The sequence below is a fragment of the Paenirhizobium selenitireducens ATCC BAA-1503 genome (assembly GCF_000518785.1).
GTDB lineage: Bacteria > Pseudomonadota > Alphaproteobacteria > Rhizobiales > Rhizobiaceae > Allorhizobium > Allorhizobium selenitireducens.
Map to the genome: position 1 here is coordinate 1 of NZ_JAEG01000021.1, position 55,489 is coordinate 55,489.

Genomic DNA, 55,489 nt, shown 5'->3' on the forward strand with positions numbered 1-55,489 from the left:
TTGTAACTTCCCAAACACAGCATTTGGCGGTGTATTGCCAGGTGCGGTGGCGGATGGGAGACCGACCTACCTTTGGGACACCAAGCCCGTGGGAGAGCAAGGGTCTCCGTCCGCCGTTCCATCGAACCCGAACAGTCGCCAGGGCCGCTTGCGCAGGCAAAGTCCGTTTAGGCAAGGATGGGATAAGATGGATATTGTTGTTGGCATCGATGTATCGAAGGATCGCCTGGATGTGGCCGTGGCGCCGTCCGGTCTGGTCTTCCAGGTGGCGAACACGCAAGCCGGCATCGACGATCTGGTGTCGCGGCTTGAGCCGATCGGGGCCGAGGTGGTCGCACTTGAAGCCACCGGCGGCTTCGAGACGGCCGCGGTGGCGGGACTGTCCGCAGCCGGGCTTGCCGTCGTTGTGGTCAACCCGGCCCAGGTCCGCGCCTATGCCCATGCGATCGGTCGCCGGGCCAAGACCGACCCGATCGATGCGGCGGTGATCGCAGCCTTCGTGGCCGCGACAAAGCCCGAGCTTCGGCCGCTCAAGGATGCCGAAACCCAGGCGCTTTCGGCGCTCGTGGCGCGCCGGCGACAGATCGTCCAGATGATCGTGGCCGAGGAGAACCGGGCGAAGATGGTCCTGGCGAAAGAGGCGCAGAAGAGCATCAAGCGCCTGCTTGCGGCGCTTCGGCGCGAGCTGGAAAGCCTCGACAAGGACCTCGACGCCCACATCCGCAAGTCGCCCGTCTGGCGGGTGCGCGAGACCCTGCTGACGTCGGTGCCGGGGGTGGGACCGGCGACCGCCCGCACGCTTCTCGCCGAAATGCCGGAACTGGGCAGCCTCGACAGGCGGCAGATCGCGTCTCTTGCGGGTCTCGCCCCCTGGACCCGGCAATCGGGTACGTGGAAAGGCAAGAGCTTCATCGGCGGAGGCCGTGGCAAGGTGCGGGCTGTGCTCTTTATGGCGGCCCTCGTCGCCAGCCGGCACAACCCGGTCCTCAAGGCCTTCCGCGACCGTCTCGTGGCGGCAGGCAAGCCCAAGATCGTCGCCGTCGTCGCTACCATGCGCAAGCTGCTGACCATCCTCAACGCCATCATCAGGGACGCAAAACCATGGCAAAACGCTTGATTGCCAAGACAGTCGCTCTCCCCGCTTGCGGGGAGAGGGTCAGGGTGAGGGGCAACCACTGAATGAGAAGGCGAGGGTGGTCTCTTCGAGGGGCGATGGTATCCGCCTCGCCACTAAGGGCATCTTCCGGACTTAGCCCACCAGGTTCCTTGGTGTGCCGACAACGAAAAGCTCGATGTTTTCGATCAGCTGGTCGGCGAGCGCCTGGATGGCTTCGCGGCTGGCCCAGGCGACGTGGGGCGTGAGAATGACGTCCGGGCGGGCGGCGATGCGCATCATAGAGCTGTCGGCGGTCGGCGGTTCGCCGTCGGTGACGTCGAAGCCGGCGGCGGCGATTTCGCCCTTTTCCAGCGCCTGCTCCAGGGCCTGTTCGTCGACCAGTCCACCGCGGCCGGTGTTGATCAGGATCGGCTTTCTCTCCATCAGGGCGAACTCGCGCGCGCCGATGATGCCACGGGTCTCGGCGTTGAGCGGGCAGTGCAGGGTAATGACATCGGCCCGGCGCATCACGTCGTCGAATGGCGTGTGGCCGGGCTTGAGTTCGCTTGAGCCCTTGCGGCCGGCGACGAGTACGGTCATGCCGAAGGCCTCGGCGATGCGGCCGACGGCCTTGCCGAGCGTTCCGTTGCCGATGATGCCGAGCGTGGAGCCGCCGAGGTCGGCGATCGGGTGGTCGAAGAAGCAGAATTGCGCCGCCTGCTGCCAGCGGCCGTCGAGCACCGACTGGCGATAGGGCAGGATCGAGCGGCGCAGCGCCAGCATCAGCGCGAAGGTGTGTTCCGGCACGGTGTGTTTCGCGTAGTTGCGGATGTTGCAGACCGTGATGCCCTGTTCGCGGGCGGCGGCCAGATCGACGATGTCGGTGCCGGTGGCGGCGACCGCGATCATCTTCAGGCGCGGCGCGCGGCTTAAGGCTTCGCGGTTGAGCGGCGCCTTGTTGGAGATGACGATGTCGGCCGTTGCGATGCGTTCGGCGACTTTATCCGGCGTAGTCCGATCATGAACGATCAGTTCGTGGGGAAAGGCGGGCGCGCGCAGAACGGTTTCGGGGGAAAGCGTGTCGCGGTCGAGAAAGACGATCTTCAGCATCGGTTTTCAGCACTCCTTGCTCAGGCGAGCGCATTAGAAATAGGGGAAATCACGATGGCAAGGCCGGATTGGCGCTCAAACGGTCGGCAGGCGCAAAACGGACAATGCCGGGACGAGCCCGGCATTGCGAAATATTTGGGTGGTGACTTCGGCGTTCAGACGATGCCGCCGGAGCCGCCCTTGACGGCCGGACGTTCGCTGGCGACTTTGGCGCGATAGCCGCTGGCACGGTAGGCAGCGACCGGGTCGATGGCGCCGCCGGCGCGGCGGCGGGCTTCGGCGAGGATCGGCTCGACATCGGTGCGGTAGGCGCGCTTCAGCGTTTCGGTCGCCATCAGCGCGTCGTTGCCGTCCTGGAAACCGGCAAGCGCTGCGCGGTCGACCAGCAGGGCCTGGGCATAGGCGCGGCGGATCTCGTTGGCGCTCGAAATCAGGCTTTCGATCGGGTCTGTGACGTTGTGGCTCTGGTCGATCATGTGGGCCGGATGGAAACCCTTGACGCCGCGATGTTCGGCATCGACCAGTTCGTTGAACACGAGGAACAGGCGATAGGGCTCGATCGAACCGGCATCGAGGTCGTCGTCGCCATATTTCGAATCGTTGAAATGGAAGCCGCCGAGCTTGCCGAACTGGATGAGGCGGGCGACGATCATCTCGATATTGGTGTTGGGCGCATGGTGGCCGAGGTCGACGAGGCAGAAGGCCTTGTCGCCCAGCGTCTGGGCGATCAGCAGGTTGGAGCCCCAGTCCTGCACGACCGTCGAATAGAAGGCCGGCTCGTACATCTTGTGCTCGGAGAAGATCCGCCAGTCGTCGGGGAGCGCCTTGTAGATGTCGGCCATGGCGGCGAGATAGCGCTCGAACTGGCGGGTGAAATTCGTCTGGCCGGGGAAGTTGGAGCCGTCGCCGACCCAGACGGTCAACGCCTTGGAACCGATCGCGTTGCCAAGCTCGATGCATTCGATGTTGTGCTCGACGGCCTGGGCGCGGGTTGCCGCATCGACGTGCGAGAGCGAGCCATATTTGTAGGAATGGGCCTGGTCGGGCGCATCCGAGAAGGTGTTGGAGTTCATCGCGTCGAAGCCCAAGCCCAGCGCCTCGCCCTTGGCCTTCAGTTCCTTCGGATCGGCCTTGTCCCACGGAATATGCAGCGAGACCGTCGGCGTGGCGCGCGTCAGTTCGTTGATGACGGCGCAGTCGTCGAGCTTGTCGAAGATGTGGCGCGGTTCGCCAAGGCCCGGGAAACGGGCAAAGCGGGTGCCGCCGGTGCCGACGCCCCAGGAGGGAACGGCGACGAAGAAGTCGGCGACCTTGGCCGTGACCGTCTCGATGTCGACATTGCCGCGGGCGAGCTTTTCGCCGAGCGCCGCATAGTCGGATTTGAGCGCGGCTGCGCGCTTGTCGTTCTCGGCGCCGATCAGGTCCGACGAAATCTGGCTGTCCGTCATGTATTCTCCTCCTCCCCGCGAACGATTGTCGTCGGTCCGCGTTCTACGTCAATTCGATCATTGCAAGATGGGGCATTCATGGACGTCGTACGCATACTGCTCGCCATCATCCTGCCGCCGGTCGGTGTCTTCCTGCAGGTGGGTATCGGCCTGCATTTCTGGCTCAACATACTGCTGACCCTGTGCGGCTATGTTCCGGGGATCATTCACGCCATCTGGGTGATCCTGCGGAGATAGCGGCCACCGCCACGGCATTTGCGCCGTGGCGGGCTTGGGAGGCTTGATCAGCGCGTAAAGCTCTGGGCGTTGCCGGCATCGACATTGATGATGTTGCCGGTCGACTTGGCCGAGAGGTCCGAGGCGAGGAAGTAGATCGCCTCGGCGATGTCCTCGGGGAAGACGTTGAGCTTCAGCATCGAACGCTTACGGTAGTGTTCTTCCAGATCGGTGACCTCGATCTTGGAGGAGGCCGCACGCTGTTCGCGCCATTCGCCGTTCCAGATCTTCGAGCCGCGCAATACCGCATCCGGATTGACCGTGTTGACGCGGATACCGGCGTCTGCGCCTTCGAGCGCCAGGCAGCGGGCGAGATGGATCTCGGCGGCCTTGGCGGTGCAGTAGGCAGATGCGTTGGGCGAGGAGGCAAGGCCGTTCTTCGAGGCGACGAAGACGATATTGCCGCCGATCGCCTGGCGGCGGAAGAGGCGGAAGGCCTCCCGCGAGACGAGGAAATAGCCGGTGGCGAGGATGTCGATGTTCTTGTTCCACATCGCAAGCGTCGTGTCCTCGACCGGCGCCGAAGAGGCGATGCCGGCATTGGAGACGAGAATGTCGACGCCGCCGAATTCGATGCAGGCCTCGGCGAAGGTGGAGGCGACGGCCTCTTCCTTGGTCACGTCGAGGGTGACGGAGCGAACGCTGTCACCGCCGTAGCGTTTGGCGAAATCGGTCATGGTATCGGCGAGCGCGCCGGCATCGATGTCGGCGAGCACCACGCAGGCGCCCTCCGCCATCAGCCGCTCGGCCGTGGCGCGACCGATGCCGCCGGCGCCGCCGGTGACGAAGGCGACGCGGCCGGCCAGCGACTTCGGTTTCGGCATGCGCTGGAGTTTCGCTTCCTCGAGCAGCCAGTATTCGATGTCGAAGGCTTCCTGTGCGGGCAGGCCCTGGTATTCGGAAACCGTCGAGGCGCCCTTCATCACGTTGATGGCGTTGACGTAGAATTCGCCGGCGATGCGGGCGGTCGCCTTGTCCTTGGCAAAGGACAGCATGCCGACGCCCGGGACCAGGAAGATGACCGGATTGGGGTCGCGCATCTTCGGCGAATTGGCGTGCTTGCAGGTCTCGTAGTAGCGCGTGTAGTCGGCGCGGTAGTCTTCCAGCGCCTTGTCGAGGCCGGCGATCACGGCATCGGCGTCAGGTTTCGCCGGATCGAAATCGACGATCAGCGGGCGGATCTTGGTGCGCAGGAAGTGGTCGGGGCAGGAGGTGCCGAGGCTTCCCAGCGCCTGAAGATCCCTGGAGTTGACGAATTCGAGCACGGCGGCCTGGTCGTCGAAATGACCGAGCTTGCGCTCCGTCTTGCCGATGCGGCCGCGGATTTCCGGCATCAGCTTCGCGGCAATGGCGCGGCGTTCCGCTTCCGGCAGGCTCTTGGCGACGGCACCACCGAAGATGGTCTTGCCTTCGGTTTCCTTGGCGAACCACTCGATCGCCTTGTTGATGATCTCGAGCGTCAGCAGGTAGCAGTCCTTGGCGTCGTTCGCCCAGGTGAACAGGCCGTGGCTTTCCAGCACGACGCCCTTGGCGGTCGGGTTGGCCTTGACGAAGGCTTCGAGGTCGAGGCCGAGCTGGAAGCCCGGACGGCGCCAGGGCAGCCAACCGATGTCGGCGCCGAAGATCTGGCTCGTCAGCTCTTTCGAGTTCTTCGAAGCGGCGATCGCGATGATCGCGTCAGGATGCATGTGGTCGACATGGGTAAACGGCACGAAACCATGCAGCGGCGTGTCGATCGAGGCGGCGCGCGGGTTGAGGTTGAAGGTGCAATGCGGGAGGAAGCCGACCATGCGGTCCTCGTCCTCGACGCCCTTGTAGAGCGTCTTCAGCGCTTCGAGCTTGTCCATGTAGAGGGTGGAGAAACCGTCGAGCTTGATCGTGCCGACGTCGCCGCCGGAACCCTTGACCCACATGACGCGAACCTTCTCGCCGGTCAGCGGATCGGTTTCCATGACCTTTGCCGAGGTGTTGCCGCCACCGTAATTGGTGATGCGCTTGTCGGCGCCCAAGAGATTGGACCGGTAGAGCAGCTTGCCGGGCTCGTCGAGCTTTGCAGCGTAAGCGTCGTCCCAACGGTTTTCGAGAAGGCGGGTTTGGCCCGTCATTGCTTCCTCCCTGTGCGTGTCGATTCATGGGCGGCGCGCGAGGCGGCCCATCTCCTTCTGGTCGACGGTATCGCGCATCCTGCGGACAGTTGTCAATCAATTTCGATCACAAACATTCATTGTGCGACGCAACATTATCTTTTTTGATCGTTTGTGATTGACAGCATAAAAGCAATCCGGATAAATCACGCTCAGGAGGAGCCCATGCACGAACGCGAACGTCATCGCATCATATTAAGCGCGATCCAGGAAAAGCCGGTCATCACCGTGCAGGATATCGCCGAGCTGACCGAGGCTTCAGAGGCCACGATCCGCCGGGATATCGCGTCGCTTCACGTGCAGGGAAAGCTCCGTCGGGTTCGTGGCGGGGCCGAGGCGGTGCATCCGCCGCAGCTCGGAAATCTCGCCGCGCGACCGTTCCGCGTTTCCGAATCGGTCAACATCGACAAGAAGCGCGCAATTTCGCGCGCGGCGGTCGATCTGTGCGAGGAAGGCGACTCGATCATCATCAACGGGGGCACGACGACCTTCCAGATGGTGCATTTCATGTCGGCGCGCCGCCTGCAGGTGATGACCAATTCCTTCGCCATCGCCGAGCACCTGGTGAAGCATTCGAAGTGCACGGTGTCGGTGCCGGGCGGGGCGATCTACCGCGACCAGAGCCTGATCCTTTCGCCCTTCGACAATGACGCGATCCGCAATTTCTATGCGCGGCGTATCTTCATCGGAGCCCAGGGCATCAACGCGCATGGCGTGATGGAGTCGGACGCGCTGGTTATCCAGAGCGAGCAAAAGCTGGTGCGCCAGGCGGACGAGCTGATTGTCATGGTCGATTCCAGCAAGTTCGCCAAGCGCTCCAGCCTGATCCTGTGTCCGCTCGAGAACGTCTCGACGATCATCACCGACGACAAGATTCCCGACGAGGCGGCCGCCATGGTCACCGATGCCGGCATCAAGCTCATTACGGTCAAGCCGCTGGCTTCGGCCGAGAAGGAGGATACCACGTCGGTCGCATGATGTGATCCGGCCGCGTGGGGAGTTCAAAGCAGTCTATCAACCTGGGAGGAAGACCAAATGAAACTGTCCAAGACACTGCTCGCCGGTGTGGCCCTTGCCGCCATGGCCATGGCGTCGGGTGCCAACGCGGCCGACATGAAGATCGCGCTGGTGGTCAAGTCGCTCGGCAACGGCTTCTTCGAAGCTGCCAACAAGGGCGCCGAGGAAGCCGCCAAGGAACTCGGCGGCGTCGAGATCATCTATACCGGACCGACGACGACCACGGCCGAAGGCCAGATCGAAGTCATCAATTCGCTGATCGCCCAGGGCGTCGACGCCATCGCGATTTCGGCCAATGATCCGGACGCCGTCGTTCCGGCGCTGAAGAAGGCCGCCCAGCGCGGCATCAAGGTCATCTCGTGGGATTCGGGCGTTGCCGCCGAAGGCCGCATCATGCACCTCAACCCCTCGTCCAACGAACTGATCGGCAAGATGTGCCTGCAGCTCGCGGCCAACCATCTTGAAGGCGGCAAGGGCGACTTCGCCATCCTCTCGGCTACCACGACCTCGACCAACCAGAACATCTGGATCGAGGAAATGAAGAAGCAGCTCAAGGACTTCCCGGACCTCAACCTGACCACGACCGTCTATGGTGACGACCTGGCCGACAAGAGCTACCGCGAAGCCAACGGCCTTCTGTCGTCCTCGCCGAACGTCAAGGTCATCGTTGCTCCGACCACGGTCGGTGTGCTGGCCGCCTCGCAGGCCGTCAAGGATGCCGGCAAGATCGGCGAAGTCTTCGTGACCGGCCTTGGCCTGCCGTCCGAAATGGCCGGCGCCATCAAGTCGGGCGCGACCAAGGAATTCGCCATCTGGAACCCGATCGACCTCGGTTACTCGGCCACCCAGATCGCCTATCGCCTGGTCAAGGGTGACACCGACGGCGCACCGGGCTCGGAAATCGAAGCCGGCCGCATGGGCAAGATCAAGGTGGGCGACAACGGCGAAGCGGCCATGGCCGATCCCTTCGTCTACAATTCGTCGAACATCGACGAGTTCTCGAAGATCTTCTGATTTTCGATCTGCCGACTGCGAGTGGTGCCCCCCCTCTGCCCTGCCGGGCATCTCCCCCTCAAGGGGGGAGATTGGATGGGGCCGCCGCCTCGCCATGGCGAATGACGGCGTGGCTGAAGTGTCGCCGCCGTCGACTGCGAAGATAAAGGGCGAGACATCGCTGCTTGCCGATCTCCCCCCTTGAGGGGGAGATGCCCGGCAGGGCAGAGGGGGGTGCTGCCGCCTGTTTTCAATGAATTGACCGGTAAAGCCTGATGATGAGTGTTCAAACCCAAAAGCTAGATGCGGCAATCGCCGCCGCCGACACGCCCATTCTCGAAATGCGCGGCATTTCGCAGATTTTTCCGGGCGTGAAGGCGCTCGATGGCGTGAACATCGCGCTCTATCCGGGCAAGGTGACGGCGCTGATCGGCGAGAACGGGGCCGGCAAGTCGACGCTGGTCAAGATCCTGACCGGGATCTACCGGCCGAACGAGGGCGAGATCCTGGTCGACGGCCGGCCGATCGCCTTTGCCAATGCACAAGCTGCGATCGATGCCGGCGTGACGGCAATTCACCAGGAAACCGTGCTGTTCGATGAACTGACCGTCGGCGAAAACATCTTTCTCGGCCATGCGCCGCGCACACGGTTCGGCCTGATCGACTGGAAGACCATCAACCAGCGCGCCCGCCAACTGCTGGCGGAGCTGGAAAGCAGCATCGACCCGACCATTCGCCTAAAGGACCTGTCGATCGCCCAGCGCCATCTGGTCGCCATCGCTCGGGCACTGTCGGTCGAGGCCCGCATCGTCATCATGGACGAGCCGACGGCGGCCCTGTCTCGCAAGGAGATCGACGACCTGTTTCGCATCGTCGAGGGGCTGAAGCGCCAGGGCAAGGCGATCCTGTTCATCAGCCACAAGTTCGACGAGGTCTACGAAATCGCCGAAAACTATGCCGTCTTCCGCGACGGCAAGATGGTCGGTTCGGGCGCGCTGAAAGCCACGCCGCAGGACGAGATCGTCCGGCTCATGGTCGGCCGCGACGTGCATGATGTCTTCCCGAAGGTGCCCGCCCGGATCGGCGGTACGGTGCTTTCGGTCGAGGGCTATTGCCACGACACCGAATTCCGCGACATTTCCTTCGACCTGAAAAAGGGCGAGATTCTCGGCGTCTACGGCCTGATCGGCGCCGGGCGCTCCGAACTCTGCCAGTCGCTGTTCGGCATCACCGCGCCGGCATCCGGCCGGCTTTCGCTCGAAGGCCGGGAGATATCGATCCGCACGCCCGCCGACGCGATCGCCGCCGGCATCGTCTACGTGCCGGAAGAGCGCGGCCGCCATGGCCTGGCGCTCGAAATGCCGATCTACCAGAACATGTCGCTGCCGTCGCTGGCGCGCACGTCCGCGCGCGGCTTCCTCAAGGTCGCCAACGAACTGTCGCTCGCCCGCAAATATGCCGAGCGGCTCGACCTGCGCGCCGCCGCACTCTCGGTGCCGGTCGGTACGCTGTCGGGCGGCAACCAGCAGAAGGTGGTGATCGGCAAGTGGCTTGCCACGCAGCCGAAGGTCATCATTCTCGATGAGCCGACCAAGGGCATCGACATCGGCTCCAAGGCGGCCGTGCACGGCTTCATCTCCGAACTCGCGGGCGAGGGGCTGTCGATCATCATGATCTCGTCGGAACTGCCGGAAATTCTCGGCATGTCCGACCGCGTGCTGGTGATGCACGAGGGGCTGATGGCCGGGCTCTACGACCGCGACGGCCTCACCGCCGAGACGCTGGTGCGCGCCGCGACCGGCAACCGCTAAGGACATTCGACATGCAACGGCTTCTCAAGAACCGCGAAATCCTGCTGGCGCTGATCATCGTCGTGATGATCGCCGGCTTCTCGACGCGGGCGTCGAACTTCGCCACGCCGGGCAATCTGGCGACGATCTTCAACGACACCTCGATCCTGATCATCCTGGCGCTCGGCCAGATGACCGTCATCCTGACCAAATCGATCGACCTGTCGGTCGCCGCCAATCTCGCCTTCACCGGCATGGCGGTCGCCATGCTGGATGCCGCCTATCCCGGCCTGCCGCTGGCGCTGCTGATCGTGATCTCGATCGGCATCGGCGCGGCGCTCGGCGCGATCAACGGCTTTCTCGTCTGGCTGCTGCAGATCCCGCCGATCGTCGTGACGCTCGGCACGCTCACCATTTATCGCGGCATGGCCTTCGTGCTGTCGGGCGGCAGCTGGGTCAACGCGCATCAGATGACGCCGGACTTCCTCGGCCTGCCGCGCATCAGCGTGCTGGGCATGCCGATCCTGTCCTGGGCGGCGATCGCCATCGTCTTCCTGATCTGGTTCGTGCTGACCCGCACGCCCTTCGGCCGCTCGACCTATGCGGCGGGCGGCAATCCGACGGCGGCCGTCTATGCGGGCATCGATGTCGGCCGGGCCCGCTTCCTCGCCTTCGTGCTGTCGGGGGCGCTCGCCGGTCTTTCGGGCTATCTCTGGGTGTCGCGCTATGCGGTCGCCTATGTCGATATCGCCGCCGGCTTCGAACTCGACAGCGTGGCTGCCAATGTCATCGGTGGCGTATCGATCGCCGGCGGCATCGGCTCGGTGATCGGCACCGTGCTCGGCGCGCTGTTCCTCGGCGTGATCAAGAACGCCTTGCCGGTCATCGGCATCTCGCCTTTCGCCCAGATGGCGATCTCGGGCGTCGTCATCGTGCTCGCCGTCGTCTTCAACGCCCGGGCCGAGGCCAAGAAGGGCCGCATCATCCTGCGCGACCGCGCAGCCAAGGACAGCCAGGAGGTGATCGCATGAGCACCGCGACTTCCGAAACCACGCCCACTCGCCGCCAGATCCCGGATCGGCTGGGCACGCCATTCAAGCGGCTGCTGGCCAGCTGGGAAGTGCTGCTGTTCGGGGTGGCGGTGGTGATCTTCATCGCCAATTCGCTGGCATCTCCTTATTTCCTCGACGCCTGGAACCTGTCGGACGCCACCTTCAACTTCACCGAAAAGGCGATGATCGCCTTTGCCATGGCGCTCCTGATCATCGCCGGCGAGATCGACCTGTCGGTCGCCGCGATCATTGCGCTCGCCTCCACCGCGATGGGCTATGCGGCGCAGATGGGCATCGGCGCGCCGGGGTTGGTGGCGATCGGCATCGGCACCGGTCTCGCCTGCGGCGCCTTCAACGGCATTCTTGTCGCTGGGCTGAAACTGCCGTCGATCGTCGTGACCATCGGCACGATGAGCCTGTTCCGCGGCATTTCCTATATCGTGCTCGGCGACCAGGCCTATGGCAAATACCCGGCCGATTTCGCCTTCTTCGGCCAGGGTTACGTGTTCTGGGTGTTCTCCTTCGAGTTCGTGCTGTTTCTCGTCATGGCCGGACTGTTCGCCGTGCTGCTGCACGCCACCAATTTCGGCCGGCAGGTCTATGTGATCGGCAACAATCCGCTCGCCGCACGCTTCTCTGGCATTCCGGTCGAGCGGGTGAAGTTCATCCTCTTCCTGCTGACCGGCCTGATGAGCGGCATTGCCGCCGTCTGCCTCACCTCGCGGCTCGGCTCGACCCGGCCGTCGATCGCGCAAGGGTGGGAGCTTGAAGTGGTGACCATGGTGGTGCTCGGCGGGGTGTCAATTCTCGGTGGCGCCGGAACGATCGCCGGCGTGGTGATCGCCGCCTTCGTCATGGGCCTCGTGACCTTCGGCCTTGGCCTCCTCAACGTGCCCGGCATCGTCATGTCGATCTTCATTGGCCTGCTCTTGATCGTCACCATCGCGCTGCCGATCATCGGCCGGCGCATCCGCAATGCGAGGGCGGCACGATGAGTGAACTCGAAAGACACGCCTTCAAGATGAAACTCCATTCCGGCATGGAGGCGGAATACAAGAAGCGCCATGACGAGATCTGGCCGGAGCTTGTCGACCTGCTGCACGAGGCGGGCGTCAGCGACTATTCGATCCATCTCGACCGCGAGACCAACACCCTGTTCGGCGTTCTCAGCCGCCCCAAGGACCACACCATGGCGAGCCTGCCGGAGCATCCGGTGATGAAGCGCTGGTGGGCGCATATGGCCGACATCATGGAGAGCAATCCGGACAATTCGCCGGTCGCGACCGATCTCGTCACGGTGTTCCATCTGCCATGACCGCCTCCAAACATGCCCGCGTGGCGGTCATCGACATCGGCAAGACCAATGCCAAGGTCGTCGTGCTCGACGGAACGAGCGGGGCGGAAATCGCGGTGCGCAGGACACCCAACCGGGTGATCGGCGCCACCCCCTATCCGCATTATGATGTCGAGGCGCTGTGGAGCTTCATCCTCTCGGCACTTTCGGACTTCGCCCGCGCGCCGGGCTTCGGGGCGATCTCGATCACCACGCATGGGGCGAGTGCCGCCCTTCTCGACGCGCAGGGGCGGCTGGCACTGCCCGTGCTTGACTACGAATTCGAATATCCTGAGGCCATCCGCGAAGCCTATGACCGGCTGCGCCCGGACTTTGCCGGGACCTGTTCTCCCCGGCTGTCCGGCGGGCTCAATCTCGGCGCGCAGCTGCATTTCCAGAAGACCGCTTTTCCCGACTATTTCGGGCGGGTCGCCACCGTCCTCACCTATCCGCAATACTGGGCCTACCGGCTGACCGGGATCGCCGCCAACGAGGTGACGTCGCTCGGCTGCCACACCGATCTCTGGCTGCCGGGTGAGGGGACCTATTCGACGCTGGTCGACCGGCTCGACATCCGCTCCCTGATGGCGCCGGTGCGGCCGGCCTTCGATGCGCTCGGACCGCTCCTGCCGGAGAACTGCGAGCGGATCGGCCTTGAAGCGCCGGTGCCGGTCCATTGCGGCATTCACGATTCCAATGCGTCGCTGCTGCCGCATCTCTTGCGGCGTGAGGCGCCCTTTGCCGTGGTATCGACCGGAACCTGGGTCGTGTGTTTTGCCGTCGGCGGCAATCTCGAGGGGCTTGATCCGAAACGCGACACGCTTGCCAATGTCGATGCCTTCGGCCGTGCCGTGCCCTCGGCACGCTTCATGGGCGGACGCGAATACGAAATGCTGACGGAGCAGCTGGAACCAAAGACCGAGGCGGAACTGGACAAGGCGCTGGAAGCCGTCGTTTCGCGTTCGGTCATGGTACTCCCCAATGTCGCGGCAGGCTCCGGACCCTATCCGGGGCGCAGGATGGAATGGCTGGGCGTGGCGAAGACGGATGCCGAGCGCCGGGTCGCCGCCTCGCTCTATGCGGCGATGATGACGGCGACCTGCCTCGATCTGATCGGCAATCGCGGTCCGATCGTGGTCGAGGGGCCGTTTGCCGCAAACGAAATCTATCTGCGCGCCCTTGCCACGGCGGCCGGTCGCGCGGTCATCGTCCTGATGGGCGCGGCGCCGACCGGCACGGCGCAAGGGGCGGGCCTGCTGGCAGGCATTGCGCTGCAGCCCGGCGAGGAACGCTCGATCGCTGCCGATCCTGCCCTTGCCGACTATTGCCGGCATTGGCGACGGGCCGTCGACGTCGGCTGACGCGGCGGACCTTACCCGTGGATGAAGACCCCGGACGCAGAAAAGCCCGGGACAGATGTCCCGGGCTTTTTAAATAGGCGCAGTGGATCTTAGTGGCGGCCGAGCCAGGTGTCGATTTCGCGTTCGGCTTCTTCTTCGGTCTTGCCGTAGGCTTCCTGGATCTTGCCGGAGAGCTGCTTGCGGTTGCCGGCGATCACGTCGAGATCGTCGCCGGTGATCTTGCCCCACTGAACCTGGGCCTTGCCCTTAAACTGTTCCCAATTGCCTTCGATCTGATTCCAATTCATGTCGATATCCTTCTCGGTTGGTCACGGTAGAGGCCGTTGTCCTCGGTGCATCAACGCGACGGACGGGCTTAAGTTCCGCCCATGGACTTGCAGGCCGGCAAATTGTCCCGCGCACAGGCGGTTGATGAAGACGGTGCGGCACCATGAGCCCTGCGGGGCGGAGTACTGAGTCTTGCGCGCTATCGGCGTAGGGCCTACAAAAATCCGGAACCGATCGGCGGTTGAGACGTTTTCAGCACGAAGCAGATCACAAGGAGATTTCTGATGGCCACCGTATCCATGGCGGACAAGGCGAAGGCAAAGGCAGACAGCCTGATCGACGAAGCGGAAATCGCAACCAGCGCAAGCGCCGGCGACGTGCAGGCTGAACTCGAAAACCTGCGTCGCGATATTGCCGCACTGACGCAGACGCTTGCTTCCTTCGGCACCGGCAAGTTCAAGGAAGCGAGCAACCGGGCAAGCCAGCTCGGCGCGGAAGCCGCGGACGCTTCCGCCCAGTACGTCGAAAGCGCGCGCAGCAGCCTGATCTCTGCCGAGCAGGATCTTGAGGCGCATATCCGCAACAAGCCGCTCCAGGCGATCGCCATTGCAGCCGGCGTCGGCTTCGTGGCCGCCCTGCTGAGCCGGCGCTGATCGATGCGCGGATTGATCGAGCAGATCGTCGTCCTGGCATTGGGAAATGTCGCGACGACCGCGGTCGAGGTCAAGCGCAAGACGATCGGCGGGGTCATCGCCATGGTCTTCGTGCTGACCGCCTATGTGGCATTGGTGATGGCGCTGGCCTTTTATGTCGCGTCGCAGGCTGGACCTGTGGCGGCAGCCCTGGTGGTTGCTGCTGCGGCGATGGCGGGAGCGCTGGTGGTGCTGGCCGTCGTTGCCGTGCTCAATCGGCAGACCGAGCGCCGGATGCTGGAGCGGCAGGCGGCCATGGCGGCGCAAGGGCCTGATCCGGTTACGGCGCGGCTGGTTTCCGAACTGCCGGGCATGATGCGGGAGAGCCCGATCGTCACGACGATCATGGTGAGCAGTCTGGTCTATGTGCTGGCGCGCAGTCGCGGATTCGGACGGCGTCCCCGAGATCGCAGCTAACGCTGCTCTCAGCCGAGCCGGTTTTGGCGCGGGATGGGGCTCAAGGTGGGAAAGACGAGGACCAAGGTGCGGACCCGGTTCAGCCTTTTTCGTCGCGCTCAGCCTTGTCGAGACGCTCAAGAAGGTCGAGAAACGCCGGAGGCGTGCCTTCCTGGATGATGCTGTCGTAATATCCACGGAGCTTCTGGGCGATCATCGCATTGGCATCCTGCTTCCTCGACGCCGCGGCGTCGGGCCGCTCGCCCTGTTCGGATTTCTTATCCGGCATTGTCATGAAGCCCCGTTTGTCCCCTGGTCGAAATTGAGATTAGTCTATTAAGTGGGTCAACGGAAAAAAGTTCCTTATCGGCGGAACTTTTTTTCGCAAGGCGCGTTTCCAGCCCAGTCCGCACCCATACTGTATTCAATTGGAGAAACCGCATGTCTCTTACCGCCCGCGTTGCCGCTCACCTGCCATACCTTCGGCGATACGCACGAGCCGTCACCGGCTCACAGACTTCCGGAGACGCCTATGTCGCGGCAGCGCTTGAAGCACTGATCGCCGACATCTCGATCTTCCCCAAGGGCGCCAACGATCGCGTTTCTCTCTACAAGCTGTTCGTCACGCTGTTCGATTCCACCCAGGTGGAGATCCCGGATGTCTCCTCGCCCTTCGCGTGGGAAAAGCGCGCGGCGGCCAATCTCGCAAGCGTTCCGACGCGCGCGCGCCATGCCTTCCTGCTGATCACCGTCGAAGGTTTTTCGCCAGCCGAAGCGGCGGAGATTCTCGGGGTCGACGAGGCGAAATTCAACGCCCTGTTCAACGAGGCATCCTCCGAGATTTCGCGCCAGGTGGCGACCGACATCATGATCATCGAGGACGAGCCGCTGATCGCGCTCGACATCGAGCAGATGGTCGAGGATCTCGGCCATCGCGTCACCGGCATCGCCCGCACCCATGCGGAAGCCGTCGAGCTCTACAAGCGGACCAGCCCGAAGATGGTGCTCGCCGACATCCAGCTGGCCGACGGCAGCTCGGGCATCGACGCGGTCAACGACATCCTGAAGGTCGACACCGTTCCCGTGATCTTCATCACGGCGTTCCCGGAGCGCCTGCTGACCGGCGAGCGGCCCGAACCGGCCTTCCTCGTGACCAAGCCGTTTAACCCCGACATGGTCAAGGCGCTGATCAGCCAGGCCCTGTTCTTCAACGAGCGAGTGGTCGAGGGCGTCTGAGCGGCGCTCGGAGGGGCCGGGGGATGGGTGCGCTCCGCACGTCCGGGGCATGAAGGCCGACAGGCCAGGAACGGATAGCCGAGCAGCGGCGGAGTGAGAAGTTGGTACATCGGTTGACATGGTATGCACCTGAGCGCGGCGATGACAAATTGCGCGAGTTCTTCATAACCGCCTTGATCGACATGAGTGCCAGCCTGACCCTGCAGGACAGGGGCGGGCGTTATATCTGCATTACCACCCTGCCGGCCCGCTGGTCGTTGAGGCCGGGCGTGACCCCGAGCGATGAGGCGATCTTCGGGTCCGAGATCGGCGCTCGCCTCCAGGAACTGAAAGCCGGGCTGACCCAGCCCGGTGATCGCGCCGAGTTGGAAATTGAAGCCGGGGACGACACCTTCTTCGAATTCCGTTGTCGCATCGTCGAAATGAGCAGCCAGGAGGTCAACATGCTGACCGTGGTGATCGACCGGACGGAGGACCGACGGCGCGAGCGGCTGCTCAGGGCGCTGTTGCGCGAGGTCAGCCACCGCTCGAAGAACCTGCTCGCCATCATCCAGAGCATTGCGTCGCAGACCGCCCGCTATTCCGGCTCGTTCGAGACCTTCCTTGCGAAGTTCCGCGGCCGGCTGCACGCCCTGTCGCAATCGCAGGACCTGATCACCGATTCGAGCTGGCGCGGCGCCTATTTTCGCGACCTGCTGAAGCAGCAGGTCGATCGGTATGTGCAGGAGAACGCCGATCTGGTGAAGGTTTCGGGCGAAGACGTGCTCCTGACCCCGAATGCCTCGCTGCATATCGGTCTGGCGCTCCATGAGTTGATCGTCAATGCGGTAAGCCACGGTGACTTCCTGGCGCGGCGGCGCCCGATCGAGGTCCGATGCGAGCGGATCGAGACCGGCACCGGACCGCAGATTCGCGTGACGTGGGTCGAGCCGGTCGGGCCGCTCGACGACGAGGCGGTCGCGGCGGCAAAGACGGCACGGTTCGGCAGCACGGTGCTCGAACGGGTCGTGCCCTCCTCGGTCAACGGCCATGTCCACCATCGGCTGGAGCGCGATCAGGTTAGCTACGAACTGACGTTCCCGCAGGAAATCTACGAATAGGCGGATCGTGGCGGAACGATTCGTGGTTTGATGACTTGTTCGGTCGGCACAGCCCGACGCCGTCGCTTCGGGGCTCTGGCCACAGTGCCGCGCTGCCGCCCCATGCCTTCCTGCCGCGCCTTCCTTCGTCACGGGAGCCTCGAATGCGTATCTTCCACTGCTCCAATTGCGCCAATGTCGTCCATTTCGACAACAGTGGCTGCGTCAGTTGCGGCATGCGGCTGGCCTACCGCCCGAGCCGGTTCGAGATGGTCGCCATGGAACCGGACGGCAGTGCCTTTCGCGACCCGGCCGAGCGCAAGACCGAGCTTACCCCCTGTGCCAATGCCGGGATGGGTGCCTGCAATTGGCTGGTCGAGGACGGTCATGCGTCGGGCTTCTGCATGGCCTGCCGGCACAATCTGACCATCCCCAATCTGGCGACCCAGCAGAATGTCGAAAACTGGCAGCGGATCGAACTGGCGAAACGCTACCTGATCTATTCCCTCATGCGCTTCGGCTTGCCGCTCGTGACCCGCGCAGACGATCCGGAGAACGGGCTCGGCTTCGCATTCCTGGCCGACGAGAACGAAGCCGCATCTCCGGTGCTGACCGGTCATGCCCACGGCCTGATCACGCTCAACATCGCCGAGGCGTCGGATGCGGAGCGGGAGGCGCGCCGGGTGTCACTCGGCGAGCCGTTCCGTACGCTGATCGGTCATTTCCGCCATGAGGTCGGGCACTACTACTGGGATCGGCTGGTGCGCGACAGGGGCGGCCAGGAGGCCTTTCGCGCCCTGTTCGGCGACGAGCGCCAGGACTATGGCGCGGCACTCCAGCAGCATTATGCGCAGGGGCCGGAGCCGGGCTGGGAACAATCCTATGTCAGCGCCTATGCGGCGAGCCACCCTTGGGAGGACTTTGCCGAGACCTGGGCGCACTACTTCCACATCGTCGATGCGCTGGACACGGCCGATGCCTTCGGCCTCAGGACCCATCCCGAAACCGAAGCGCCCGAACTGGCGTTGACGACCACATTCGACAGCTACCGGGCGATCAATGCACGCGTGCTGCTCGACGCCTGGGTGCCGCTCACCATCGCCATCAACAGCATCAACCGCAGCATGGGCCAGCGGGATCTTTATCCCTTCGTGCTGTCGGCGCCGGTGTTGGGCAAGCTGCAGTATATCCACGACATCATCCACGCTCCGCCGGTCGGCTGATCGCCGCAAAACGGCGAAAACAAGGCCCTTCGGCGGCCTCTCAGGGAACTTACATGGAACATCGACGTTAACCTCCCAACAAGGAGAACGTCGATGAACACGCTTGCTGCACTCATGGTACTCGTGGCATGCCATCCCCAGCAAACCAGCTGTCTCGAAGAGCCGGCCGCGGTCATCTCCTACGCCTCCGGTGCCGAGTGTCGGGCCGCGCTCCCGAGCGAGATGGACAAGGCGCGCCGCATGGCCAAGCTGATCTATGGCGACTGCGTTCCGGTCAATGCCGAACTGCTGGCCGGCCGGCAGATCCGCCGCACGATCGATCCGGTCAAGCTTTCCGCGCTCACCGCGACGTCCAGGGCGACCGTTGCCGTCAAGGCCTTTTCCGCCACCACCATGAAGCCCGGCGCAGGTCCGTTCGACAGCTATGAGGACGCCAAGTGATGTCCAACAATTTCACCGAAAGAAATCGCCGTATCGACCTCCAGACGCGCGAAATCGCGCAGGAGGCGAAGCTCGACACGGGCCTCGGGTTCATGGTCCCGCCGCGCTGGCGCGCTTCGACGGCGATTGTCGTCTCGCTGATCCTTCTCGCATTCGTCGTCATGATCGCTTCGGCGCTATTCTAGGCCTTGCGGACGCACGGCTGTTCGACCTGATCCGCCGTCCTGGCGGACTTTTGGCGTTTGTCAAAGTCCTCAGGCAACTCTACGCTGATGTCCGGCATTCACACGAAAAGAGCCGGGACAAACCCGGCTCTTTCGATTCTCCGTTATTGCTCGTTCCGCTCAGGCGCGGCGGCGGAAGAGCTGCGATACGAGAGAGATGAGGAAGAGCACGATGAACACCAGGAACAGGATCTTGGCGATGCCGGCAGATGCACCGGCGATGCCGCCGAAACCGAGTACACCGGCGATCAGAGCGACGACGAGGAAGACGAGGGCGTAGTAAAGCATGGCGGTTCTCCTATTTCGATGGCAGAAAAACGACGCGCGGGCCAAATTGTTCCATCGCAGAACTTCGATCACTTCACCACCGTGTTTGACCCTTGAAAAGGCGTCGGAAAATATCAGCTCCCATGCGGAACCTTCGGTCCGGTCGACCGTTGTGACGCCATGAGAGACATAACCCCGTTGGAAAAGCATGACCAGTTCAACAGACGATCCATCAGCCAGGGAAAGACAGATCATGGCTGATTCACAGCCCGGCATTGCTACGCAGTTGCGCCAGCTCTACCAGTCGGTGCAGGATGAAGCGATACCCGACCGCTTCCTCAGCCTCCTGGAGAAGCTCGACCGGGCCGAGCAACAGGCAGACGAATCTCTTCGCATCAAGGATTCAGCACAATGACGGATGATGCCGCGTCCATCGAACGCTCGTTCAAGCGGGACCTGCTCGCAGCTTTGCCGAATCTGCGTGCGTTTGCCGTGTCGCTCACCGGGCGCCATCACGTCGCCGATGACCTGGTCCAGGACACCATCATGAAGGCCTGGGCGAAGCAGGATCATTTCGAGCCGGGTACCAACATGAAGGCCTGGCTGTTTACCATCCTGCGCAACGAATTCTATTCGCAGATGCGCAAGCGCGGGCGCGAAGTGTCCGACAGCGACGGTTTCTTTACGGCGCAGTTGTCGACCCATCCGCAGCAGTATGGTTCGCTCGACCTGCAGGATTTCAAGAAGGCGCTGGATCAGTTGCCCAGCGACCAGCGCGAGGCGATCATCCTGGTCGGCGCGTCGGGTTTCGCCTATGAGGAAGCCGCCGAGATCTGCGGCTGCGCGGTGGGCACCATCAAGAGCCGCATCAACCGTGCACGCAACAAGCTGCAGGAGATCCTCGGCGTCAGCGGCGAAGGCGACTACGGTCCGGATGCCCATAGTTCCGCCGTCACCAAGCGCGCCTTCGCGGTTTGAGGTTCAGGCCGAGGCGCGCGTCGCCGCCTTGACGGCACGAACGAGATCCTCCGCGAATATGGGCTTTGCGACGACGGGGAAGGCCTGGATTGCGGAGGATTCCGAGCTGACGTCGTCATAGGACGAGAGGATGACGACGGCTGCGCCGCTTTCCTTCACCCGCCGCGCCCGATCGAGGTTGACGGCAGGCATCGGGGCGCTGTCGAACAGGACGACGTCGAAATGACCTTCACCAAGCTGTTGTTCCAGGCGGGCAAGCGGCACGATGGTCACGGTGCACTCCAGGGCGTCGACAAGAATCTGTTCGACTTCCATCGCGATCAGGTACTGGTTCTCCGCAACGAGAACGCGCAGCGACGGGTTGGTCATGGCTGTTCCTTTTTTGCCAAAGCGCCTTATCGGCCCTTTGGTGAAGGAGGTCATTTAAATAAGACATGCCCGGCCGGGCGGTCGCCGGTATTCCTCCGGCGCTGAAACAAGGGAACAGTGCATGGCCATCGACTCTCGTAAGAACCCGGTTCGTGTCAGCTGTTTCGAATGCCCTTTGCGCCAGAAGAAGCACTTTCGTCCGTTCACCGGCGAGGAACTCGACTTCGTATCGCATTTCAAGCGCGGCGACCTCAACGCCGACGCGGGCGCGACCGTGATCGTCGAAGGCTCCCATAGCGCCCATCTTTATACACTACTGGAAGGTTGGGGGTTCCGCTACAAGATCCTCGAAGACGGTCGCCGGCAGATCCTCAACTATGTCGTGCCGGGCGACATGGTCGGGCTGCAGGGGGCGGTGATGGCCGAGATGCAGCATTCCGTCGAGGCGCTGACGCCGGTCACGCTGTGCGTCTTCGAGCGAAGCCGCCTGTTCAACCTGTTCGAGAAGCATGCGGGGCTGGCCTTCGACCTGACCTGGCTGGCGGCGCGGGAGGAGAGCATTCTCGACGAGCACCTGCTCAGCGTCGGCCGGCGTACGGCCACCGAGCGGGCCGCCTATCTGCTGGCCTTCCTGTTCGAGCGTGGGCGCAATGCCGGTCTGCTCGACGAGGAGCGCCGCCATGTGCCGGTAACCCAGATGCACGTCGCTGATACGCTGGGCCTGTCGATCGTCCATACCAACAAGACGCTGCGCAAGCTGGCCGAGCGCGGGCTGATCCAATGGCTCGACCGGGGCTGCGAGGTCCTCGACCCCGAGGGGCTGCAGTCGGTGGCGAACTGGAATCCCGGTACGCCGCAACTGCGGCCCCTCATCTGAAGCCTTCCTTTGCCGGTTCTCCTCCGGCGAGACAAAATTCCGGCCATAAAAAAACCGTCGGCGGTAAGGCCGACGGTCTCTTCTGCCGTCCGGTGCTTCCGGTCAGGCGACCACGAGCACGCCGGCAAACAGGGCGATGATGAAGATCACCAGCACGATGAAGATCAGAATTTTCGCAATTCCCGCCGAGGCGCCGGCAACGCCGCGAAAGCCGAGGAGGCTGGCGACGGCGGCAATCGCCAGGAAGATCAGAATTCATTGCAGCATGATGCTCTCCATTCTTTTTTTGCCGCAGATTGAACCTTCGAGAGGCGAATTTGTTCCGTCCGGACCGGAGGCGTCGGGAGAGCCAATCGCCGCAGGAAGCGGCAGTTGTGGATTATTCGTTGACTGAGCCGTATCATCCGCGCGAAACCCTCACATGAGGGGGAAAGTGGGCTGGACATGATTGTCGCATTCTGCTCGTTTTCACGCCGAAATTGTTCGACTTTAGCCTAATGCGAGATGGGAGACGGGTTTGAAGATCGGTTCGCCACGGGAGTTGTTTGCGGGGGAGGCACGCGTCGCGATGACCCCCGACAGCGCGCTTCAGCTGAAAAAGCTGGGCTATGACTGCATCATCGAAGGCGGAGCCGGCAAGGCTGCCGGCTTTTCCGACGACGCCTACCGCGCCGTCGGTGTCGAGGTGGTCGAGGGCGCCGAGGCGCTCTATGCCAGCGCCGACGTGATCGCCAAGGTGCGTCCGCCGGAGACGGTGGAAGTGGAGCGTCTGTCTTCGGACAAGACGCTGATTTCCTTCTTCTACCCGGCCCAGAACAAGGAGCTTCTGGAACGCGCCCGGGACAAGGGCGCCAATGTCATCGCCATGGACATGGTGCCGCGTATTTCCCGCGCCCAGAAGATGGACGCGCTGTCGTCGATGGCTAATATCGCCGGTTATCGCGCCGTGATCGAGGCCGGCAATAATTTCGGCCGCTTCTTCACCGGCCAGGTGACGGCCGCCGGCAAGGTTCCGCCGGCCAAGGTGTTGGTCATCGGCGCCGGCGTCGCCGGTCTTGCCGCGATCGGCACGGCGACCTCGCTCGGCGCCATCACCTACGCCTTCGACGTGCGTCCCGAGGTGGCCGAGCAGATCGAATCGATGGGCGCCCAGTTCGTCTATCTCGAGTTCGAAGCGACCCAGGACGGGGCGGCGACTGGTGGTTATGCGGCCCCTTCCTCGCCGGAATTCCGCGAGAAGCAGCTGGCCAAGTTCCGCGAACTCGCGCCCGAGATCGATATCGTCATCACCACGGCGCTGATCCCCGGCCGCGACGCGCCGAAGCTCTGGCTCGCCGACATGGTGGCTTCGATGAAGCCGGGCTCGGTGGTCATCGACCTTGCCGCCGAACGCGGCGGCAATTGCGACCTGACCGTGCCGGACCAGAAAATCGTCTCGGAGAACGGCGTGACGATCGTCGGCTATACCGACTTCCCGAGCCGCATGGCGGCCCAGGCCTCGACGCTCTACTCGACCAATATCCGCCACATGATGACGGACCTCACGCCGGCCAAGGACGGCATGATCGTCCACAACATGGAAGACGACGTCATCCGCGGCGCGACCGTTGCCAAGGACGGCGAGATCACCTATCCGCCACCGCCGCCGAAGATCCAGGCGATCGCCGCGGCCAAGCCGAAGGAAAAGGTCAAGGAGCTGACGCCGGAGGAGAAGCGGGCCAAGGAGGTCGCCGCCTTCAAGGTGCAGACCCGCAACCAGGTCGGCCTCTTGGTGATCGGCGGACTGCTGATGGCGCTGGTCGGCGCCTATGCGCCGTCCGAGTTCATGGCGCATCTGATCGTCTTCGTGCTCGCCTGCTTCATCGGCTTCTCGGTGATCTGGAATGTCAGCCACTCGCTGCACACGCCGCTGATGGCGGTGACGAACGCCATTTCCGGCATCGTCATCATCGGTGCCCTGCTGCAGGTCGGGTCCGGCAACTGGCTCATCGTCATCCTGGCCGCGCTTTCGGTGCTGATCGCCACGATCAACATCGTCGGCGGCTTCCTCGTCACCCGGCGCATGCTCGCCATGTTCCAGAAGTCTTGAGGGGGATAGGGTCATGACGATCGGTATCGTTTCCGCCGCCTATATCGCTGCGGCCGTTCTATTCATCCTCTCGCTCGGCGGACTTTCCGGCCAGGAAAGCGCCAAGCGCGCCGTCTGGTACGGCATTGTCGGCATGGGGCTTGCCGTCGCTGCCACCGTCTTCGGACCGGATGTCGGCAACTGGTTCGTCATCCTGGTGATGATCGCCGGCGGCTCCGTGCTCGGCTATTACGTCGCCTCGCGCGTGCAGATGACCGAGATGCCGCAGCTGGTTGCGGCGCTCCACTCCTTCGTCGGCCTTGCCGCCGTGTTCATCGGCTACAATGCCGAGCTCGAACTCGGCCGGGTTGCCGGCATGGACGAGGCGGCGCGCCATGCGCTCACCGGCTTTGCCGCCGTTCTGGCGCACAAGCTGGCCGATCCGAGCGGTGCTCTGGTCGCCATCCTCAAGGTCGAGGTCTTCCTTGGCGTGTTCATCGGCGCGGTCACCTTCACCGGCTCCGTCGTCGCCTTCGGCAAGCTGGCCGGCAAGGTCGACGGCAAGGCGAAGAAGCTGCCGGGCGGGCACATGCTCAATGCCAGTGCGGCGATCGCCTCGCTGATCCTGCTTGTTCTGTATTTCAACGGCGCCGGCATCTGGGCCGTCATCCTGATGACGCTGCTCGCCTTCTTCATCGGCTATCACCTGATCATGGGCATCGGCGGCGCCGACATGCCGGTGGTCGTGTCCATGCTGAACAGCTATTCCGGCTGGGCGGCGGCGGCGATCGGCTTCACGCTCGGCAACGATCTTCTGATCGTCACCGGCGCGCTGGTCGGCTCCTCGGGTGCGATCCTGTCCTACATCATGTGCAAGGCGATGAACCGATCCTTCATCTCGGTCATCCTCGGCGGCTTCGGCACGGTCACGGGTCCCGCGATGGAGATCTCCGGCGAGCAGGTGGCGATCGACGCGGAAAGCGTGGCAGCCGCTCTCAATGAAGCCGACAGCGTCATCATCGTGCCGGGCTACGGCATGGCAGTCGCCCAGGCGCAGCAGGCGGTCTCGGAACTCACCCGCAAGCTGCGGGCTTCCGGCAAGTCCGTGCGCTTCGCCATCCATCCGGTGGCGGGCCGTCTTCCGGGCCACATGAACGTGCTCTTGGCCGAAGCCAAGGTGCCCTATGACATCGTCATGGAAATGGACGAGATCAATGACGACTTCCCCAACACGGACGTTGTCATCGTCATCGGCTCCAACGACATCGTCAATCCGGCGGCGGAGGAAGACCCGAACTCGCCGATCGCCGGCATGCCGGTGTTGCAGGTGTGGAAGGCCAAGCAGGTCTTCGTCTCCAAGCGTGGCCAGGGCACCGGCTATTCCGGCATCGAGAACCCGCTGTTCTACAAGGAGAACACCCGGATGTTCTACGGCGACGCCAAGAAGTCGGTCAGCGAACTGCTGCCGATGATCAAGTAAGATCGCACGCAGGTGTGAATGACAGAGGCCGGGCGGAGACGCCCGGCCTTTTCGTTTGGTCCGCTACCGAGATGCAGGCGGAAACCGATCTCCCCCCTTGTGGGGGAGATGCCCGGCAGGGCAGAGGGGGGCGACTTGCGCCGTGGGTCGGTGGATGCAAGCCCTCGTGCGCTTTGCCTGGCGGATACCCCCCCTCTGTCGGCTCTCGCCGACATCCCCCCTCAAGAGGGGAGATCATCTGTGGCCGGCCTCGGGTGCTGCGGCTGAAGGATCAGAGCCGGGGCGTTACCGCATAGCCGGCACTCAGGACAGCAACGAGGGTGGGCGGCGTCAGGACGGTCACCTCGGTCCGGTCTGGCAAGGTGAATGGCGCGCCATAGCACGCGTGGCTCCACGGATAGGCCTTGCCCTGCCAGTGCAGAAGCGGTGTCTGGGCTGCGGAGTCCGTTGTGAAAAAGCTGCCGTCGGGCAGGACGGCGAGGGTCGCCCGGTAGAGGCGCTTGGTCCTGCCGTCGAGACGTTCCCGGTGGAGAAGCGCGTCGATCTCGCGGGCTGGGACGAACTGGTCGTCGGGGCGGCCCGTGGCGCGGTTGAAGTGGCGCTTGAAGCGGAGGAAATCGGCGCGGCGGCATTCGGCGCAGGGGCGGTGGCCGGCGGCGAAGGCCAAGGCCTCGTCGAGGAAGAAGAGCGGCGTGTAATGGCCTTTCGTGTCGAAGACGACGCGGCGGCCGTTGCGCTCGGCGAGCGTGCAGCAGATCCACGCCTTGCCGACATGATGCCGGCGGATCGTGCCGTCCGGCCCGTGCAGGTCGCCGCGATTGCCCATCAGCGTACCGCGCGCGGGCGTGGCTTCGAGTTGGCCGAAGGGCGTCACCCGGTTGGGGCGGGGAGGGCGACGGGATGCCTGGGCGGTGTCGGGCATGGGATTGGGCCGCTGGATGGGGACGTCACCGGCATCCTAGCACGGCTCAGGCAAAGTGTTCAGCCCGCCGTGGTCCCGGCTTCGGATTGCAGCCGACGCAGCAGGTCGCGCGTGGCGATCACGAGGGTCTCGACGCCCTCATTGGTGTCGCCGTCGCGATAGAGCGAGAAGTTCTGCAGGATCAGGCCGTCGATGCCGATCAGCATGAAGCGGGCGACCGCACTGCCGATGCGCGACTTCTCCTCGGTCATCTCTCCCATGCCGTCGAAGATCAGCTTGCTGTAGAAGTCGATATAGGCGCCGTACTGGCGTGCGGCGAGCCAGTCGGCCCCTTGAGTCCTCAGCGCATAGAGCGTGAGCTCCGTCTGGGCGAGCTGCTTGTTGCGGGTGCGCTGGACATAGCGCCAGCTGGCGCGGATCAGCCCCTCGACGCGATCCAGCGGATCGGCCGGCAGGGGCATTTCCTGGCGGTAGGCGGTATCCATGTCGGCGATCAGGTCGTCGAGCACGGCCAGCAGCAGGTTTTCCTTGCTGTCGAAATAATAGTGCAGCGTCGCCAGTTTTACGCCGGCGCTGGCGGCGATCTTGCGCGTCGTCAGCGCCTCCATGCCGCCGTTCTCCAGCGCCTCCAGCGCACCGCGGATGATGCGGGCGCGGGTCTCGATCCCCTTGCGGGTGGCGCCCGGCGTCTTGCCGGGCGGTGAAATCGATGGGCGGCGTTCTTCGTCCATGGTGTCGTCAGGCTGCCTCGTAGGTGATGCGACCATCGCAGATTGTGAATTTGGGGGCCAGGGCGGCGATGTCCTCGGGTGCGCAGGCTTCGATGTCGCCGGAGAGCACGACCACGTCGGCGAGGTATCCCGGCTTCAGGACGCCCTTGCGGTCTTCCATGAACTCTACCCAGGCGCTGGTGCGGGTATAGGCCTTCAGCGTCTCGTCGAGCGTCAGGCGGTGGTCGGGCATGTCGTCCCTCCAGGGCTTCCGGGTCATGGCGTCATGGATGCACGACAGCGGCGGCAGCGGCGAGACCGGCCAGTCGGTGGCAAAGACGATCCGGGCGCCGGCATCGACCAGCGTCTTCCAGGCAAATGCGTAGGGCCAGCGCTCCTCGCCGATATAGGTGAGGTAGGGTTCGAGGGGAAGCCCGGCCGAGCCCGGCGGGTGGGTGGGCTGCATCGAGGCGATCGTGCCGAGTTCGGCAAAGCGGGGAATGTCGTCTGGGTGGACCACCTCGATATGTTCGACGCGGTTGCGGCTGTCGCGTTTGCCATTGGCCTTGATCGCCGCCTCGTAGCCGTCGAGCACCATGCGCACCGCGCCGTCGCCGATGGCATGGACCGCAACCGGCAGGCCGAGGCGGTCGGCCTCGACGGCGACCTGGTTGAAGTGCTCGGCGGAGAACAGCGGCTCGCCCTTCCAGCCGGGCTTGTGGGCGTAGTCGTCGACGAAGACGGCGGTCTCGCCTTCGGTCACGCCGTCCATGAATACCTTGACGAAGTTGCAGCGCAGCTTGTCGGTGTTGAAACGGTCCCGCCAGGCGGCGGCCTTTTCCTCAAGATCGGTGAGCGGCATGAAGTTCTTCATGTGGAAGGGCATGCGCACGCGGGCGGGCAGGCCCTCAGTATCCTCGATCTCTTTCAGCAGTTCCAGCTGATAGAGATTTCCGTCCATGTTCTGGAACGAGGTGATGCCGAGCGAGGCGCAGTAGGCGAGGCCCTGCTTGAGGACGGCGATATCGCCGGCGCGCTCGGCGGCCGTCACGGTCTCCGGTTCGCCGCCGGTGCCGACGCCCAGCCCTTCGCGGCCGCCGGTCGCGCTCATGATGGCAACCGGCCGCATGGCATTGGACTCGCGCAATTCGCCATTGGCCAATCCGTCGTCGCCCATGACAATCTCATTGCCGACTCCGACATCGCGGCCATGCAGGATGCCGGCCTTTTCCAGCGCGATCGTGTTGGCCCAGGCGGTGTGGCGATCGGGCGCGACCATCATGAAGGGACGGTCGGGGATGATGCGGTCGAGATGGTAGCGGGTGACGCGCTCCTCTTCGGAGAGCACCGTGTAGTCGACCGACTGGCCGACCAGAAGCTCGAGATGCGGATTGGCTGCGGCATAGGCCGTGATCGCAGCGCTGAGATCATCGAAGCCCTTGACGCCGAACAGTGACAGTTCGTTGAGCGCGACGGAGCCGCCGAAGATGTGCATGTGGGCTTCGTTGAAGCCCGGCATGACCGTGGCGCCACCGGCATCGATGATGCGGGTCGAGGGTGTCGCCAGCGCTGCGATCTCGGCCTCGCTGCCGACGGCTGCGATCCGGTTGCCGGCAATCGCCACGGCCTGCGCCTGAGGCGCATCGTCGTCCATGCTGAGCACGCGAGCATTGCGAATGATGATGTCCATGGTCGTTCGTCCGTCTTGCTGGGTGTCTTCGACACGCTTGGGGCAGGGCGAAGCCTTCGCCCATCGGTTCGGGGTTCTGGCGCGGAAGCGGCTGTCGCGTTCCCGCGCCGAGGCTCAGCCCTCAGGCTGCCTGATGGGTGATGCGGCCGTCGCAGATGGTGACGGCGGTGCGGACCGTATCCATGATCTGGTCCGGCGCGACATGCTCGATGTCGTGCGACAGGACGACGATGTCGGCGAGGAAGCCGGGCTTCAGCTTGCCCTTGCGGTCTTCCATGAACTCGACCCAGGCGCCGATCGCGGTGTAGGCCTCAAGCGATTCCATGAGCGTGAAGCGCTGGTCGGGAAGGCCGTCCTTCCACGGCTTGCGGGTCAGCGCATCCTGGATGCACTGGAAGGGCGAAACCGGCGAGACCGGCCAATCGGAGGCGAAGACGACAGGGGCGCCGGCCTCCTTCATCGTGCGCCAGGCATAGGCATATTCCCAGCGATCCTCGCCGATGCGGGCGTCGGTCGGCTCCAGCGGGAAACAGGTGCCGCCGGGAACGTGGACCGGCTGCATCGAGGCGACGACGCCGAGTTCCTTGAAGCGCGGAATGTCGGCCGGGTCGATGATCTCGATGTGCTCGATGCGGTGGCGGAGATCTCGTCTGCCGTTCGCCTTGACCGCCGCCTCGTAGCCGTCGAGCGTCTGGCGGATGGCGGCGCTGCCGATCGCGTGCACGGCGACCTGCAGGCCGAGCGCGTCGGCCTTGGTGGCGATGGCGTTGAAGGCCTCGGTGGAGAACAGGGGCTCGTAGGTGTAGCCCGGGCGATCGCCGTAACCTTCGAGCATGAAGGCGGTCTGGCTGTCGAGCACGCCGTCCATGAAGACCTTGACGAAGTCGCCCCGCACCATGTCGGTGGCAAATTCCGTCTTCCACTTAGCCGCCTTGTCGAGCTCGGCGAGATCCATGAAGTTCTTCATGTGGAAGGGGATTCGGATGCGGCAGGGGAGTTCGCCCGCCTGCTCCAGGTCGTGCATCAGGCGCAGCTGGTAGTGATTGCCGTCAAAATTCTGGATCGAGGTGACGCCCCAGGAGGCGCAATATTCCAGGCCGTTCTTCAGGATCGCCCGGTCCAGCGCGTATTGGTCGGGCGTGACGTTTTCCGGATCCATGCCGGTGACCATGCCGAGTTCCTCGCGGCCGCCGGTCGAGGCAAGGGCTGAGACCGGACCGAAGGCATTGCCTTCGCGCAGTTCGCCGCTGGCCATGCCGTCGTCTCCCATGACGACCTCATTGCCGACCCCGACATCCTTGCCGTGCAGCAGGCCGGCCTTTTCAAGGGCCGCGGTATTGGCCCAGGCGGTGTGATGGTCGGGGGCGAACATCATGAAGGGCCGATCGGGAAGGATCGCGTCGAGGTGGTGGCGGGTGACTGATTCGGTCAGCGAGATGATGGAATAGTCGGCCGAAAAACCCATCAGCAGCGGTTCGTCCGGGTTGGCGGCGGCATAGTCCTGCATGGCTTTCTTCAGCGCCTCGAAGCCCTGGATGCCGTGCAGGTTGAGCTGGCGGAGCGAAACCGAGCCGGGGAAGATGTGCATATGGGCTTCGTTGAAACCCGGCAGGACCGTGGCACCCTTGGCGTCGATCACCTTCGCGGACGGACCGGCCAGCGCCGTGATCGCGTCATTCGAGCCGACGGCGAGGATGCGGTTGCCGGCGACGGCGACGGCCTCGGCGCTGGGAGAAGCCTCGTCCATGGTCAGAACGCGGGCGTTGCGGATGATGAGGTCGGCGGTCTGGGGCATGGTGTCAGTCCTGGATAGGTATGTGCGGCGGTCAGGCGCCAAGGCGGCTGAGGGCGCGGAAGAAGGCGAAATTGTCCTGCTTGAGTTCGTCGTCGAGCGGGTTGGGCTGCGACGAAAGCTTGACGATCACCGTTTCGGTCGACGGGTCGACATAGAGCCACTGGCCATGGATGCCGATGGCGCAGAAGGCACCGTCCGGCTCGCCGGTCTGGTACCACTTGCTGCGGTAGCGGCCGTTCGGCAGCATGGTCGGCTGGCTTGCCGCCCAGGCGGCAGGGTCGCCGGCGGTCTGCATGTCTTCGACCCAGGCGGCGGGCACGACCTGGCGGCCGTTCGCGGTTCCGCCGTCGAGAAGCATCTGGCCGACGCGGGCTAGGTCGCGGGCGGTGACGCAGACGCCGCCGGCCGAACGGGCTGTGCCCGCGCCATCGACGCTGACGAGCGCATGGTTCTTCGCGCCGAGCGGTTTCCACAAGAGGTCCGAGAACAGGTCGGCATAGCGCCGGCCCGAGGCGCGCTCGATCAGGATGCCGAGCAGGTCGGAATTGGGCGAGGCATAGAAGAACGGACCGCCATGCGGGCGGTCGGCCTTCTGCAGGGTCATCAGGAATTCGGTCAGGGTTTCGACCGGAGCGCCGGGTTCGGCCGGGTTCCACAGCGTCGAGCGGCGATAGCGGGCAAAGGCGCCGTCCTTGGTGAGATAGGCCTCGTCGAAGTCGAGGCTGACGCGCATGTCGAGCACGTCGCGGAAGCTGCAATCGCCATAGGCCGAGCCTTTGGCTTCAGGGATCAGGTTGACGACCGGGCAGTCGGGATCGATGACGCCCTGGTCCTGCAGCACGGCGGAGACCAGCGCGGTCAGCGACTTGCTGACGGAAAAGACGATGTGGCGCGCGTTGACATGGGTGTGCGGCGCGTAGTGTTCGGCGACGATCTGGCCGCCCTTCATCAGAACGAAGGCGTCGGTATGGGCATGGTCGAGGAATGCGCGGGCATTGCTGGTGCCGGCAAGCCCGGTCTCCAACGCCGCATCGAGCAGGGGCGAGGTTGTGAGCGCGGTTTCCGGCTCTTCGGCTCCAGCGCGGATCTCGGTGGTCGGCACCATTTCGCGCAGGTTCTGGAACGACCAGCGGCTATAGGGGGCGGTACGCCAGTTGGCGATCGTCACGTCGCGGCGCTCGAAGCCGTGGGTCGTCTTGAATTCGGTGGTCATGGGACGCGGATCCTTGCAACGGGAGAGCCTGAGGGCTCTCCCGTCTTCGTGGCATTGGGATATGGGCCGGTTACTTCTGAATTTCGGTCCAGATCTTGGTGTAGATTTCCTGGACTTCCGGCTTGCAGGCGAGGTTGAACTTGCCGGCGGCCTTGGCCGATTCCGGGATGTTCACTTCCGGGGCGGTCTTCATGTCTTCCGGCATGAAGGCGTCCGAACCCTTGATGCCGTTCGCGTAGCGGGCGAAGGCGGAAATCAGGGCTGCGTTTTCCGGTTCCATGATGAAGTTCAAGAACAGCTTGGCGTTGTCGACGTTCTTGGCGTCCTTGAGGATCGAAGCATTGTCCATCCAGATCGGATAGCCTTCCTTCGGATAGCCATAGACGATGTTCGGGTTGGCCAGACGGCCGCGGAAGGTTGCGCCGTTCCAGTCGACCGAAGCCGCAAGGTCGCCCTTGGTGTATTTCTCGACGGTACCGTAGTCCATCGAGATCCACTTCGGCTTGGCGGCGACCAGCAGGTCGCGGACCTTCTTCAGCACTTCCATGTCGCCGGTGCAGGGTTCGCCGCCGGCATAGGTGACCGCGAGGTGCATGACGTCGGACATTTCCGGTACGACATTGACCTTGCCGACGAGTTCAGCCGGCGGGTCGAGGAAGATGGCAGACGTGTTCGGATCACCGGCATAGACCGACTTGTCGACGGCAACGCCGGTCGTGCCCCACTGCCACGGAACCGAATAGTGACGGCCCGGATCGAACGGAACGTCGACCCACTGCGGATCGATATTCTTGAAGTTCTCCAGCTGGTCCGGACGGGACTCGAGCAGCAGGCCTTCGCCGATGAAGATCGGCATGGCGGATGCCGAGGGAACGACGATGTCGAAGCCGTGGCCGCCCTGGCGGATCTTGGCGAGCGCCGTGTCGTTGGAGTCGTAGTCGGTCAGGGTCACCTTGACCTTGAACTTCTCTTCGAACTTCTTGATCATCTCGGGGTTGGTATAGTTGCCCCAGTTGAAGATGTTCAGTTCACCTTCGGCATGGGCGAACGTCGCCGATGCGATCAGAGCCACCACGCTGGCGGCGAGCTTGAGGGTATGCTTCATGGTTCCCACTCCTGTTTTCTACTCGGTTTTTTCGTTGGATCTGCTGAGGAAGAAGAAGATCGTGACGACCGCCAGCGACAGCAGCAGAAATACTGTCGAGATGGCGTTCATTTCCGGCGTGATGGCGCGACGCAACTGGCCGAGCATGTAGGTCGGGAGGGTATCCTGACCGCCGGATTTCACGAATTCGGTGATCACCACGTCATCGAGCGAGATGACGAAAGCCAGCATCAGGCCGGCGAGGATGCCGGGCCACAGAAGCGGCAGGGTGACATAGCGGAACGCCTTGAACGGGGTCGCGTAGAGATCGGCGGCCGCGCGCTCGAGGGCCAGATCCATGCTTTCGAGGCGGGCGCGGATCGGCAGATAGGCGAAGGGAATGCAGAAGGCGGTATGGGCCATGATCAGGTAGCCGAGACCGGAATAGCCGCTCCAGACCTTGACCCGCGAGAAGAAGATCAACAGCGCCACGGCGGTGACGATTTCCGGCACCATCAGCGGCATGTTGATGAAGGAATATTTGAACGTCAGGCCGCGATAGGGCTCCGTGCGGGTCGTGGCGATGGCCGCGAGCGTTGCGGCCGCCGTTGCGATGACCGCGGCGACGGCGGCGATCTCGACGGAGCGGATCGACGATTCGATCACCTGGCTGTTGTTCCAGGCGGCGGCGAACCAGCGCATCGAGAAGCCTTCCCACCGGGCGATCGATGTGCCCGAGTTGAAGGCATAGACGACCAGCGTGAAGATCGGCACGTAGAGGATGGCGAAGCAGAGCATCGCGATCGCGGCGAAGCCCGGCTGGACGCGGATGTCGAAGCGCTTATGCATGGCCGCCTCCGGTCTTTCCGGCATTCTTGACATAGTAGAGCATGGCCGCCAGCACGATGATGACGAGCGTGATCGACAGCGAGGCGCCGAGCGGCCAGTTGCGGCCCTGGCCGAACTGCAGTTCGATCAGGTTGCCGATCATCAGGTTCTTGCCGCCGCCGAGGATGCGCGGAATGACGTAGGACGACAGCGCCGGGATGAAGACCAGGATCGAGCCGGCGATGATGCCGGGCTTGACCAGGGGGATGATGATCCGGCGCAGGACCTGGAAGCGGGTCGCGTAGAGGTCATAGCCGGCCTCGACCAGTCGGAAGTCGATCTTTTCCATGCTGGCATAGAGCGGAAGCACCATCAGCGGCAGATGCACATAGGCCATGCCGAGAAGGATGGCGAAGTCGGTATAGAGCATCTGGATCGGCGCCGAGATGACGCCGAGCTTCATCAGGATGGTGTTGACCAGGCCTTCGTTGCGGATCATTTCCTGAATGGCGAAGCCGCGGATCAGCATGTTGGTCCAGAACGGGATGGTGATCAGGAACAGCCAGACCTGGCGGTATCGGGCAGGGCGGCTGGCAATGAAATAGGCCGTCGGAAAACCGAAGACCAGCGAGGCGATGGTGGTGGCGACCGCCAGCTTGATCGAGCGCCAGAGGATGCTCACATGGGCGTCGGCGATCGACAGCGTATCGTCGAAAATGTCGCGCTCCATGAACACGCTGAACCAGGCCTGGGTCGAGAACTCCCACTTGACATCGCCGTAGCTACCCGCAGCGAGGAAGGAATAGACCAGGACGATCAGAAGCGGGCCGACGCCGGCCAGCGTGATCAGAATCAGGGCCGGCGTGCTCAGGAGCCAGCGGTTGCGAATGTCCTTGCTTTTTGCCGCGCTCGCGGCTTCGGCTGCGGTGCTCATCCGTCAATCCCTCAGGATCTGCGCGGCCTGCGGGCCGAGGCGGACGGCGACACGCGATCCCTTCACATGGGGGATGCCGCCGGAGCGCGTGTTCTGCTCGCGCACGATGAAGGCATCGCCGCTGTCGAGCTGGACGTGGAAGTGGGTGTCGGTGCCGAAATAGATCGCATCGACCAGTTCACCGTCGAAGCTGCCGGTGCCCGGTTCGCCGAGCGAGGCGTGTTCCGGACGGATGACGATGGTGACCTTGCCGGAGGGACGACCCTCTTCGGGCAATGAGGCTTCGATCACCTCGCCGGAGCCGAGGCGCACGCTGCCGGTCGTTTCGGACAGGTCGAGAATATCGCCCGCCAGGAAATTCGATTCGCCGATGAAGTCGGCGACGAAACGGTCGGAGGGACGCTCGTAGATCTCGTGGGCCGAGCCGACCTGCCGGACTTCGCCATTCGACATGACCGCGATGCGGTCCGACATGGTGAGCGCTTCTTCCTGGTCGTGGGTGACGAAGATGAAGGTGATGCCGGTCTCGGCCTGTACGCGCTTCAGTTCGATCTGCATTTCCTTGCGCAGCTTGTAGTCGAGGGCCGACAGCGGCTCGTCGAGCAGCAGGACCTTCGGCTTGGGTGCAAGGGCGCGGGCGAGCGCCACGCGCTGCTGCTGGCCGCCGGAGATCTGGCTGACCTGGCGGTCCTTCATGGCCTCCATGTGGACGAGCGCCAGCATCTCGTCGACGCGGGCCTTGATCTCGGCTGCGGGCTTGCCGAGCATCTTCAGGCCGAAGCCGATGTTTTCGGCCACCGTCATGTGGGGGAACAGCGCGTAGGACTGGAAGACGGTGTTGACCGGGCGCTTGAACGGCGGCAGCGGCGCGATGTCCTGGCCGTGCAGCAGGATTTCGCCGCTCGTCGGGAAGTCAAAGCCGGCGATCAGCCGAAGAAGCGTGGTCTTGCCGCAGCCCGAAGGTCCGAGCAGCGTGAAGAATTCGTTTTCCCGGATGGTCAGAAACACTCTGTCCAGCGCGGTTACCTGGGCATTGCCGTAGCCGTAGACTCGGCTCACACCCCGGATTTCGATTGCGGCCTCTTTCGATATCGAACTCAAGAAATATCCCCAGTTTCAAATGGATCTTTTTCGGCAACATTCCCGTCCCGGCGTCGTCGACCTGAGGTCGCGTCCGGTAGGCTCGTCTGACCATGGCGACGCAATAAGCGTGCCATGCACTGCAAAGTGAATAATTCCTCCGCGTCTGTCCAATTCGTGGCACGAAATGCCCCGAACCGACGACAAATGCGCTGTCTCAGGCATCGTCAATCCTCCCGAGGCTCCTCCAAGCCCCATCCCGCCGGGAGCGGAATTTCTGCATGTTGCCGCAAATTTGGTCGGTTGACCATTTTTATTTCGCCAGTCGGAGCAAAAATTGAGCGCCCCTGGTTTTTTCCTCCGGTGGCCGCCATTTGCCGCCGCGGCAAATGCAGTGAAATTGACGGGAATGGGCCGGCATCGACTCTACCGATCCGTGCATCACTTTGTAACTTCACAATTTTTTTTGGCTTGAACCGGCCGGCGATTTAGTTCTACGTTAGTTCAACAAGCGTTTTCGGCCTCTGTCTTCTCGACGTCGGACAGGGCCGCTTCGTCGACTTGGTTTCTTTCAATCTGGCTATCAGACGGCAGGAATTTCTTTTCATGGAACGGGTATTCGACGGTCACAACGACGTCTTGCTGAGGCTCTGGCGCGGGCGGGCGAACGGGTCGGACCCCGTCGCCGAGTTCGTCAACGGCACGAGCGAAGGGCACATCGACGGCCCCCGGGCCAAGGCCGGTGGCCTGGCAGGTGGTCTCTGCGCCATCTTCATTCCGTCGCCCGGCGAGTTCGCGCTGAAGGAGCCTGATGCCAACGGCCATTATGCAACGCCGCTCGAGGCGCCGCTGACGCGCCCGCCGTCGCTCGACATTGCACTGGATATGGCATCGATCGCCCTCAGGCTCGACCGGGCCGGCGCGTGGCGGCTCTGCCGCTCGACCGCGGAAATCCGTAAGGCCATGGACGACGGCGTGTTCGCCGCGGTCATGCACATGGAAGGCTGCGAGGCGATCGACGAGGATCTCGACGCTTTGGAAACCTTCTACGCGGCGGGCCTGCGTTCGCTCGGGCCGGTCTGGAGCCGCAACAACATTTTCGGCCATGGCGTGCCGTTTGCCTATCCAATGTCGCCGGACACCGGCCCGGGGCTGACCGCCGCGGGTTTCGAACTGGTGAAAACCTGCAACCGGCTCGGCATTCTGGTCGACCTCGCCCATATCACCGAACAGGGCTTCTGGGATGTGGCGAAGACCAGCGATCAGCCGCTCGTCGCCAGCCATTCCAACGTGCATTCGCTGACCCCCGTGGCGCGCAACCTCACGGACAAACAGTTCGACGCGATCAAGGAGAGCCGCGGCCTGGTGGGCCTCAACTATGCCGTCACCATGCTGCGTGACGATGCACGGGACGACGCGGCAACTCCGCTCAGCGACATGGTCCGCCACGTGGACTACATGGTGGAGCGTATGGGGATCGACTGCGTGGCGCTCGGTTCGGACTTCGACGGCGCGACGATTCCGGCCGAGATCGCCGACGCGAGCGGCAACCAGAATCTGGTTGCGGCCCTCAGGGGTGCCGGATACGCTGATCAAGACCTTGCGAAAATATGCCGGGAAAACTGGCTGAGAGTTCTGGCATCCGCCTGGCACGAATAGCCCGCGGACGTTCTGGAAAAACAAACCTTAAGCAAACAGGGGAACGAAGAAGATGATGCACTCATTGAACAAGAAGATGCGCCTGCTGACCAGCAGTGCGGCCATGGCGCTGCTGCTGGCAGCCGCCCCGCAGGCCTTTGCCGCGACGCCGGCCGACACGCTGGTCGAGGGCTTTGCCTTCGACGACATCATCTCGCTCGATCCGGGCGAGGCCTTCGAGCTGTCGACCGCCGAAATCACCGCCAACACCTATAGCAAGCTGGTCGGCCTCGACCCGTCCGACACCTCGAAGGTCGTCGGCGAACTGGCCGAAAGCTGGACGATTTCCGACGACGGCATGACCTATACCTTCAAGCTGAAGTCCGGCCTGAAGTTCGCCTCCGGCAATCCGATCACCGCCGAAGATGTGGCCTACTCCTTCGAGCGTGCCGTCAAGCTCGACAAGTCGCCGGCCTTCCTGCTGACCCAGTTCGGTCTCTCCGGCGACAACGTCGCGGAAAAGGCCAAGGCTGCCGATGAAGGCACCTTCGTCTTGACCGTCGACAAGGCGTATGCGCCGACCTTCGTGCTCAACGTGCTGACCTCGACGGTCGCTTCCGTCGTCGACAAGAAGCTCGTCTCCGAGAACGTCAAGCCGGTCACCCCGACCGCCGAATACAAGTACGACAACGACTTCGGCAACGAATTCCTGAAGACCGGCTATGCCGGTTCGGGCCCGTTCAAGATCCGCGAATGGCGCGCCAATGAAGTGGTCGTGCTGGAGCGCAACGACAACTACTTCGGCGAAAAGGCCAAGCTCGCCCGCGTCATCTATCGCCACATGAAGGAAAGCTCCGGCCAGCGCCTGGCGCTCGAGAACGGCGACATCGACGTCGCGCGTAACCTCGAGCCGGGTGACATTGAAGCCGTTTCCAAGAAGGAAGGCGTGGCCACCACGTCGGCTCCGAAGGGCACGCTCTACTACTTCAGCCTCAACCAGAAGAACCCGAACCTGGCCAAGCCGGAAGTCATCGAGGCCTTCAAGTATCTCGTCGACTATGACGCGATCGGCGAGACCCTGATCAAGGGCATCGGCACCATTCACCAGACCTTCCTGCCGTCCGGCCAGCTCGGCGCGCTCGACGACACGCCCTACACGTTCGACGTCGCCAAGGCCAAGGAACTGCTGGCCAAGGCCGGCCTTGCCGACGGCTTCACCGTCACCATGGACGTGCGCAACACCCAGCCGGTCACCGGCATTGCCGAAAACGTCCAGCAGACGCTCGCCCAGGCCGGCATCAAGCTGGAAATCATTCCCGGCGACGGCAAGCAGACGCTGACCAAGTATCGTGCCCGCCAGCACGACATCTACATCGGCCAGTGGGGCTCGGACTATTTCGACCCGAACTCCAATGCCGAAACCTTCACCTTCAACCCGGACAATTCGGACGAAGGCAAGAACAAGACGCTGGCATGGCGCAATTCCTGGGATCCGAAGGAACTGTCGACCAAGACGCAGGCCGCTCTGCTCGAAAAGGATTCGGCCGCACGCGCCGCGATCTATGAAGACCTGCAGAAGCAGGTTCTCGCCGCAGGTCCGTTCGTCGTCGTCTTCCAGCAGACCGAAGTCGCGGGTTACTCGGCCAAGGTGAAGGACTTCAAGCTCGGCCCGAGCTTCGATACCAACTTCGTCTACACAGTTTCCAAGGACTGAGGCCCTTGGCCCTTCTCGAGACAAAAACCGAGGCGCGGCGCTCCGGCGCCGGCGCCTCGGCATTCGCCATGTCGTTGCTACGGTTCCTCGTGACCGTAGTGACGACCTATCTCGGCCTTCTGGCCGTGACCTTCTTCATCGGTCGCGTCGTGCCGATCGATCCGGCCCTGGCGATCGTCGGCGATCGGGCGCCGATGCATGTCGTGGAGCGCGTGCGTGAAGAGCTTGGCCTCAACCTGCCGCTCTACCAGCAGTTCTTCATCTATATCCGCCAGGCGCTGACCGGCGACTTCGGCACCTCGGTACTGACCACCAATCCGGTGATGACCGACATCCGCCGGGTGTTTCCCGCGACGATCGAGCTTGCCACCGTCGGCACGCTGATCGGCGCGTTCCTCGGCGTGCCGCTCGGCGTGCTTGCCGCCGTCAAGCGCGGCTCGATCGCCGACCAGATCGTCCGGGTGATCGGCTTGATCGGCTATTCCGTGCCGATCTTCTGGCTCGGCCTTCTCGCCCTCGTGTTCTTCTATGCGAAGCTCAACTGGGTCGCCTATCCGGGACGCGTCGACATCCTCTACGAATATTCGTTCACGCCGGTGACCGGGTTCTTCCTGCTCGATGCCGCCTGGCAAAGGCAGTGGGACGTGCTGTGGGATCTGTTCCGCCACATCATCTTGCCCGGCGCGCTGCTCGGCTATTTCTCGCTCGCCTATATCAGCCGGATGACACGCTCCTTCATGCTGAACGAGCTTAGCCAGGAATATATCGTCGCCGCCCGTGCCAAGGGTCTTTCCGAGACTCGGATCATCTGGTTCCATGCGCTGCGAAACGCCGCCGTGCCGCTGATCACCGTGATCGCGCTCTCCTATGCCGGCCTGCTCGAAGGCTCGGTGCTGACCGAGACGATCTTCTCCTGGCCGGGCCTTGGCCTCTACATCACCAATTCGCTGCAGAATGCCGACATGAACGCCGTGCTCGGCGGCACGATGATCATCGGCGCCGTGTTCATTGCGATCAATCTCTTCTCGGACATCCTGTACCGGACGCTCGACCCGAGGACGCGCAGCCGATGAGCGAGACCCAAATGCAATCCACCCAAAGCCTGCGCGACTGGCTGCTCTCGGACCGGCCGCAATCGCGCCGCCAGGCCCGTCTCGGCCGCCTCTACATCATCTGGCAGCGGTTCTCCGAGAACCGGCTGGCCGTGCTCGGCCTGCTGATCCTGATCGGCCTGCTGTTCGTCGCGGCCTTTGCCGATGTGCTCGCCCCACACTCTCCGGTGCAGGGGGACCTGCGCAATTCCCGGCTTCTGCCGCCGGGCACGGCCGGTTTTCTGCTCGGCACCGACGACCAGGGCCGCGACATCCTTTCGCGCCTGATCCACGGTTCGAGGCTCACCCTGTTCGTCATCTTCCTGGTGGCGATCATCGCAGCCCCGATCGGCCTGATCGTCGGCACGGTGTCCGGTTATGCCGGGGGCTGGGTCGATGCCGTGCTGATGCGCATCACCGACATCTTTCTCGCCTTCCCGAAGCTCGTCCTGGCGCTGGCGCTGGTGGCGGCTCTGGGCCCGGGCATCGAGAACGCGGTCCTTGCCATCGCCATCACCTCGTGGCCGCCTTATGCGCGTATCGCACGCGCCGAGACGCTGACCTTCCGCAATTCGGACTTCATCGCCGCGGTCAAGCTGATGGGCGCCTCGCCGCTGCGCATCGTCGTTTCCCATATCATGCCGCTGTGCATGTCGTCGCTGATCGTGCGCGTCACGCTCGACATGGCGGGCATCATCCTCACGGCCGCCGGCCTCGGCTTCCTCGGTCTGGGTGCCCAGCCGCCTCTGCCGGAATGGGGTGCGATGATCGCGTCGGGCCGCCGCTTCATTCTCGACCAATGGTGGGTCGCGGCCATGCCGGGCTTTGCCATCCTGATCGTCTCGCTCGGCTTCAACCTTCTGGGCGACGGCCTGCGCGACGCGCTCGATCCGAAGGAGGCCGGCCAATGACGCCACTCCTCACCGTTCAAAACCTGAAAGTGAGCTTCCCGACCCGCACCGGGCTGATCGAGGCCGTGCGCGGCGTCAATTTCACGCTCGGCAAGGAGCGGCTCGGCATCGTCGGCGAGAGCGGCTCTGGCAAGTCGCAGACCGGCCGCGCCATCATGGGGCTGACGCCTGGCCATGCACGGATCACTGCCGACACGCTGGCCTTCGGCGACACGAACCTTCTGTCGATTTCGGCGCGGGAACGGCGTTCGCTGCGCGGCAAGAGGATCGCCATGATCCTGCAGGACCCGAAATATTCGCTGAACCCGGTCATGCCGATCGGCCGGCAGATCATGGAAACGCTGCAGACCCACGAACGGCTCTCCAATGCCGAGACCCGGGCGCGGGCGCTTGCCATGCTGGAGGCGGTGCAGATCAGCGATCCGGAGCGCGTCTTCGATCTCTACCCGCACGAGGTTTCGGGCGGCATGGGCCAGCGCGTGATGATTGCCATGATGCTGGTCTGTGGTCCCGAACTGCTGATCGCCGACGAGCCGACTTCCGCGCTCGACGTCACGGTGCAGCTCGAAGTGCTGGGGATTCTCGACAAGCTGGTTTCCGAGCGCGGCATGGGGCTGATCTTCATCAGCCACGACCTGCGGCTCGTCTCGTCCTTCTGCGACCGGGTGCTGGTCATGTATGCCGGGCGAGTGGTCGAGGAACTGCCGGCCTCGCGGCTTTCGGAGGCGAAGCATCCCTATACGCGCGGCCTGCTGAACTGTCTGCCGCAGATCAATTCCGACCGCCATCCCTTGCCCGTCCTCGAACGCCAGGCGGAGTGGGCGCTATGACCGTACCTGCACTTTCCATTCGCGACATGCTGGTCAGCTTCAACGGTTTTCGGGCGCTGGACGAGGTCAGCCTGGACATTGCCGAGGGCGAGTCCTTCGGCATCGTCGGGGAATCCGGATCCGGCAAGTCGACGCTGCTCAGGGCGGTGGCCGGCCTCAACCGTTTCGACAGCGGCACGCTGACCGTCAACGGCCGCAGCTTCACCGGCCACAAGCGCGACCATGAGTTCTATCGCACCGTGCAAATGGTGTTCCAGGATCCCTACGGCTCGCTGCATCCGCGCCAGACGGTCGACCGCCTGCTGCTCGAACCATTGGCCATTCACGGCTTCACCGACACCGAGACGCGGATCGCCCGCGCGCTCGACGAGGTGGGGCTTGGGACCGGCTTTCGTTTCCGCTTCTCGCACCAGCTGTCCGGCGGCCAGCGACAGCGCATCGCCATTGCCCGGGCGCTGATCGTCGAGCCGAAGATCCTGCTGCTCGACGAGCCGACCTCGGCGCTCGATGCGTCGATCCAGGCGGAAATTCTCAACCTGCTCGAACAGGCGCGCAAGGACCGCGGCCTCACCTTCGTGATGGTGAGCCACGACCTGGCGGTGATCAGCCATATGTGCGAGCGGCTTGCCGTGATGAAGACCGGCAAGGTGGTCGAGGCGCTCGATGTCGCGCAGCTGCGCTCCAGGGAGTTCTCCACCGACTATACCCGCCAGCTCATGGTGGCGAGCGAGGGCTTCGTGCGGGAAGCCTGAGCGATCAGGCGACCCGGTGCCCCTCGCGCCAGACGGCTTTGAGGAACGGATGGCCGTCGTGCACACCGACGCGGATGAGATCCGCGCGCTTGTCCGTGGCGATCTCGCCGCGGTCGGAAAGACCGGCGGCCTCGGCCGGCGCCTTCGTCACCAGACGTACGGCATCCGGCAGCGCGTAGGCGAGCGCCGGATCGTTTGCGATCAGGAAGGCGGCGTCGAGCATGGAGCGCGGCACGTAGTCCGAGGCGAGGATGTCGATCAGCCCTTCCTCCAGCAGTTCGCGCACCGCGACATTGCCGGACTGCGAACCGCCGCGCACGATGTTGGGTGCACCGCCGACGATCAGCATGGAACGGGCGCGCGCCTCGCGGGCCGCTTCCAGCGTGCAGGGGAATTCCGAGATCGCCACGCCCTCGTCAGCCGCGAGGTCGACATGCTCAATATCCGTGTCGTCATGGCTCAAGAGCGGCAGGCCGCGGGCGCGGGCGAGCGCCACGACCTCGGGGCGCACGGTGCGGCCGATGTCCGATTTTTCGGCCACCATCTGGGCGATGCGGTCGCGGATGACCGCTTCGCTCTCGCCGCCTGCCTTCTGCAGGCGGTTGACGTATTGGGCGATGTCGCGGCTCTGGCGGATGCCGGGCAGATGCTCCATCACCGAGACGACGCGCACCAGCGGCCGGTTGATATGGGCGGCGGTCAGTTCCGGCGTGCGCGGATCGACGACTTCGCAGCGCAGGTGAATGAAATGTTCGGCGCGCAGCATGCCGGCGGCCTGGGCGCGCTCCAGCACGTCGATCATCGGGCCGAGGATTTCCGCCCGTTCGCTGTCTTCCGAGGAAACCCCGACGCAGAGGCTGTCGAAGACGGTGGTGACGCCGCCGCCGATGATCTGGGCGTCGTGGGACAGCGCCGCGCGCATATAGTCCCAGCGGACATGCGGACGGGGATAGACGTGTTTTTCGAAGTGGTCGGTGTGAATGTCGACGAGGCCGGGCAGCAGATAATCGCCGCCGAAGTCCAGCGCACCCGCCACCTGCGATCCGGCTTCGACGGAAACGATCTGGCCATCCTCGACCACGACTGTGCCATGGACGATGTCATCGGCCAGCACGATCCGCGCATTGCCGATGACGAGCGGGGTCTTTTCGCCCGATCCGCGGCTCTCAGAAATGGCATTCATCAGCATCGTCCGAACTTCCTTCTGCATGCGGGCGGAGCGGCGGCGGTCCGCCGACTCGCGGGCACCTGTTCGAGGACCGTGCTTAGACGCGCTCCGTGAAGGTTCTGTGTCGGATCTGCACTGCTCAGGCGACCGTGTGGAAGCCCCCGTCGGCATAGATCACCGAACCGGTCATCGGCACGCCGGCGTCGCTGGCGAGAAAGGCGGCGATCTGGCCGATCTCCTCAATGCCGACGAGGCGATGGGCGGGCGTGCGTTCCCGCACCTTGTCGAGCAGTGCATCGAAACGGTCGATGCCCGAGGCGGCGCGGGTCTTCACCGGGCCGGCCGAGATCGCATAAGCGCGGATCCGGCTCTCGGCGAGGTCGGCGGCGAGATAGCGCACGCTCGATTCCAGCGCGGCCTTGACCGGTCCCATCATGTTGTAGTTCTCGACCACCCGGTCGGCGCCGTAGAAGCTGACGGTCATGAGGCTGCCGCCATCCTTCATCAGCGGAACGGCGAGTTTGGCCATGCGGATGAAGGAGTGGCAGGAGACATCCATCGCCATGGCGAAGCCTTCGGCCGAGCAGTTGACGACGCTGGTGTGCAGATCCTCGCGCGGGGCAAAGGCGATGGAATGCAGGACGAAGTCGAGCTTGCCCCATTCGCGTTCGATCCGTTCGAACACCGCTTCCATCTGGCCGGGAATGCGCACATCGAGCGGGACGAACAGGGTGGCGCCGAGCTTATCGGCGACGGGCCGGACGAAGGGTTCGGCCTTCTCGTTGAGATAGGTGACGGCAAGCTCGGCACCGGCGGCGCGAAAGGCCTCGGCGCAGCCGGCGGCGATGCTCATCTCGTTGGCGATGCCGACCACCAGGCCGCGTTTTCCTGCAAGGTTCGTCAAGGACATGCGTTCATTGCTCCTGCTGAAGGACCGACAGCGCTTCGTCCGCGATCACCTGTTCCTCGTCGGTCTCGATGACCATGACCCGCACGCTTGAGCTGGTGGTCGAAATGGTCGGGGCATTGGCGGCGTTGGCGCTCTCGTCCAGTTCGACGCCGAGAAAGGCGAGGCGTTCGCACACGGCGCGGCGGACCGGCGGCTGGTTCTCGCCAATGCCGGCGGTGAAGACCAGGGTATCGAGCCCGCCGATGGTGGCCGAAAGCCTGGCGATCTCGCCGGCGATGCGGAAGGTAAACACGTCGATCGCTTCGGCGGCCTCCGCGGCGCTGCTTTCGAGCAGGGCACGGCTGTCGGCGCTGATGCCGGAGAGGCCGATCAGACCCGATTTATGGTAGACGATGTCTTCGACCTCTTCGCGCGTCAGGCCCAGGCGCGCCATGAAGTGAAAGATCACGCCCGGATCGAGCGCGCCGGAGCGGGTCGCCATGGGGATGCCGTCGATGGTCGAGAAGCCCATGGAACTGTCGCGGCTCAAGCCGTCCTTGATCGCGCAGATGCTGGCGCCGCTGCCGAGATGGGCGACGACGGTTCGCGCCTTGCCGAGATCGGGGCCGATCTTCGCCAAGGCCCCGGCGATGTACTTGTAGGACAGACCGTGGAAGCCGTAGCGCTTGATGCCCTGGTCGAAATATTGGCGCGGAATGGCGAAGCGCTGCACGGTCGCAGACTGGGTGCGGTGGAAGGCGGTGTCGAAGGAGGCAGTCTGCGGCAGATGCTGCTTCAGGTGGCGGATCGCCTCGATCAGCCGCAGGTTCTGCGGCTGGTGCAGCGGCGCGAGCGGTGTCAGCGCGGCGATGTCGGAAAGTGCGGCATCATCGATCAGCACCGGGCCGGCAAAGACGTCGCCGCCATGCACGACGCGGTGGCCGACCGCGGTCACGGCATCAATGTCGAAATGGTCGGCGAGCCAGCCGAAGGTTTCGTCCAGCACCTCATGCAGCACATCGCCGCCCTCGGCCTCGAGCGGTACGTCGAACACTTCAGGTCCTTCGACCAGATGGAAGGTGAGCGGCTTGTGGCGGAAATCGATCATGCCCTTGCCGATGCGCCGCGCCCTGCCGTCCTCGCGCAGGAAGAGACCGATCTTCACCGTCGAGGAGCCGGCATTGAAGGTGAGGAGCAGCTTTTCCTTCATTGGGCCGGCAGCCCTTGCGCCGCGCGCTTGGCGGCGACGAGCTTGGCAAGCGCGGCAGAGGCGATGCGGACCTTTAGGCTGTCGGAGCGGCTGGTCAGAATGATCGGCACGCGGGCGCCGAGCACGAGCCCGGCGGCATCGGCGCCGGCGAAGTAGAGCAACTGCTTGGCCAGCATGTTGCCGGCTTCGAGATCGGGCACGAGCAGGATGTCGGCCTGGCCGGCGACCGGCGAGACGATGCCCTTGGTGCGGGCGGCTTCGAAGCTGATGGCATTGTCGAAGGCCAGCGGCCCGTCGACGCTGCCGCCGGTGATCTGGCCGCGCGACGCCATGACGGTGAGCGCGGCTGCGTCGAGCGTCGCCTGCATCTTGTCGTTGACCGTCTCGACCGCGGCAAGCACGGCGACCTTGGGATTGGGGTTGCCGAGCAGGCGCAGGAGGTCGATGGCGTTCTGGCAGATGTCGCGCTTGTGGTCGAGGGTAGGCGCGATGTTGATTGCCGCGTCGGTCACCACCAGCAGCTTTTCGTAGGCCGGCACGTCCATGGCGTAGACATGGCTGATGCGCCGCGCGGTCTTGAGGCCCGAACCGGGGGCGACGACGGCGCCGAGCAGTTCGTCGGTGTGCAGGCTTCCCTTCATCAGGGTGGAAACCTTGCCGGCGACCGCCAGCTCGACCGCCTTTTCGGCCGCCGCATGGCTGTGCTCGACCGAGATGATCTCGAAGCCGTCGAGCGAGATGCCCGCTTCTGCCGCAGCGGCGCGAATCTTTGCCTCGGGCCCGATCAGGATCGGATCGAGCAGGTTTTCGTCGCGGATCTCCAGGGCCGCCTGGATCGCCTCGGGCGAGCAGGGATGAACGAGGGCGGTCCTGATCAGCGGCAGGGCGCGCGCCTCGGCGATGATGTCCTCGAAGCGGTCATGGTGCTGCGCCACCATGGCCGGCAGGGCGACCTGTGGCCATTCGACCCGCTCAAAGGGAGCAATCACGGTTGCCTGGCCGCTCAGCACGTCATCGCCGTTCTGGTTGGTGCAGCGCGTGTCGAACACGACGATCCGCTTGTCGGCACGCTTCTCGGTCACCGTGACGATCGCGGTAATCGTGTCGCCGGGGAAGACCGGCTTCTGGAAGCGCAGTTCCTGGCCAAGATAGATCGTGCCGGGCCCGGGCAGCTTGGTGCCGAGCACCGCCGAGACCATGGCCGCCGTCCACATGCCGTGGGCAATGATGTGGCCAAAGAAGTCCTTCTCGGCGAATTTGGGGTCGACATGGGCGGGATTGAAATCGCCGGAGGCGAGCGCGAACAGCTCGATGTCTTCGCGACCGATGGTGCGCGCGATCGTGGCGCTGTCACCGACCTTCAACTCCTCGAAAGTGCGGTTCGTAAGCAGGGTCTGGTTCATTGCTACTCTATCTCTGATGGACGTAGGTGCCGGGTGCGGCTTCCTTGGCGACGTAACCGTTTTCGCTCGATCCCATCGGCGGCGGAGCGACCTTAACCGGTGAGGAATGGGATGCAAGCCACACGGACCAGGCCGGCCACCAGGACCCCTCCTGCGACGGGCATTCGGCCATCCATTCCTCGGCGCTGACACAAGGGTCGACGGCCTTCTTGGTCGTCATGCGGAAATGACGATGCGGATGACCGGGCTCGCTGACGATGCCGGCATTGTGGCCGCCGCTGGTCAGGACGAAGGTGACATCGGTGTCGGTCAGGTAATGGATCTTGTAGACCGAGGTCCAGGGCGCCACATGGTCGCGCTCGGTGCCGACGGCAAAGAGCGGAACGCGGATGTTCTGAAGGGCGGCCGGGCGCTCGTCGACCATGAAGCGGCCCGAGGCGAGTTCATTGTCGAGGTAAAGGCGCTGGAGATATTCCGAGTGCATGCGGAACGGCATGCGGGTGGTGTCGGCATTCCAGGCCATCAGGTCGTTGAGCGGCGTGCGTTCCCCCATCAAGTAGTCGTGCACGATGCGCGACCAGACGAGGTCGTTGGAGCGCAGCAGCTGGAAGGCGCCGGCCATCTGGTCTGCGGAGAGGAAGCCACGGTTCCACATCACGCTTTCGAGGAAATGCAGCTGGCTGTGGTCGATGAAGAGGGCGAGCTCGCCCGGCTCGCTGAAATCGGTCTGGGCGGCAAACAGCGTGACCGAAGCCAGACGCTCGTCCTTTGCCCGTGCCATGGCGGCTGCGGCGATCGACAGCAGCGTGCCGCCGAGGCAATAGCCGGTCGCATGGACCTTGCGCTCCGGCACGATGGCATTGATCGCGTCGAGCGCGGCCATGACACCGAGCCGGCGGTAGTCATCGAGGCTCAAGTCGCGGTCGGGGGCGGTCGGATTGTGCCAGGATATGCAGAATACGGTGTGGCCCTGGCTTACCAGGTAGCGGATCAGCGAGTTCTCCGGCGAGAGGTCGAGGATGTAATACTTCATGATCCAGGCCGGAACGATCAGGATCGGTTCGGCGTGGACCGTCTCGGTCGCCGGCGCATACTGGATGAGCTCTATCAGGCGGTTGCGATAGACGACCCGGCCGGGTGTGGTCGCGACCGTCTGGCCTGGCACGAAGTTCTCGGTGCCTGCCGTCGGCCGCTTGGTGAGCTCGCGGTTGGTGTCCTCGATGAAGTTCTTCAAGCCTTCGAGGAAATTCATGCCGCCGGTTTCCAGTGCCCGCTTCTGCACCACCGGATTGGTCAGCGGCGAATTCGACGGCGAGAACATGTCGAGGATCTGGCGCGTGGCAAAGGAGATCACGTCCTCATGATGCGGCGCGACGCCTGGCACGTCGTTTGTGACATTGTGCCACCATTGCTGGTTCAGCAGGAAGCACTGTTCCATCACGTTGTAGGGAAAGTGCTGCCATTCCTCGCCCTTGAACCGGTCGTCGCCCGGCAGGGGCTCGATGCAGGGAGGCGTCTGCGGATCGACGGCCGCGGCGGCCATGTGGGCCGCAAGGCGGTTGCTCTTGCGCACCGCTTTCTGCGCCAGTTCCAGCCGCTTGCCCGGCGCCATTGCCAGGTGGACCGCCCAGTCGTAGACTGCGAGCGACAGGGCGGCGGGCGAAATGCCGCCGGTCAGAGGCGCGATCAGCGCCTCGTTCATCCGGGTCAGCGCCTCGAAGCCGGCGGCCTGGGAACCGTCGTCGAACCCCATGACGTCGAGCGCCGTATCCATGTTGGCGCGCGATGGGTCATCGGCGCGGATCATACTCGATATGGACATGCGATCTTCTCCAGCAGGCTTCGGCGTGTCGTTTCCGCCCACGGATAGCCCAGCATTGTAACGGGGACGCGACCATGAGACCGTCTTTCGGCGGTCGAAATGGTCGTCGTTGCTGCAATGCAATATATGCCTTTGCAGCCGCGATTCAATCGAAGCTGCGTCGCACGCTTAACGCCCTCTTGCGCGTCCGCCCCTCGGCCGCGATGCCATTTGACAAAGCGCAAGGGCGAAGCATCGCTTCAGCCGTAGCGGTCGCGCCAGGAGGCCTGCGCGCCGTCCACGGGCAGGGAGGTTGCCTCGAAGACGCCGCGGGCGATGGCGCGCGCCATGACGAGGGTGGCCAGATGGCAGAGTTCCATGAAATCGGCGGAACTGGTCAGCGGCCGGCGATTGGTGGCGGCGGAGAAGATGGTGTCGCCGTCGGCCGGAAGGTGGGCAGGCAGCACGGCGCGGGCGAGCCCGTCATGGGCCATGATCGACAGGCGATGGGTCTGCGCCTTCGTGAGCGCCGCGTCGGTGACGACCGCGCCGATGGTGGTGGCCGTCAGGTTGATGCCCTTGGCCCGCAGGATGGTGTCGGGCGAGGAGAAATTGGCCGGAAGGCCGATGCCGCCGAACTCGTCGTCCAGCTCGAAGGGGGCGGCCCAGAAGAACGGGCCGTCGCCGATCGTCGCCGAGCCCATGGCATTGACCGCGGCAATCGCGGCGATGGTATGGCCGCCGCTGGTCATCGCGCTGGCCGAGCCGAGCCCGCCCTTGAAGGTGGCGGTCGTCGCGCCGGTGCCGGCGCCGACGCTGCCGAGATCGAACGGCCCGTGTTTCGCCGCCATGAAGGCATCATAGCCCATGTCGCGATAGGGCGAATGCAGGCCCCAGTCCTTGTTCCCGCCGTTGAGCAGATCCATGAGGATCGCCTGCGGCACGATCGGCACGCGGACATCGCCGACCGGGAAGCCGCGACCGATGGCACGCAGCCCCGCCTGCACGCCGCCGGCGGCATCGAGGCCGAAGGCGGACCCTCCCGACAGCACGAAGGCATCGACCGCCTCCACCGTCATTGCCGGATCGAGCAGTGCCGTCTCGCGCCCGCCCGGCGCCCCGCCGAGCACGCTGCCCGACGCCGTGGCCGGCTGATCGAAGACGATCACCGTGACGCCCGAGCCGAGCTTCAGGTCGGCCGCATGGCCGACGGCAACGCCCTCGACATCGGTCAGAAGATTGAGTTGGGACGTCATGCCGCTCCTCGTATGCGCTTCGGTTCGACGGGAACCATCTATGGCCTTGAAAATATGCGCGGAGATTGGCCTCGTCCGTGATCGGAATCAAGCCACAGGAGGAGGATGGTGGCGCGGAGGCGAAAGGCCGCAAGATACGCAGCTGCCCGGTCTTCGAAAAATATCGCTGTAGTATGGCGATAATACCCGCCGCCGCAGGTGATTTGCTAGCGTCCGCCCGACATTCCAGAACGGGAGGATGACATGTCGAAGAAGATCCTGATGATTACCGGCGATTTCGCCGAAGACTACGAGACCATGGTGCCGTTCCAGACGCTGCTGGCCTGTGGGTATTCCGTTGACGCCGTCTGCCCCGGCAAGAAGGCCGGCCAGACCATCGCCACCTCGATCCACGATTTCGAAGGCGACCAGACCTATACGGAAAAGCGCGGCCATAATTTCGCGCTCAACGCCACCTTCGCTGACATCAAGGCATCGGACTATGACGCGCTGGTCATTCCGGGCGGCCGGGCGCCGGAATATCTGCGCCTCAATCCGGAGGTGATTGCCGCCGTGAAGCACTTCTTCGACGCCGACAAGCCGGTTGCCGCCGTCTGCCACGGCGCGCAGATCCTCGCTGCTGCCCGCGTGCTCGAAGGCCGCACCTGCTCGGCCTATCCGGCCTGCCGCCCCGAAGTGGAACTCGCCGGCGGCACCTATGCCGACATCGCCATCGACGCGGCCGTCACCGACGGCAAGCTGGTGACCGCGCCTGCCTGGCCGGCCCATCCGGCATGGCTGAAGCAGTTCATGGCGGTGCTCTCCGCCTGATCCACGACGTTTTGCCGAGGCGGCGGGGCTTTGCGAGCTCCGCCGTTTCGCGATAGGGTCTGATCCACGTCGACGCCGCACATTCGGGAGGAAACCATGTGCAAGCTCTTCATCCAGGCCGATCCGGGCCTCTGGGAAAGCCAGACGAAGTCGCTTCGGATCGACGGCATGGTGACCAGCGTGCGGTTGGAGAACTTCTTCTGGATGACGCTGGAAGAGGTCGGTCGCCGCGACGGCATGACGGTGATCCAGCTGATCGCCAAGCTCTATCATGAATCGATCGACGCCGGGCATGATCTCGGCAACTTCACCTCGTTCCTGCGCGTCTGCTGCGGCCGTTATCTGGCGCTTCAGCTGTCCGGCGACATACCGGCCAATCCCGACCTGCCGATCGCGGCGCTCGATGCTGACCACATCCTGACGGTCGAGAAGGCGAAGTATCACTGACCTACAGACAGGGTTCGTCCTGTCGTCTTTGGAACGCGCTGCGTCAGCCTGCCGGCGTGACGAAGCGATTCGCCGGTGCTATAGCTTGGCCATTGCACCGGCAGCCAGTCGACGTCCTTCATCGCCTGCCGGACCCCTTTGTCTTCAGGAGTTCATCCCCCATGCCCGGTCCCAAGGTCGTTCCCGTTCAAGGTGACGCGCACATGCCCGCCCGCGTCGACGTCGTCGTCATCGGTGGCGGCATCATCGGCGTGTCGACGGCGCTGGAGCTGGCCGAACGCGGCGTGTCGGTGGCGCTGTGCGAAAAGGGCGGCATCGGCGAGGAGCAGTCGAGCCGCAACTGGGGCTGGGTACGCATTTCCTGGCGCGATCCGCGCGAAGTGCCGCTGATGGCCGAGGCGATCCGCATCTGGCAGGGGCTCGACGCCCGAACCGGCCGCGACACCGGCTACAAGCAGTGCGGCATCGTCTTTGCCTCGCTCGACGACAAATATGCGGCGAAGAATGCCGAGTGGCCGGATGTCCTCAGCGACTACCAGATGAAGTCGCGGATGATCGACCGGTCGGAATTCAGCGGGCTCTATCCCGGCATGAAGCACGACTTCAAGAGCGCGCTGTTCACGCCGGCCGACGGCCGCGCCGAGCCGCAGAAGGCCGCACCGGCGATCGCCGAGGCGGCGCGCGACAAGGGCGCGCATATTTTGACGAACTGCGCGGTACGCGGCATCGAGACGTCGGGTGGAAAGATCTCCGGCGTGGTCACCGAGCGCGGGTCGATCGCCTGTTCCTCGGTCGTTCTGGCCGGCGGCGCCTGGTCGAGCCTGTTTGCCCGCAATGCCGGCATCGACCTGCCGCAGCTGAAGGTGATGAACACCGTCATCCGCACCAAGCCGATCGAGGGCGGGCCGGAACACACGCTCTACGGAAAGGATTTCGCTTTCCGCAAGCGCCAGGATGGCGGCTACACCATCGCCTCGCGCTACGACAACATCGTCGAGATCGTGCCGGACAGTTTCCGCTACATGCTGAAGTTCCTGCCGGCGCTGAAGAGCGAATGGCGTTCGCTGCGTTTCCGGGTCTCCGGCCGCTTCCTTGAGGAAGGCCGCATGGCGCAAAGCTGGCGCATGGACGAGGAAACGCCGTTCGAGCGCTGCCGGGTGCTTGACCCAAAACCCTCGGACAAGTGGACCAATCATGCGCTGGCGCAGCTGAAGAAGGACTATCCGGTCTTCGCCAAGGCGGAGATCGAGCAGCGCTGGGCCGGCTATATCGACGTGTCTCCGGACGCCGTGCCGGTGATCTCGCCGGTGGAGGAAGTTCCCGGCTTCTTTATCGCCACAGGTTTTTCCGGTCATGGTTTCGGCATCGGGCCGGGAGCGGGGCGGTTGATGGCGGACCTCGTCACCGGCCATGCCCCTTGCGTCGACCCGACGGCCTTCCGCCTCTCGCGTTTCTTCGATGGCTCGAAGATCGAGATCATCAGCGGGGTGTGAGGCGGCTCCCTCTTCTCCCCGGCGGGGAGAAGTGCCGAGCGAATGCGAGGCGATGAGGGGGCCATGCGCACGAGATCAGTTGGCTTCGCCCCCCCCTCATCCGGCCCTTCGGGCCACCTTCTCCCCGATGGGGAGAAGGGAGTTCAGCGCTTCATCGTCCTCGGATCGAGCGCATCTCGGATGGCGTCGCCGATATAGTTGACGCTCAGCACCGTGAGCGAGATGGCCAGACCCGGCCAGAGCACGCGCGACGGGTTGATCTGCAGGAAGTTGGCGCCGTCGAACAAAAGCCGGCCCCAGGTCGGGAAGTCCGACGGGAAGCCGAGGCCGAGGAAGGACAGCGCCGATTCCGTGATGATCGCCGAAGCGATGCCGAGCGTCGCCGAAACCATGATCGAGCTCATGACGTTCGGCAGGATGTGCTTGAGGATCACCCGGTATTCCCACATGCCGCTCGCCTTGGCCGCCAGCACGAACTCCTGGCTTTTGACCGCCAGCACGTCGCCGCGCACGATGCGGGCGGTGTGCATCCAGCTGGTCACTCCGATGACGAAGACGATCAGGATGAAGATCCCCGTCTCCGGGCCGAAGGCGGCCCTGAGCGTGTCGCGGAACAGCATGATGATCACCAGCAGCAGCGGCAGCAGCGGCAGGGCGAGGAACAGGTCGGTGATCCGCATCAGCATGCCGTCGATCCGCTTGAAGTAACCGGACAGGACGCCGACCAGCGTGCCGAGCAGCAGGGCCAGCAGCATGGCCGTGATGCCGACGGCAAGCGAGATCTGCCCGCCGGCGAGCACCTGGGCCAGCATGTCGTGGCCAAGATTATCGGTGCCGAAGGGATGTGCCCAGGACGGCCCCTGGTTCTTCGCCTTGATGTCGATCTTGTTCGGGTCGATCGTGTGAATGAACGGCCCGAGATAGACGGCGACCACGATGAAGGCGAAGACGATAAGGCCCGCGACGCCGCCCGGATGCGCCCGGAACTGGCGCCAGAGATCGCTGGCGAACGAGCCGCTCGGCTTTTCGATGGTGGCGATGGCGTCAGTCATAGCGAATCCTCGGATCGAGAATGCCGTAGAGGACGTCGGCAATCAGGTTGAAGAGCACGATCAGCACCGCGAAGATGAAGGTGAGCGTCTGCACCAGCGGGATGTCGGCGCCCTGGATGGCGGTGATCAGCAATTGGCCAAGCCCGTTCACCCGGAAGATCTGTTCGGTGATGATGGCACCGGAGAAAATGGTCGGAACGCCGAGCGCAATCACGGTGACGACCGGGATCAGGCTGTTGCGCAGCACGTGCACCAGAAGCACGACCTTTTCCTTCACCCCCTTGGCCCGCGCGGTGCGGACATAGTCCTGGTGCAGGTTGTCCAGCATCGAGGCCCGTACGAAGCGGCTGATCTGCGAGGTATTGTAGAGCGTGAGCACGACGACCGGCAGGAACATCTGCCTGACCTGGGCGACGAAACTTGACCAGTCATTGACGACGAGATTGGTGTCGTAGATCGACGGGAACCACTGCAGGTGCGAGCTGAAGATGACGATCAGCAGCACGCCGGTGAAGAAGGTCGGCACGGAATAGCCGACCATCGAGACGAAGGTGCCGATCTGGTCGAACACCGAATACTGCTTGTAGGCCGAGATCACGCCGATCGGGATCGCCAGCAGGACGCCGAACAGATAGGACAGGCCGACCACCCACAGCGTCTGCGGCAGGCGCTGGACGATCAGGTCGACGACCGGGCTGCGGGTGGCCCAGGACAGCACGCGCAGGCGTTGACCCGTGCCGATGGTCAGCCCGGTGAGCTGTTCGAAGATGTTCAGCGGTTCGTTGATGAAGAACTGCTGCAGCCATTTGAGGAAGCGGATGAAGAAGGGTTGATCCAGGCCCAGGGCTGCTCGCATCTGTTCGCGAACTTCGGGCGGAATGGTCAAGGGCAGGTCGCCGAGGGGATCGTTGGGAGCGAGATCCAGCAGGGCGAAAATGATGAAACTGATAATCAGCAACGTCGGGATTGCAAACAGCAATCGCCGCAGAGTGTAGGTGAACATCGGATGGTCCCCTGACTGTCACGAAGAGGGCGGTCGCCGGGCCGGCGGGGATGCAGGCCCGGCGAAACGGCACTTACTTCTTGCGAGTCCAGTCAGCGACGTTCCACAGTTCGCTGTCCCAGGCGTTCATCTTGACGCCTTCGAGGGTTACCGAATGGGATGAGACGCTACCGCGATGGATGAGCGGGATCTGCGCCACGTCGTTGGTCAGCATGTCGTTCAGCTTCTTGGCGATGACCGCGCGGTCCTCGAGCTTGGCGGTCTTGCCGAGTTCGATGACCAGCTTGTCATAGTCCGCGTTGCAGTAACGGACGATGTTCTCGCCCTGCCAGCCATTGGCCGGGCTCGGGATCTTGTCGCACATCCAGCCGGCCATGTACTTCTCCGGATCGGTGCCGTCGAAGTTGTTGGTGTACATCTGGAGGTCGGCATAGAACTTCTGGAAGGTGTCCGGGGAGGCCGGATCGCCGCCGAAGAAGACCGAGGCCGCGATGTTGCGCAGTTCGACATCGACGCCGATCTGCGACCACATGTCCTTGACCAGGGCC

Annotated in this window: 56 protein-coding genes (1 of these 56 cut by a window edge); 30 read left to right on the plus strand and 26 right to left on the minus strand. The window is 63.9% G+C overall.

The window, feature by feature from the left end; all coding sequences use genetic code 11:
• The first annotated feature begins 187 nt into the window (after positions 1-187).
• Positions 188-1,117, plus strand: coding sequence for an IS110 family RNA-guided transposase (locus L867_RS0119970; protein WP_028735757.1), 930 nt, complete (start codon positions 188-190; stop codon positions 1,115-1,117).
• 132 nt (positions 1,118-1,249) lie between these two features.
• Here L867_RS0119970 and L867_RS0119975 read toward each other — a convergent pair whose 3' ends face one another.
• A complete protein-coding gene (locus L867_RS0119975; protein ID WP_028738495.1) occupies positions 1,250-2,206 on the minus strand; it encodes a D-2-hydroxyacid dehydrogenase in 957 nt (318 codons plus the stop codon).
• A gap of 155 nt (positions 2,207-2,361) precedes the next feature.
• Positions 2,362-3,654, minus strand: a complete 1,293-nt coding sequence (gene rhaI, locus L867_RS0119980; RefSeq protein ID WP_028738496.1) for an L-rhamnose catabolism isomerase — start codon at positions 3,652-3,654, stop codon at positions 2,362-2,364.
• Positions 3,655-3,732: 78 nt separating this feature from the next.
• Here rhaI and L867_RS27160 point away from each other — a divergent pair, with 78 nt between their 5' ends.
• On the plus strand, positions 3,733-3,891 hold the full coding sequence (locus L867_RS27160; protein WP_037174046.1) for a YqaE/Pmp3 family membrane protein: 159 nt from the start codon (positions 3,733-3,735) through the stop codon (positions 3,889-3,891).
• A gap of 47 nt (positions 3,892-3,938) precedes the next feature.
• Here L867_RS27160 and L867_RS0119990 read toward each other — a convergent pair whose 3' ends face one another.
• A complete protein-coding gene (locus L867_RS0119990) occupies positions 3,939-6,035 on the minus strand; it encodes a bifunctional rhamnulose-1-phosphate aldolase/short-chain dehydrogenase (RefSeq protein WP_028738497.1) in 2,097 nt (698 codons plus the stop codon).
• Between the two features lie 204 nt (positions 6,036-6,239).
• On the opposite strand from L867_RS0119990, the gene L867_RS0119995 reads away from it, so the two are divergent.
• The 7 genes from L867_RS0119995 (at position 6,240) to L867_RS0120025 (ending at position 13,620) form a co-directional block, all read left to right on the plus strand.
• Entirely contained in the window at positions 6,240-7,052 is an 813-nt protein-coding gene (locus tag L867_RS0119995; RefSeq protein ID WP_028738498.1) for a DeoR/GlpR family DNA-binding transcription regulator, read from the plus strand.
• 57 nt (positions 7,053-7,109) lie between these two features.
• Complete coding sequence (rhaS, locus tag L867_RS0120000; protein ID WP_028738499.1) at positions 7,110-8,105, plus strand: rhamnose ABC transporter substrate-binding protein; 996 nt, start codon at positions 7,110-7,112, stop codon at positions 8,103-8,105.
• A gap of 254 nt (positions 8,106-8,359) precedes the next feature.
• Positions 8,360-9,895, plus strand: coding sequence for a sugar ABC transporter ATP-binding protein (locus tag L867_RS0120005; protein WP_028738500.1), 1,536 nt, complete (start codon positions 8,360-8,362; stop codon positions 9,893-9,895).
• Between the two features lie 11 nt (positions 9,896-9,906).
• The gene (locus L867_RS0120010) at positions 9,907-10,905 is read left to right on the plus strand and encodes an ABC transporter permease (RefSeq protein WP_028738501.1); all 999 of its coding nucleotides are present in this window, start codon (positions 9,907-9,909) and stop codon (positions 10,903-10,905) included.
• Positions 10,902-11,921 (plus strand): ABC transporter permease, encoded by a 1,020-nt coding sequence (locus tag L867_RS0120015; RefSeq protein ID WP_028738502.1) that lies wholly within the window; start codon positions 10,902-10,904, stop codon positions 11,919-11,921. Before L867_RS0120010 ends, L867_RS0120015 begins: the two co-directional genes overlap by 4 nt.
• On the plus strand, positions 11,918-12,241 hold the full coding sequence (gene rhaM, locus L867_RS0120020) for an L-rhamnose mutarotase (RefSeq protein WP_028738503.1): 324 nt from the start codon (positions 11,918-11,920) through the stop codon (positions 12,239-12,241). The genes L867_RS0120015 and rhaM overlap by 4 nt, the downstream gene beginning before the upstream one ends.
• Positions 12,238-13,620, plus strand: coding sequence for an FGGY-family carbohydrate kinase (locus L867_RS0120025; protein WP_028738504.1), 1,383 nt, complete (start codon positions 12,238-12,240; stop codon positions 13,618-13,620). The genes rhaM and L867_RS0120025 overlap by 4 nt, the downstream gene beginning before the upstream one ends.
• An 89-nt stretch (positions 13,621-13,709) precedes the next feature.
• On the opposite strand, the gene L867_RS0120030 is transcribed toward L867_RS0120025, so the two are convergent.
• Positions 13,710-13,907: a CsbD family protein gene (locus L867_RS0120030; protein ID WP_028738505.1), complete on the minus strand. Its 198-nt coding sequence runs from the start codon at positions 13,905-13,907 to the stop codon at positions 13,710-13,712.
• Between the two features lie 264 nt (positions 13,908-14,171).
• Here L867_RS0120030 and L867_RS0120035 point away from each other — a divergent pair, with 264 nt between their 5' ends.
• Both L867_RS0120035 and L867_RS0120040 read left to right on the plus strand, forming a co-directional pair.
• Positions 14,172-14,540 (plus strand): DUF883 family protein, encoded by a 369-nt coding sequence (locus L867_RS0120035; RefSeq protein WP_084638663.1) that lies wholly within the window; start codon positions 14,172-14,174, stop codon positions 14,538-14,540.
• Positions 14,541-14,543: 3 nt separating this feature from the next.
• Positions 14,544-14,996 (plus strand): hypothetical protein, encoded by a 453-nt coding sequence (locus L867_RS0120040; RefSeq protein WP_028738507.1) that lies wholly within the window; start codon positions 14,544-14,546, stop codon positions 14,994-14,996.
• 79 nt (positions 14,997-15,075) lie between these two features.
• Here the strand turns inward: L867_RS0120040 and L867_RS28075 are convergent, their stop codons facing one another.
• Complete coding sequence (locus L867_RS28075) at positions 15,076-15,270, minus strand: NepR family anti-sigma factor (protein WP_084638664.1); 195 nt, start codon at positions 15,268-15,270, stop codon at positions 15,076-15,078.
• A gap of 146 nt (positions 15,271-15,416) precedes the next feature.
• On the opposite strand from L867_RS28075, the gene L867_RS0120050 reads away from it, so the two are divergent.
• The 5 genes from L867_RS0120050 (at position 15,417) to L867_RS0120070 (ending at position 19,139) form a co-directional block, all read left to right on the plus strand.
• Positions 15,417-16,211 (plus strand): response regulator, encoded by a 795-nt coding sequence (locus L867_RS0120050; RefSeq protein ID WP_028738509.1) that lies wholly within the window; start codon positions 15,417-15,419, stop codon positions 16,209-16,211.
• Between the two features lie 149 nt (positions 16,212-16,360).
• On the plus strand, positions 16,361-17,311 hold the full coding sequence (locus tag L867_RS0120055) for a sensor histidine kinase (RefSeq protein ID WP_232363980.1): 951 nt from the start codon (positions 16,361-16,363) through the stop codon (positions 17,309-17,311).
• A gap of 143 nt (positions 17,312-17,454) precedes the next feature.
• Positions 17,455-18,513 carry a zinc-binding metallopeptidase family protein gene (locus tag L867_RS0120060; protein WP_028738511.1) on the plus strand — a complete coding sequence of 353 codons (1,059 nt, stop codon included), beginning with the start codon at positions 17,455-17,457 and terminating at the stop codon, positions 18,511-18,513.
• Between the two features lie 93 nt (positions 18,514-18,606).
• The gene (locus L867_RS25905; protein ID WP_051439127.1) at positions 18,607-18,954 is read left to right on the plus strand and encodes a hypothetical protein; all 348 of its coding nucleotides are present in this window, start codon (positions 18,607-18,609) and stop codon (positions 18,952-18,954) included.
• Positions 18,954-19,139, plus strand: coding sequence for a hypothetical protein (locus L867_RS0120070; protein WP_028738512.1), 186 nt, complete (start codon positions 18,954-18,956; stop codon positions 19,137-19,139). The genes L867_RS25905 and L867_RS0120070 overlap by 1 nt, the downstream gene beginning before the upstream one ends.
• 159 nt (positions 19,140-19,298) lie before the next feature.
• Here the strand turns inward: L867_RS0120070 and L867_RS27170 are convergent, their stop codons facing one another.
• Entirely contained in the window at positions 19,299-19,466 is a 168-nt protein-coding gene (locus L867_RS27170; protein WP_028738513.1) for a DUF1328 domain-containing protein, read from the minus strand.
• Positions 19,467-19,698: 232 nt separating this feature from the next.
• Here L867_RS27170 and L867_RS27775 point away from each other — a divergent pair, with 232 nt between their 5' ends.
• Entirely contained in the window at positions 19,699-19,860 is a 162-nt protein-coding gene (locus tag L867_RS27775) for a NepR family anti-sigma factor (protein WP_181141521.1), read from the plus strand.
• Positions 19,857-20,423, plus strand: coding sequence for an RNA polymerase sigma factor (locus tag L867_RS0120090; RefSeq protein ID WP_028738515.1), 567 nt, complete (start codon positions 19,857-19,859; stop codon positions 20,421-20,423). Before L867_RS27775 ends, L867_RS0120090 begins: the two co-directional genes overlap by 4 nt.
• Before the next feature lie 3 nt (positions 20,424-20,426).
• Here L867_RS0120090 and L867_RS0120095 read toward each other — a convergent pair whose 3' ends face one another.
• Positions 20,427-20,792, minus strand: a complete 366-nt coding sequence (locus L867_RS0120095; protein WP_028738516.1) for a DNA-binding transcriptional response regulator — start codon at positions 20,790-20,792, stop codon at positions 20,427-20,429.
• A 121-nt stretch (positions 20,793-20,913) separates the two neighbouring features.
• Here L867_RS0120095 and L867_RS0120100 point away from each other — a divergent pair, with 121 nt between their 5' ends.
• A complete protein-coding gene (locus tag L867_RS0120100) occupies positions 20,914-21,669 on the plus strand; it encodes a Crp/Fnr family transcriptional regulator (RefSeq protein WP_028738517.1) in 756 nt (251 codons plus the stop codon).
• Between the two features lie 102 nt (positions 21,670-21,771).
• On the opposite strand, the gene L867_RS27175 is transcribed toward L867_RS0120100, so the two are convergent.
• On the minus strand, positions 21,772-21,924 hold the full coding sequence (locus tag L867_RS27175) for a DUF1328 domain-containing protein (RefSeq protein WP_232363982.1): 153 nt from the start codon (positions 21,922-21,924) through the stop codon (positions 21,772-21,774).
• Between the two features lie 262 nt (positions 21,925-22,186).
• Here L867_RS27175 and L867_RS0120110 point away from each other — a divergent pair, with 262 nt between their 5' ends.
• Both L867_RS0120110 and L867_RS0120115 read left to right on the plus strand, forming a co-directional pair.
• Positions 22,187-23,758, plus strand: a complete 1,572-nt coding sequence (locus L867_RS0120110; RefSeq protein WP_028738519.1) for a Re/Si-specific NAD(P)(+) transhydrogenase subunit alpha — start codon at positions 22,187-22,189, stop codon at positions 23,756-23,758.
• Positions 23,759-23,771: 13 nt separating this feature from the next.
• Positions 23,772-25,217, plus strand: a complete 1,446-nt coding sequence (locus tag L867_RS0120115; protein WP_028738520.1) for an NAD(P)(+) transhydrogenase (Re/Si-specific) subunit beta — start codon at positions 23,772-23,774, stop codon at positions 25,215-25,217.
• 271 nt (positions 25,218-25,488) lie between these two features.
• Here L867_RS0120115 and L867_RS0120120 read toward each other — a convergent pair whose 3' ends face one another.
• From L867_RS0120120 to L867_RS0120160, 9 genes are all read right to left on the minus strand, one after another.
• Positions 25,489-26,139: a hypothetical protein gene (locus tag L867_RS0120120; protein WP_084638665.1), complete on the minus strand. Its 651-nt coding sequence runs from the start codon at positions 26,137-26,139 to the stop codon at positions 25,489-25,491.
• Positions 26,140-26,198: 59 nt separating this feature from the next.
• The gene (locus tag L867_RS0120125; RefSeq protein WP_028738522.1) at positions 26,199-26,870 is read right to left on the minus strand and encodes a TetR/AcrR family transcriptional regulator; all 672 of its coding nucleotides are present in this window, start codon (positions 26,868-26,870) and stop codon (positions 26,199-26,201) included.
• 7 nt (positions 26,871-26,877) lie between these two features.
• On the minus strand, positions 26,878-28,539 hold the full coding sequence (locus tag L867_RS0120130; protein WP_028738523.1) for an amidohydrolase: 1,662 nt from the start codon (positions 28,537-28,539) through the stop codon (positions 26,878-26,880).
• 121 nt (positions 28,540-28,660) lie between these two features.
• Positions 28,661-30,334: an amidohydrolase gene (locus L867_RS0120135; protein ID WP_028738524.1), complete on the minus strand. Its 1,674-nt coding sequence runs from the start codon at positions 30,332-30,334 to the stop codon at positions 28,661-28,663.
• A 31-nt stretch (positions 30,335-30,365) separates the two neighbouring features.
• Positions 30,366-31,547: a serine hydrolase domain-containing protein gene (locus L867_RS0120140; RefSeq protein WP_028738525.1), complete on the minus strand. Its 1,182-nt coding sequence runs from the start codon at positions 31,545-31,547 to the stop codon at positions 30,366-30,368.
• 70 nt (positions 31,548-31,617) lie between these two features.
• Positions 31,618-32,652, minus strand: coding sequence for an extracellular solute-binding protein (locus tag L867_RS0120145; RefSeq protein ID WP_028738526.1), 1,035 nt, complete (start codon positions 32,650-32,652; stop codon positions 31,618-31,620).
• A gap of 18 nt (positions 32,653-32,670) precedes the next feature.
• On the minus strand, positions 32,671-33,480 hold the full coding sequence (locus tag L867_RS0120150) for an ABC transporter permease (RefSeq protein WP_028738527.1): 810 nt from the start codon (positions 33,478-33,480) through the stop codon (positions 32,671-32,673).
• A complete protein-coding gene (locus tag L867_RS0120155) occupies positions 33,473-34,393 on the minus strand; it encodes an ABC transporter permease (RefSeq protein ID WP_028738528.1) in 921 nt (306 codons plus the stop codon). The genes L867_RS0120150 and L867_RS0120155 overlap by 8 nt, the downstream gene beginning before the upstream one ends.
• 3 nt (positions 34,394-34,396) lie before the next feature.
• On the minus strand, positions 34,397-35,494 hold the full coding sequence (locus L867_RS0120160) for an ABC transporter ATP-binding protein (RefSeq protein WP_028738529.1): 1,098 nt from the start codon (positions 35,492-35,494) through the stop codon (positions 34,397-34,399).
• 585 nt (positions 35,495-36,079) lie between these two features.
• Here L867_RS0120160 and L867_RS0120165 point away from each other — a divergent pair.
• The 6 genes from L867_RS0120165 to L867_RS0120190 all read left to right on the plus strand — a co-directional run bounded on the left by L867_RS0120165 (position 36,080) and on the right by L867_RS0120190 (position 42,409).
• On the plus strand, positions 36,080-37,132 hold the full coding sequence (locus L867_RS0120165; protein WP_028738530.1) for a dipeptidase: 1,053 nt from the start codon (positions 36,080-36,082) through the stop codon (positions 37,130-37,132).
• Positions 37,133-37,184: 52 nt separating this feature from the next.
• The gene (locus tag L867_RS0120170) at positions 37,185-38,825 is read left to right on the plus strand and encodes an ABC transporter substrate-binding protein (protein WP_028738531.1); all 1,641 of its coding nucleotides are present in this window, start codon (positions 37,185-37,187) and stop codon (positions 38,823-38,825) included.
• A 68-nt stretch (positions 38,826-38,893) separates the two neighbouring features.
• Positions 38,894-39,898 carry an ABC transporter permease gene (locus L867_RS0120175; protein ID WP_408605998.1) on the plus strand — a complete coding sequence of 335 codons (1,005 nt, stop codon included), beginning with the start codon at positions 38,894-38,896 and terminating at the stop codon, positions 39,896-39,898.
• A complete protein-coding gene (locus L867_RS0120180) occupies positions 39,895-40,827 on the plus strand; it encodes an ABC transporter permease (protein ID WP_037174051.1) in 933 nt (310 codons plus the stop codon). Before L867_RS0120175 ends, L867_RS0120180 begins: the two co-directional genes overlap by 4 nt.
• Entirely contained in the window at positions 40,824-41,657 is an 834-nt protein-coding gene (locus L867_RS0120185; RefSeq protein WP_028738534.1) for an ABC transporter ATP-binding protein, read from the plus strand. The genes L867_RS0120180 and L867_RS0120185 overlap by 4 nt, the downstream gene beginning before the upstream one ends.
• Positions 41,654-42,409: an ABC transporter ATP-binding protein gene (locus L867_RS0120190; RefSeq protein ID WP_028738535.1), complete on the plus strand. Its 756-nt coding sequence runs from the start codon at positions 41,654-41,656 to the stop codon at positions 42,407-42,409. Before L867_RS0120185 ends, L867_RS0120190 begins: the two co-directional genes overlap by 4 nt.
• Before the next feature lie 4 nt (positions 42,410-42,413).
• Here L867_RS0120190 and L867_RS0120195 read toward each other — a convergent pair whose 3' ends face one another.
• The 6 genes from L867_RS0120195 to L867_RS0120220 form a co-directional block, all read right to left on the minus strand.
• Positions 42,414-43,592 (minus strand): alpha-D-ribose 1-methylphosphonate 5-triphosphate diphosphatase, encoded by a 1,179-nt coding sequence (locus L867_RS0120195; RefSeq protein WP_232363981.1) that lies wholly within the window; start codon positions 43,590-43,592, stop codon positions 42,414-42,416.
• A gap of 124 nt (positions 43,593-43,716) precedes the next feature.
• On the minus strand, positions 43,717-44,487 hold the full coding sequence (gene fabI, locus L867_RS0120200) for an enoyl-ACP reductase FabI (protein WP_028738537.1): 771 nt from the start codon (positions 44,485-44,487) through the stop codon (positions 43,717-43,719).
• Between the two features lie 4 nt (positions 44,488-44,491).
• Positions 44,492-45,676 carry an acetate/propionate family kinase gene (locus tag L867_RS0120205; RefSeq protein ID WP_028738538.1) on the minus strand — a complete coding sequence of 395 codons (1,185 nt, stop codon included), beginning with the start codon at positions 45,674-45,676 and terminating at the stop codon, positions 44,492-44,494.
• On the minus strand, positions 45,673-47,079 hold the full coding sequence (locus L867_RS0120210; RefSeq protein ID WP_028738539.1) for a bifunctional enoyl-CoA hydratase/phosphate acetyltransferase: 1,407 nt from the start codon (positions 47,077-47,079) through the stop codon (positions 45,673-45,675). The genes L867_RS0120205 and L867_RS0120210 overlap by 4 nt, the downstream gene beginning before the upstream one ends.
• 7 nt (positions 47,080-47,086) lie before the next feature.
• The gene (locus tag L867_RS0120215; protein ID WP_232363983.1) at positions 47,087-48,832 is read right to left on the minus strand and encodes a PHA/PHB synthase family protein; all 1,746 of its coding nucleotides are present in this window, start codon (positions 48,830-48,832) and stop codon (positions 47,087-47,089) included.
• A gap of 308 nt (positions 48,833-49,140) precedes the next feature.
• Complete coding sequence (locus L867_RS0120220; RefSeq protein WP_028738541.1) at positions 49,141-50,136, minus strand: P1 family peptidase; 996 nt, start codon at positions 50,134-50,136, stop codon at positions 49,141-49,143.
• Between the two features lie 243 nt (positions 50,137-50,379).
• Here L867_RS0120220 and L867_RS0120225 point away from each other — a divergent pair, with 243 nt between their 5' ends.
• From L867_RS0120225 to L867_RS0120235, 3 genes are all read left to right on the plus strand, one after another.
• Positions 50,380-50,946 carry a DJ-1/PfpI family protein gene (locus tag L867_RS0120225; RefSeq protein ID WP_028738542.1) on the plus strand — a complete coding sequence of 189 codons (567 nt, stop codon included), beginning with the start codon at positions 50,380-50,382 and terminating at the stop codon, positions 50,944-50,946.
• A gap of 96 nt (positions 50,947-51,042) precedes the next feature.
• Positions 51,043-51,393 carry a ribbon-helix-helix domain-containing protein gene (locus L867_RS0120230; protein WP_028738543.1) on the plus strand — a complete coding sequence of 117 codons (351 nt, stop codon included), beginning with the start codon at positions 51,043-51,045 and terminating at the stop codon, positions 51,391-51,393.
• A gap of 161 nt (positions 51,394-51,554) precedes the next feature.
• Positions 51,555-52,886, plus strand: a complete 1,332-nt coding sequence (locus tag L867_RS0120235) for an NAD(P)/FAD-dependent oxidoreductase (protein ID WP_028738544.1) — start codon at positions 51,555-51,557, stop codon at positions 52,884-52,886.
• Between the two features lie 143 nt (positions 52,887-53,029).
• On the opposite strand, the gene L867_RS0120240 is transcribed toward L867_RS0120235, so the two are convergent.
• From L867_RS0120240 to L867_RS0120250, 3 genes are all read right to left on the minus strand, one after another.
• A complete protein-coding gene (locus tag L867_RS0120240; RefSeq protein WP_028738545.1) occupies positions 53,030-53,938 on the minus strand; it encodes an ABC transporter permease in 909 nt (302 codons plus the stop codon).
• The gene (locus tag L867_RS0120245) at positions 53,931-54,941 is read right to left on the minus strand and encodes an ABC transporter permease (protein ID WP_028738546.1); all 1,011 of its coding nucleotides are present in this window, start codon (positions 54,939-54,941) and stop codon (positions 53,931-53,933) included. Before L867_RS0120245 ends, L867_RS0120240 begins: the two co-directional genes overlap by 8 nt.
• Before the next feature lie 73 nt (positions 54,942-55,014).
• A protein-coding gene (locus L867_RS0120250) for a peptide ABC transporter substrate-binding protein (RefSeq protein ID WP_028738547.1) crosses the window boundary here: on the minus strand, positions 55,015-55,489 show its final stretch. 1,232 nt of this gene lie beyond the right edge of the window; 475 of the gene's 1,707 nt are visible here — the last part of the coding sequence; its start codon lies off the right edge, out of view — the gene reads right to left on this strand; its stop codon occupies positions 55,015-55,017.

Excerpts from the sequence above, each read along its gene's own strand:
- L867_RS0119970 (WP_028735757.1), top strand. The coding sequence starts at position 188 with ATGGATATTGTTGTTGGCATCGATGTATCGAAGGATCGCCTGGATGTG.
- L867_RS0119975 (WP_028738495.1), bottom strand. The coding sequence starts at position 2,206 with ATGCTGAAGATCGTCTTTCTCGACCGCGACACGCTTTCCCCCGAAACC.
- rhaI (WP_028738496.1), bottom strand. The coding sequence starts at position 3,654 with ATGACGGACAGCCAGATTTCGTCGGACCTGATCGGCGCCGAGAACGAC.
- L867_RS27160 (WP_037174046.1), top strand. The coding sequence starts at position 3,733 with ATGGACGTCGTACGCATACTGCTCGCCATCATCCTGCCGCCGGTCGGT.
- L867_RS0119990 (WP_028738497.1), bottom strand. The coding sequence starts at position 6,035 with ATGACGGGCCAAACCCGCCTTCTCGAAAACCGTTGGGACGACGCTTAC.
- L867_RS0119995 (WP_028738498.1), top strand. The coding sequence starts at position 6,240 with ATGCACGAACGCGAACGTCATCGCATCATATTAAGCGCGATCCAGGAA.
- rhaS (WP_028738499.1), top strand. The coding sequence starts at position 7,110 with ATGAAACTGTCCAAGACACTGCTCGCCGGTGTGGCCCTTGCCGCCATG.
- L867_RS0120005 (WP_028738500.1), top strand. The coding sequence starts at position 8,360 with ATGATGAGTGTTCAAACCCAAAAGCTAGATGCGGCAATCGCCGCCGCC.
- L867_RS0120010 (WP_028738501.1), top strand. The coding sequence starts at position 9,907 with ATGCAACGGCTTCTCAAGAACCGCGAAATCCTGCTGGCGCTGATCATC.
- L867_RS0120015 (WP_028738502.1), top strand. The coding sequence starts at position 10,902 with ATGAGCACCGCGACTTCCGAAACCACGCCCACTCGCCGCCAGATCCCG.
- rhaM (WP_028738503.1), top strand. The coding sequence starts at position 11,918 with ATGAGTGAACTCGAAAGACACGCCTTCAAGATGAAACTCCATTCCGGC.
- L867_RS0120025 (WP_028738504.1), top strand. The coding sequence starts at position 12,238 with ATGACCGCCTCCAAACATGCCCGCGTGGCGGTCATCGACATCGGCAAG.
- L867_RS0120030 (WP_028738505.1), bottom strand. The coding sequence starts at position 13,907 with ATGAATTGGAATCAGATCGAAGGCAATTGGGAACAGTTTAAGGGCAAG.
- L867_RS0120035 (WP_084638663.1), top strand. The coding sequence starts at position 14,172 with ATGGCCACCGTATCCATGGCGGACAAGGCGAAGGCAAAGGCAGACAGC.
- L867_RS0120040 (WP_028738507.1), top strand. The coding sequence starts at position 14,544 with ATGCGCGGATTGATCGAGCAGATCGTCGTCCTGGCATTGGGAAATGTC.
- L867_RS28075 (WP_084638664.1), bottom strand. The coding sequence starts at position 15,270 with ATGACAATGCCGGATAAGAAATCCGAACAGGGCGAGCGGCCCGACGCC.
- L867_RS0120050 (WP_028738509.1), top strand. The coding sequence starts at position 15,417 with ATGTCTCTTACCGCCCGCGTTGCCGCTCACCTGCCATACCTTCGGCGA.
- L867_RS0120060 (WP_028738511.1), top strand. The coding sequence starts at position 17,455 with ATGCGTATCTTCCACTGCTCCAATTGCGCCAATGTCGTCCATTTCGAC.
- L867_RS25905 (WP_051439127.1), top strand. The coding sequence starts at position 18,607 with ATGAACACGCTTGCTGCACTCATGGTACTCGTGGCATGCCATCCCCAG.
- L867_RS0120070 (WP_028738512.1), top strand. The coding sequence starts at position 18,954 with ATGTCCAACAATTTCACCGAAAGAAATCGCCGTATCGACCTCCAGACG.
- L867_RS27170 (WP_028738513.1), bottom strand. The coding sequence starts at position 19,466 with ATGCTTTACTACGCCCTCGTCTTCCTCGTCGTCGCTCTGATCGCCGGT.
- L867_RS27775 (WP_181141521.1), top strand. The coding sequence starts at position 19,699 with ATGGCTGATTCACAGCCCGGCATTGCTACGCAGTTGCGCCAGCTCTAC.
- L867_RS0120090 (WP_028738515.1), top strand. The coding sequence starts at position 19,857 with ATGACGGATGATGCCGCGTCCATCGAACGCTCGTTCAAGCGGGACCTG.
- L867_RS0120095 (WP_028738516.1), bottom strand. The coding sequence starts at position 20,792 with ATGACCAACCCGTCGCTGCGCGTTCTCGTTGCGGAGAACCAGTACCTG.
- L867_RS0120100 (WP_028738517.1), top strand. The coding sequence starts at position 20,914 with ATGGCCATCGACTCTCGTAAGAACCCGGTTCGTGTCAGCTGTTTCGAA.
- L867_RS0120115 (WP_028738520.1), top strand. The coding sequence starts at position 23,772 with ATGACGATCGGTATCGTTTCCGCCGCCTATATCGCTGCGGCCGTTCTA.
- L867_RS0120120 (WP_084638665.1), bottom strand. The coding sequence starts at position 26,139 with ATGCCCGACACCGCCCAGGCATCCCGTCGCCCTCCCCGCCCCAACCGG.
- L867_RS0120125 (WP_028738522.1), bottom strand. The coding sequence starts at position 26,870 with ATGGACGAAGAACGCCGCCCATCGATTTCACCGCCCGGCAAGACGCCG.
- L867_RS0120130 (WP_028738523.1), bottom strand. The coding sequence starts at position 28,539 with ATGGACATCATCATTCGCAATGCTCGCGTGCTCAGCATGGACGACGAT.
- L867_RS0120135 (WP_028738524.1), bottom strand. The coding sequence starts at position 30,334 with ATGCCCCAGACCGCCGACCTCATCATCCGCAACGCCCGCGTTCTGACC.
- L867_RS0120140 (WP_028738525.1), bottom strand. The coding sequence starts at position 31,547 with ATGACCACCGAATTCAAGACGACCCACGGCTTCGAGCGCCGCGACGTG.
- L867_RS0120145 (WP_028738526.1), bottom strand. The coding sequence starts at position 32,652 with ATGAAGCATACCCTCAAGCTCGCCGCCAGCGTGGTGGCTCTGATCGCA.
- L867_RS0120150 (WP_028738527.1), bottom strand. The coding sequence starts at position 33,480 with ATGCATAAGCGCTTCGACATCCGCGTCCAGCCGGGCTTCGCCGCGATC.
- L867_RS0120155 (WP_028738528.1), bottom strand. The coding sequence starts at position 34,393 with ATGAGCACCGCAGCCGAAGCCGCGAGCGCGGCAAAAAGCAAGGACATT.
- L867_RS0120165 (WP_028738530.1), top strand. The coding sequence starts at position 36,080 with ATGGAACGGGTATTCGACGGTCACAACGACGTCTTGCTGAGGCTCTGG.
- L867_RS0120170 (WP_028738531.1), top strand. The coding sequence starts at position 37,185 with ATGATGCACTCATTGAACAAGAAGATGCGCCTGCTGACCAGCAGTGCG.
- L867_RS0120175 (WP_408605998.1), top strand. The coding sequence starts at position 38,894 with ATGTCGTTGCTACGGTTCCTCGTGACCGTAGTGACGACCTATCTCGGC.
- L867_RS0120180 (WP_037174051.1), top strand. The coding sequence starts at position 39,895 with ATGAGCGAGACCCAAATGCAATCCACCCAAAGCCTGCGCGACTGGCTG.
- L867_RS0120185 (WP_028738534.1), top strand. The coding sequence starts at position 40,824 with ATGACGCCACTCCTCACCGTTCAAAACCTGAAAGTGAGCTTCCCGACC.
- L867_RS0120190 (WP_028738535.1), top strand. The coding sequence starts at position 41,654 with ATGACCGTACCTGCACTTTCCATTCGCGACATGCTGGTCAGCTTCAAC.
- L867_RS0120195 (WP_232363981.1), bottom strand. The coding sequence starts at position 43,592 with ATGAATGCCATTTCTGAGAGCCGCGGATCGGGCGAAAAGACCCCGCTC.
- fabI (WP_028738537.1), bottom strand. The coding sequence starts at position 44,487 with ATGTCCTTGACGAACCTTGCAGGAAAACGCGGCCTGGTGGTCGGCATC.
- L867_RS0120205 (WP_028738538.1), bottom strand. The coding sequence starts at position 45,676 with ATGAAGGAAAAGCTGCTCCTCACCTTCAATGCCGGCTCCTCGACGGTG.
- L867_RS0120210 (WP_028738539.1), bottom strand. The coding sequence starts at position 47,079 with ATGAACCAGACCCTGCTTACGAACCGCACTTTCGAGGAGTTGAAGGTC.
- L867_RS0120215 (WP_232363983.1), bottom strand. The coding sequence starts at position 48,832 with ATGGGGTTCGACGACGGTTCCCAGGCCGCCGGCTTCGAGGCGCTGACC.
- L867_RS0120220 (WP_028738541.1), bottom strand. The coding sequence starts at position 50,136 with ATGACGTCCCAACTCAATCTTCTGACCGATGTCGAGGGCGTTGCCGTC.
- L867_RS0120225 (WP_028738542.1), top strand. The coding sequence starts at position 50,380 with ATGTCGAAGAAGATCCTGATGATTACCGGCGATTTCGCCGAAGACTAC.
- L867_RS0120230 (WP_028738543.1), top strand. The coding sequence starts at position 51,043 with ATGTGCAAGCTCTTCATCCAGGCCGATCCGGGCCTCTGGGAAAGCCAG.
- L867_RS0120235 (WP_028738544.1), top strand. The coding sequence starts at position 51,555 with ATGCCCGGTCCCAAGGTCGTTCCCGTTCAAGGTGACGCGCACATGCCC.
- L867_RS0120240 (WP_028738545.1), bottom strand. The coding sequence starts at position 53,938 with ATGACTGACGCCATCGCCACCATCGAAAAGCCGAGCGGCTCGTTCGCC.
- L867_RS0120245 (WP_028738546.1), bottom strand. The coding sequence starts at position 54,941 with ATGTTCACCTACACTCTGCGGCGATTGCTGTTTGCAATCCCGACGTTG.